We start from the raw sequence: 57671 nt of genomic DNA, 5'->3' as shown, positions 1-57671 counted from the left end.
GCAAGCCGCGCCGCACCGGCATCCCGAAGACCCGCTCGGCGAGCTCCTGCGTCCCCTCGAGCAGCGCCGTCCCGCCCACCAGCACTACGCCTGAGCCCAGGCTGTCGCAGGCGCCCGAGCGGATCAGCTCACGCTGCGCCATCGCCAGGATCTCCTCCATGCGCGGCTCGATAATCTCTCCTAGCAGGCGCCGCGCGATCATCTGCGGATCACGCCCGCCGACGCCCGGGACCTGCACCAGCTCATCGCGGCCGACCACCTGGTTGGTCGCTGCGCCATGATTGATTTTGAGCCGCTCGGCCTCCAGCATCGGCGTGCGCAGGCCCGCGGCGATATCGCTGGTCAGATGATTTCCGCCAATCGGCAGCACCGCCGTATGCATCACCGCGCTGTTGTGAAAAACCACGACCCCGGTCGTGCCGCCGCCGATATCGATCAGCGCCACACCCAGTTCGCGCTCCTCGGGAAACAGCGCCGCGTCGGCCGACGCCAGCGGCTCGAACATCAGCTCCAGCGGCGTGATCGAGGCCCGCTCGCAACACTTGATCAGATTCTGGCCGTAGCTCTGCGCCGCGGTGACCAGATGAATCCGCGCCTCGAGCCGCACCCCGGCCATGCCCAGCGGATCGCGCACGCCCTCCTGGTCATCCACCGCGTATTGCTGCGGCAGCAGATGCAGCACTTCGCGATCGAGCGGTATCGCCACCGCGCGCGCCGCATCGATCACCCGTTCGCGGTCGCGCACGCTGACCTCGCCGCCGCGCACGGCGACGATCCCGTGGCTGTTGAAGCCGCGAATATGCGCGCCCGCCACGCCGACCACCGCGCCGCCGATCTTCACCCCGGCGGCGCGCGCCGCCTCCTCGGTGGCCGCACGGATCGCATCGACGGTCGCCTCGATATTGACCACGACCCCTTTGCGCAAGCCGGTGCAGGGCGCGACGCCGTAACCCAGCACCGCGAGCGCGCCGTCGGCCGCGGCCTCGCCGATCAGCGCGCAGACCTTGCTCGTGCCGACGTCAACTCCGCTGAGTGTATTTCTCATCGGTTCGCCGCGGCCTCCGCCAAGGGTTTGGTCGAGCCGCGCCGCAGCCTAGTAAAGGTTAATCGCCCGCGCGCGGAGTTTGCAGGCGGGACCGGCGCTATCACGCCGGCGCGCACGCGCACCACCGCCTGATCCGCAACCGTCAGATCGAGCGCGGCAATCAGATCGCGACGGCTGCGCCACAGCGCGAGAATTTGCGCCGCCCGTTCGAGCTCGACTCCGCTATTCCCCAGATCGATCGCGACCGGAATCGCCGGCCGCTCGAGATAGAGCGTAGCTTCCGTGCCGACCCCAACGCGCAGCTCGGAAACCGTCAGCCCCAGCGCCGCCTCCGCCTCCACCATCACGCGGGCGTACTCGAGCAATTGCGGCGCAGCCGCGTTGGCCCCCGGCCCGCTGATAATCGCCAGGTCGTTCTCCGTCGTCGGCGAGACCGGTCCGCGTAAGCCGCCGGCCGCGTCCAACGCGTAAAAGCCGTCGCCGCGCTCGATTAGCGCGATTGCGTCCTGCTCACCGCGCAGCGCCGCCGCCGCGCCGGTTACTTCCGGCCGGTTTGCCGACAATCGCGGCATCGCTCGCAGCAGCGCCTCGACCCGCTGCGCCAGCGAACGGCCGCTCCGGCTCAGACCAGCGAAAACGCCGAGCGCAAAAAATGCGCAGAGCGCGATTCCTGCCAACCGCCAGCTCCAGTCCGCCACTGGTTTAGTTCTTTTCCGCTTCCCCGCCGCCACCGCCGCCGTCTCCCCGCACCCCTACCTCACCATTCGCCCACCAGCCTGACTTCCGGCTCCAGCGTCACCCCGGCGCTCGCTTGCACCCGCTCACGCGCGAGTTCGATCAGCGCCCGCACTTCGCCTGCACTCGCCCCACCCAGATTTACGATAAAGTTCGCGTGTTGATCGGAGAAAGCCGCGCGGCCCATGCGCTCGCCCTTAAGACCTGCAGCTTCGAGCAGGCGCCCGGCGAACCTGCCCGGCGGATTTTTGAAGATCGATCCCGCGTTGGGCGCGTTGCGCGGCTGACGGCTGACACGCTTTGCATGGATCTCGCTGACCCGCGCGCGCAAGCTCGACGGCTCACCGGCGGCCAGCCGAAAATCCACTGCCGCGATCACAAATCGCGCCGGTAGAGCGGTGCGCCGATAGGCGAAGCCCACTTCGTCCGGGCTTAAACTCCGCGACTCCCCACTCGCCTCGACCCCATGCACTGCGACGACCACGCGCGCCATCTCGCCACCGAACGCCCCGGCGTTCATCACCAGGCCGCCTCCGACTGAACCGGGGATGCCCTCGCCGAATTCGAGGCCGGCCAGTCCGTGCTGGACGGTTAGCTCCGCCAGGTCGGCGAATTGCGCCGCCGCGCCGGCGCGAACCTCAAGGCCGTTGAATTCAATCCGCGAAAAGCCGCGGCCGAGTTTCAGCACCAGACCGCGAATTCCGCGATCGCTGACCAGCAAGTTGGTGCCGGAACCCAAACAGAAACAGGGCACGGAATGCCGATCAGCGAGGGCCATCGCCGCCGCCAACTCGGCCGCGTCCTCGACCAGGAGAAAGCGGTCGGCCGGCCCGCCAATCTGAAAAGAGGTCAACTCGGCCAACCGATAGTTGGCGCGCAGCCGCGCCCCGAAGCGTTCGCTTAGCTCGCGCTCAAGCCCGCTCATCGGGTTTCTCCGTTTCGCCGAGCATTGACAGGACGCGCTCGCCCAGACGGTAAATGTCGCCCGCCCCGAGCGTCACAATCAGATCGCTCGGGGCCGACTCGGCGACGACCTTGAGCGCGCCATCGGCCTCGTCGCCGAGGTAGCGCACATCCAGATGGCCACGCGCGCGAATCGCCTCGCACAAGCGCCGCCCCGAAATCTCCGCCAGCGGCTCTTCGCCCGCGCCGTAAACCTCGTCCACGTAGAGCACGTCAGCGTCATCGAAGGCCTTCACGAAGTCGTCGAACAGATCGCGCAGCCGGCTATAGCGATGAGGTTGAAAAACCACGACCGCCCGCCGCTTGAAAGCGGCCCGCGCCGCCGCCAGCGTCGCCCGCACTTCAGCCGGATGATGCGCATAATCGTCGAGCACAATCCGCCCGGCCGCCTCACCCTTGATTTCGAAGCGCCGCGCGATCCCGCCAAATTTTCCCAGCGCCGCCGCCGCCACCGCGAACTCGACACCCAGCTCGTGCGCGACCGCGATCGCGGCCAGCGCATTCATCGCCACGTGATGGCCGGGGGACGGAATCGTCACCGCGCCCAGCGCCACACCCTTGCGCACCACCGTGAAACTGGTCGAAAGGCCGTCGATCCGGATTTGCTCGGCGCGCAGATCGGCGTCCGCCGCCACGCCATACGTCACCAGCGGTTTGCGCACCGCGTCGAGCAGCCCGCGCACGTTGACGCTGTCGAGCCCCAGCACCACCGCGCCGTGAAACGGCACCCGATTGATAAAGTTGAGATAGGCTTCGCGCACGCGCTCCATCGTGCCGTAATGGTCCATGTGCTCGGGATCGATATTCGTCACCACCGACACCGTCGGCGCGAGCAACAGAAACGAGGCGTCACTCTCATCGGCCTCGGCCACCATGAACTCGCCGCGGCCGAGGCGCACGTTGGCTTCCTGCGCGCGCAGTTTGCCGCCGACCGCAACGGTCGGATCCAGTCCGGCTTCTTCAAGGATCAACCCAATCAGTGAAGTCGTCGTGGTCTTGCCGTGAGTCCCCGCCACCGCGATTCCGACGCGCGCCATCCGCAGCAGCTCGCCGAGCATCTCGGCGCGCGGAATCACTGGAATCTTTTTTGCCCGCGCCGCCGCCACTTCCGGATTCGAAAACTTCACTGCCGACGAGATAACCACGGCGTCCAGCTCCTCGCCGAGATGGCTCGGATGATGTCCGTACGCGATCGCGATCCCCAGCGCGCTCAGCCGCGTCGTCACCGCGGTTTGCTTGACGTCGCAGCCGCTGACGCCGAAGCCCAGGCGCTGGCACAACTCGGCGATGCCGCTCATGCCCGCGCCGCCGATCCCGACGAAATGCAGCCGGCGCTTGCGCTCGAGCAATCTGCTGCTGCCGCTCATCACGCGGACCTTCCAGCCTGCGCCGCTTTGACGCAAATCTGTGCGATCGCCTGCGCCGCACGCGGCATCGCCGCGGCCGCCGCGCGCTGGCCCATCGCCGCCAGCGCGGCGCGGTCCGCCGTCAGTTCGAGTAACACTTTGGCCAGATTTTCGCCTAATTGTTCATCGTCGCGCACGATCCGCGCCGCGCCCAGGCGCTCGAGCACTCGCGCATTCAACTCCTGCTGGCGGTCGCGATGGAACGGATACGGCACAAACACCGCGGGCCGGCCCGCCAGCGCCATCTCAGAGACCGTCATTGCCCCAGAGCGCGCGATCACAAGATCCGCTGACGCCAGCGCCGCGGCCATATCGTCGATAAATGGCGTCACCTGAGCCGACCATCCGAGCCTGCCATAGCCCTCCGCTATCGCCTTCGCATCCATTTCGCCGGTTTGATGGATAAGATCAAACTTTATAACACCTTTTGCCGAAATTTGGAAGGCTTTCAGGACGCCAATGTTGAGCCGATGCGCCCCGCTCGATCCGCCTAAAACAAGGATTTGAAGTGGGCCCGAGTGTCCGAGGTGAGCCTCCGGGCGCGATTCAAAGCGTACCGGATTGCCGGTAACCGCGACTTTTCCGGGCGCGAAATCCGCCGTCGACTCGGCAAACCCGACACAAATCTTCTTGGCGAACCGCCACAGGAGCCGGTTCGCAAGCCCCGGCCGGGTGTTCTGCTCAAGCAGCACCAGCGGCGTGCGGGTTAAAATCGCCGCGACGGCGACCGGCGCCGAGGCGTAGCCCCCGGCCCCCACTACCAGGTCGGCCCCCGCGCGGCGGATCAATCGCCACGCGTGGCCGACCGCCGCCGCAAACTCGCCGAGCGCGCGCATTCGCGTCAGCTGGCCCTTGCCGGTCCACCCGCGCACCTGCAGCAGCTCGTGCGGCAGACCGTGGCGCGGCAGCCAGCGCGCCTCCAGCCCGTTGCTCGCGCCGACATAGAGAATCTCATTCGCCGGAGACTGGCGCTTGAGTTCCTCGCCGACCGCGACGGCGGGAAAGAGATGACCACCGGTGCCACCGCCTGCGATAATCACTTTCATCGCACCGCCGGCCGCCGCGACAGGGCCAGCAGCGCGCCCAGCGCCGCCAGCGTCATCACGGTCGAAGTTCCGCCATAGCTCAGAAACGGCAGCGGCAGCCCCTTGGTCGGCACCAAGCCGATCACCACCGCCATATTGATCAGCGCCTGCAGCGTCAGCAGCACCGTCAGCCCGATCGTCAGCAGGCTCGCGAAACCATCTGGCTCGTCATGCGCGATACGCATCCCGCGAATCAGGATCATCGTGAAAAGCGCCAGGACGGCCGCGGCGCCGATCAGACCGAGGTCTTCCGTCACCACGGCAAAGACGAAATCCGTATGCGCCGCGGGCAGGTAAAACATCTTTTGCCGTCCGCCGCCCAGACCCTGGCCCCAGATACCGCCTGCGCCCAGCGCCATAAACGACTGCATGAGCTGAAAGCCGGCGTCTTGCGCCGTCCGCCACGGATCCATGAATCCGGCCAATCGCCTTAATCTGTACGGTTTTACTACTACGAGTATAGCCAATACGGCCAGCGCGCCGCCGCCCGCCAGCGCCAGATGCTTGAGGCGCGCGCCCGCCGCAAACAGCATCGCAAACAGGATCAGCGCGATCATCACCGTTGCGCCGAAGTCCGGCTGCCGCAGCGTCATCAGCGCGAGCGGCGTCACGATCGCGAAGGCCGGCAGAGCGCCTTCAGCGAAGGTCGTCATCCGTTCTTGCCGCCGCTCGAGCAGCGCCGCCAGGAAAAACACCAGAGCGAATTTGACCAGCTCCGACGGTTCCGCGAGCACCGGTCCCAGCCGCACCCAGCGCCGTGCGCCGCCGCGAACTACGCCCAGCCCCGGGATCCAGATCATGATCAACAGCGCGATCGCGATCAGCCCAAGCGGCATCACCAGACGCCGCAGTCCAACGAGCGAAAGCTGCGAGAGCACCAGCCCGATCGCCAGCCCCGCCGCGATATGCACCAGATGCAGCCTGAAGTAATGGAAGCCGTCTCCGGTCTTCGCCTCACCGAGAAAATAAGTCGTGTCGAGCGCCATCAACAGGCCGAGCACCAGCAGCGCTCCCGCCGGGACCGCGAGCCACGGATCGGGGCAGCGCGGCGTCAGCCGCTCAAAGCGCCCGAACCAGCTCCTGATATATCCGTCCACGTTCCGCATAATCCTTGAATTGATCGAAACTCGAGCAGGCCGGCGACAACAACACCGTGTCCCCCGCGACGGCCTCCCGCACCGCGATCGCTACCGCCTCAGCCAATGTCTCGACGGCTGTGATCGCCGTCGCACCGCTGAGCGCTTCCCGCATTTTCTCTCGCGCCGCGCCAATCAGGATGACGAGTCTGACCTTGTCCTTGAGCGCCGCGCGGAGCGGCGCATAGCTGCCGCCTTTGTCGACGCCGCCCGCGATCAGCACGACCGGCCCGGCGACGGCATTGAGCGCCTCGATCACCGCGCCGACATTGGTGCCTTTGGAATCGTCAACGTAGCGGACGCCCGCGCGCTCGCGCACGAATTCGTGGCGATGCGGCAGTCCCTTGAAGTCCGCCAGCGCCGCTTCGATCACGGCCGACGGAATTTCCATCGCGAGCGCGGCTGCGCTCGCCGCCATCGCATTGAGACGATTGTGCGGCCCCGGCAGGCGAAAGTCTTTCAGACTGATCGCCCCGCGCCGCACCCGGCCATCTAATTCGATGTCGAATTTGATCTGGTCCGCGTCGCACCAGACCGCCGCTCCCGCCGCCGGCCGTTCGTGGCCAAAGCTCAGCACCCGCGCCTGCAAACCCTTTGCGAGCGCCCACACGTGCGGATCGTCGCGATTCAGGATCGCCCAATCGCCTGCGTTCTGATTCGCGAAAATTCGCGCCTTGGCGGCGCCGTATTCGCCAAGACTGCGATAGCGATCTAGATGATCGGCGGAGAGATTCAGATGCGCCGCAACGTGCGGCTTGAACTGCGCGATCGTCTCGAGCTGATAGCTCGAAACCTCGGCGACCACCACCGCAAAGTCGCCCTCCATCGCAGCCACGAGCGGCGTGCCGAGATTGCCGCCGACAAAAGTCTTGAGTCCGGCGCGCGTGAAAATTTCCCCGATCAGCGTCGTCACCGTGCTCTTGCCGTTGGTCCCGGTCACCGCGACAATCGGCGCCGTGACGAAGCGCGCGGCTAGCTCGAGCTCGCCGATCACCGCGATCCGCGCCGCCGCCGCCGCACGCATCAGCGTCGACCCCGGCGCCACGCCGGGGCTCGCCACGACGAGCTCGACGCCGTCGAGCCACGACGCCGTCTCCGCCCCCAGTCGCAGGTCGCCCGCAGGCAACTGCGCGGACGGGAAATCCTCGCGCTGATCGGTCATGATCAGCCGCGCGCCGCGCGCCGCGAGAAATTGCGCCGCCGCGCTCCCGCTGACACCCAGCCCGATCACCATCACCCGTTTATCCTTCAGCTCCACTGTGCTGCAAAATAACTATCGGAGTTTCAGCGTACTCAGCGCGACCAGCGCGCAGACGATCGAGATGATCCAGAAGCGCACGACCACCACCGTCTCGGGCCAGCCCGCCAGCTCGAAATGATGGTGAATCGGCGCCATCCGGAAAATCCGCTGATGGGTGAGCTTGTAGTAGTAGCGTTGCATAATCACTGAGACCGCTTCGAGCACGAAGATGCCGCCTGCGATCGGCAGCAGCATCTCCTGCTTCGCCAGCAGCGCCACCGTGCCCAGCGCCCCGCCGAGCGCGAGCGCACCGACATCGCCCATCATCATCGAGGCCGGATAGGCGTTGTACCAGAGGAAGCCCATCGACGCCGCGATCAGCGCCGCGCAGAAGATCGCGATCTCGCCGGCGCCCTCCACGTGCGGCACGTCGAGATAGCGCGCGAACTTCAGATTGCCCGCGACATAAGTGAAGACCCAGTAGCAGAAGCTGGTCGTCATCACCGGACCGATCGCGAGACCGTCGAGCCCGTCGGTCAGGTTGACCGCGTTCGAGCAACCGACGATCACGACCGCGGCCAGCGGCACGTAAACCCAGATCGGCAAAAACGGATGGAGCCGTTTGAGAAATGGAAAGTTGAGCGTGCGGTTGAAGGCCATCAGGCCGAAGAGCACGGCGGCGGCAACGAGCGCGCAGCCGAACTGCGCGACCAGTTTCTGCGGACCGCTTAGTCCGCGGCCGCGTCCGCGCTTGAGCTTGAGATAGTCATCGGCAAAGCCGATCGCGCCGAAGCTCACCGTCACAAACAACGCGATCCAGACGTAGGCGTCGCGCGGATCGGCCAGCAACAGCGTCGCCGCCAGGCATGAAGCAACGATCAGCAGGCCGCCCATCGTTGGCGTCCCGGCCTTTTTCCGATGGCCCTGCGGAACTTCCTCGCGAATCGTCTGGCCAATCCCGGCCGAACGAAAGCGCCGAATCAGCAGCGGTCCCAGCGCCAATGACAGGGCGAGCGCGGTCAACCCCGCAAGCACCGAGCGAAACGTCTCGTAACGCAAAACGTTGAACGCCGGAAAGCGCACGTGCAGCGGATACAACCACAGGTATAGCATCGTGCGGCTCTGCCTTTGGCCCGGCGCTCACGGCCTTGCGGCGATCAACTCGCGCACCACGGCGCGATCGTCGAAGTCTAAGCGCTTGTCGCCGACGAGCTGGTAATCTTCGTGGCCCTTGCCCGCGATCACCACGGTGTCCCTCGGCCTCGCGAGGCGGAGCGCGATCGCAATCGCTTCCCGCCGCTCGGGTTCGAAAATGTAACCGGCGCCGTTGCGCGCCGCGGCCTCATCGATCCGTTTCAGCGCCGTCGCCGCGAGGCCGGTCTCGATCTCTGCCATGATCCGGCCCGGCGCTTCGCTGCGCGGATTATCGGAGGTCAGAATCACGAGGTCGGCCAGGCGGCCGGCAATCGCGCCCATGAGCGGACGCTTGCCACGATCGCGATCGCCGCCGCAGCCGAAGACGCAAACCAGCCGCCGCGGCCCGAGCGCGCGCAGGGTTGCCAGCACCGCCGCCAACGCGTCCGGCTTGTGCGCATAATCGACCAGCACCTTGACCCCGGGCGGCCCGCCGACCGCCTCCAGCCTGCCGGGGGCCCCCGGGCATCGCCGCACCCCCTCCGCCACCGCCGCCACCTCGATACCCAGGGCCACCGACACGGCGGAGGCCCCGAGAATGTTGCGCAGATTGATCTCACCCAGCATCGGCGAAGCGATTACAAAGCGCCGTCCACAGGCCTCGATCGTCGCGTGAATCCCGTCGGCGCCGAACTTCGCGTCGAGCGCACGCACGTCGCGCTCCGCGCCGAGTCCGAAACTCAGTTTCGCCGTCGGCGTCGCGTCGATCACCGCCGCGCCGCAGGGGTCGTCGCCATTAACCACGGCGATCGGATCGGGATGACGGCTGCGCGGCAGAATTTCGCTGAACAGCCGCAGCTTCGCCGCGAAATAGTTCTCGGCGTTGTGATGATAATCCAGATGGTCGCGCCCGAGATTGGTGAACAGGGCGGCGCGAAAACTCAGTTCCTCGACCCGCCCCTCGGCCAGTCCAATCGAGGAGATCTCAGCCGCAGCCGCGCGCGTTCCCTGGTCTCTCATCGTCGCCAGCGCACTTTCGAAGTCGATCGATTCGGGAGTCGTCAGGCCGCTGTAAAGCTTTTGCGCGCCGATGAAAATGCCGATCGTGCCGAGTATCCCCGCGGAGAGTCCCGCCGCTTCAAAGATCGCTTTGAGCAAATAGGTCGTCGTGGTCTTGCCGCTGGTGCCGGTTACACCTATCAGATCGAGGCTTCGGCTGGGTGCGCCAAAAAAACGCGACGCCGCCACACCCATCAGCTGGCGCGGATGAGCGCATTCAATAATAGTCGCCGCGGAGCGCGCGCCGCCGCCAGCCCAATCCCGCACCACCACTGCGCGCGCTCCGCGGTTCAATGCCTCCTCAGCATAAGCTTGCGCGGCCGCCGGCTCGCGCGTCGTTGCAAAGAATAGCTCGCCGGCCGTAACCCGCCGCGAATCATAGGCCAATCCGCGGATCTCCGGGTCGCGATCGCCCGCCACCCACCGCGATTCCCCACCGGCGATCAACGCTGACAACTTCATCGGCGCCTCCGTGACGCGAGCTCGCTTGCGGCGCGGACGCTGCGCTGCGCACGCAATCGCATAGAAGATGTCTCGGCGGCGTCGGCCAACACCAGTTTCATCGCACTACCGACCGGTAGTCCTGGCGCCGGCGTTTGCGCCGTCACGTATCCTGCGCCCTCGATCTCCGGATTGAGGCTTTCGGCGCGCGCCAGCGCCAGCGCGCCGCGCAGACTTAGACCGAGGAAATTCGGCGTCAGCCCGCTCGCCGCGGCGCGGCCCGCGCGCGCGGTTTGAAATTGATCATCGGAACCGCTCGCAGACGATCGGTCCGGTGCATCTTTACGCGCATCCTCGAACGCACCATCGAGATTGCCCGGCAACGGCAGAATACTCGCCAGCGTCGTGGCGGGCCGCTCCGGCTCAACGTCAAGATGCCCTAGCGCAGCCGTGGCAATCTGGCTGAAGATAGGTGCGGCATAGAGTCCGCCGAAATGACGGTCAGGCACGTCGTAGAGCACCACCAGGATGACCAAGCGCGGATCCTTCGCCGGGACAAAGCCGACAAACGAAGCAACCAGGCGGTTCTGGTAGTATGCGCCGGTCGCAGGATTCACCATCTGCGCCGTGCCAGTCTTGCCGGCGACCGTGAAATTCGCCACCTGCGCGAGCCGGCCGGTGCCGTCGGGCGCGCTGACCACGTTGCGCAGGAGATCATTCATCGTATGCGCCGCGGCCGGCGACACCGCCCGACGCAAAACCTGCGGCGTATGGCGCAAAGTACCCGACGCGTCGGTGATCGACTTCACGACATACGGACGCATCACCACGCCGCCATTGGCGATCGCGGCGTAGGCCACGGCGAGCTGAATCGGGGTCACCCCGATCCCCTGGCCAAAGCCGTGATCGGCGAGATCAACCGGACGCCAATGCGCGGGCGAGCGAATTAAACCTGCGCTCTCACCGGGCAGATCGATTCCGCTCCGGCGGCCGATTCCGAAAGCCTGCAGCCCCGCGTAATAGCGCTCGGCGCCGAGTGTCCGCGCGATCTTCGCGGCGCCGATATTCGACGATACTTCGACAATGCCGGCGAGATCCAGCCAGCCATGGGGACTGTCGTCATGAATCGTCTTGCCGCCGAACTGCCATGCCCCGTTCTCGCAGTAGAACTGCTGCCGCGTGTCGATGGCATGATCGTCAAGCGCAATCGCGCCGAGCAGTCCCTTCACAGTCGAGCCCGGCTCGAAGGCGTCCTCGACCGCGGCGTCGTGGAGCCGCTCACCATCACGCGCGGGATCGGCGCTCGCGCCGGCCAGCGCGAGCACTTCGCCGGTAAAAGGGTCGAGCACGATCGCGGTGCCGTGACGCGCGCCACTGCTGCGCACCTCTGCTCGCAGCGAGTTCTCCGCATCGGCTTGGATAGCAGCGTCGATCGTCAACTCCAGGCGCGCGCCGGGCCGCGCGCTGCTGAGCTCAACCGGCGAATCAAAGATCGGATGGTTATGCGCATCGTGGTAGAAGCGCAGCTTAACGGCCTCGCCGCGCACCACCCGATCGTATTGGAGTTCGAGGCCGGAGAGCCCCTGACCGTCCAGCCCCGCCTGACCAACCACCGCCGCGGCCAGGGAACCCTCCGGATAAGCCCTTACGTTCTCGGGCGCTAAACTGACGCCCGCAAGATGGAGTCCTTCGATTTCATCGGCCTGCGCGCTCTCTAAACGGCGCGACAGCCATACAAACGGCGCCGGACTCTTGAGCCGCGCTTCCAGGGCGTCGGCATCCACTCCAAGCGCCGCGGCCAGGCGCGCGCGCTCTGCGCTCGTGCTCTTTTCCAGCAGCTGGCGCGGCCGTACGTACGCCGAGCGGCAGGGCTGCATCGAGGCCAGCAGTCTGCCGTTGCGATCGACGATATCGCCGCGCACGGCGGCCAGCTCGAGTTCTCCGCTCTGCTCGTTCGTCGCCATCGAGGCCAACCGCGGCCCGTCGATCAAAACCAGCATCATGAGGCGGACGGCGACCACCGCGAGCATCGCCCCGAGTGCCGCCGTCAGGACGCCAATCCGCGCGCGCCGCTGTTTGAACACCGCATTCATGGCATCGTCGTGACGTGACCGGCCGCCGGCGGCCCCAGTCCGTCCTGCGCGGCGATCGCGCGCAGCCGCTCGTGTGACCCGAGTTCCGCTACCTCCAGCCGCAGGCGCCGGTTGCGTTCTTCCAGGTCCCGCTGTTCGTCACGCAGGGCCGAAAGCCGCAGCCCTTCCTGCGTCACTTCGAGCCGCGCCATCAGCGCGGCGAAGCCCGCGACCACCGCCGCGAGTCCCAGAATCGCCGGCCACCAGCGCGACGCCTTGACCGTCAGCGGCGGCCGTCGTTTCAGCCGAGCGTTTTCTCGAGGCATCGTAAGCGTGCGCTCCGCGCGCGCCGATTGCGCGCGATCTCTGCCGCGGCCGGACGCACCGCCCGCCGTGTGATCAGTGCGAAGCCGGCCGCGCCGGCGAGTTCGCGAAAACGCTGCTTGACCGGCCGATCCTCCAGCGAGTGATAGGCCATTACGATCATGCGGCCGCCCGCGGTCAGGCGCGCCGGCCCCGCTGCGAGCAGCGCCGTCAGGTTCGCGCTCTCGTCGTTGACGGCGATGCGCAAGGCCTGAAAAGTTCGCGTCGCCGGATTGATCCCGCCGTGCCGTCGCCCGCCCATCACCCCTTCGATCGCGGCGCGCAGCTCCCCGGTGGTTTCGAGCGGCCGCCGCCGTCGCGCCGCGACGAGCGCCCGCGCAATCCGCCGCGCATGACGCTCCTCGCCGTAAGTCTGGATCAAGCGGGCGATTTCATCCTCGCTCTCTTCGTTCACCAGGTCATAGGCGCGCAGCGGCTGGCGATCGTCCATCCGCATGTCAAGCGGTCCCTCCGCAGCAAAGCTGAAACCACGCGCGGGATCGTTCAGAGCAAAACTGCTCATCCCGAGGTCGGCGACGATCGCGCCGACCGCCGGCGTCCCGACATGATCGAGGATCGCCGACAACTCAGCGAAATTGCCCCGATGGAGACTCGCGCGCGCACCGAAACGCTCGAGGCGGCGCGCCGCAACCTGCAGCGCGCCGCAATCCCGATCGAGGCCTATCAGATGAGCTCCGGTCGCTTCCAAAAGCGCCTCGGCATGGCCGCCCGTCCCCACCGTCGCGTCGACCACGACCAGCGGATTACAAGCGCGCACGAGTCCCACCACCTCCGCCACCATCACCGCCACATGCTCGGGACCCGCCGCGCTCAAAACCTTTGCCTCTTGCAACTGCACCGACTACAAACCCAACTTGCTGAACATCCCCGGGTTACTGATCAACTCTTCTTCCGTCTGTTGCAGCACGCGTCGCAGCGCCGCCCGATCCCACAGCGCGAAATGATCGAGCTGGCCCGTGAACGTCACCTCGCGATCCAACCGCGCAAACTCGCGCAAATCCGGCGGAATTAAAATCCGCCCCTGCTTGTCCAACTCGACCTCATGCGCACCGCCGATATAGAAAATCCGAAAGCGTTGGACGTCGGGATCGAAACGCTCCTTATTCTCGACGCGGTCAATCAGCCGCATCCATTCGCTGTGCGAGTACAAGGCCAGACAGCGCTCGTGCGCGTAAAGATGATTTGTGATATAAGGAAAGTTGTGGTCATCGGACCTAAATACGTCGCGAAACCTGACCGGAAGAGTGATCCGCCCTTTTTCGTCCAAAGCAAGGTCATGTCTTCCACTGAGCACCACTTTTCTCCGCCAGACCCCACTACTTTCCACTTTGTCCAGTAACAGGTCAAGAGAAAGCTCATCCCAAAGGCGGTCACGGAATGTCTATTGCCAGCTTCGTGACGAAATAAAAGCGAAATTACAACATAATACTCTAATCCGACCAATTCTGACCGAGCGTTACGGCTACTGAAGTTTCTCAGAAAGATTATTTCGATAGGTACTGAACAGATTCCGGGAACTTGCCGAGGCGTTGAAGCTGGCCTATTTTAGGCCGACCGATCCGCTTCCTTATCGAGTCGTGCGGCGGGTCCGCATCCGTAAGTAGTCGAGAAGTAGTAGTTCCGATATGTGGATCGTCCGTTTTGGGCTCCGCCGCCCCCTGTCAGTCGCAGTGATGGTGCTGCTGATGACCGTGCTGGGCGGTCTGTCCTTCACGCGAATGAATGTGGACATCTTTCCCGCGATCGATATGCCGGTTGTGATTATGGTCTGGGGCTACCCGGGCCTCTCGGCGATTGACATGGAGCGGCGCGTCGTGATCATCAGCGAGCGCGCCACCGCGAGCGTGGTCAACGATATTGAGCACATGGAGTCGGAGTCGATCGCGGGGGTGGGCCTGATCAAGGTCTATTTCCATCCGGGCAACACGACCGCCTCCGGCATCGCCCAGATGGCGGCGCTGTCGCAATCGCTGCTGCAGATTTTCCCGCCGGGGATGCAGGCGCCGAATATCGTCGATTACAACGCCGCCAATGTGCCGGTGGCTCAGCTTAATGTCTCGAGCGAGACGCTGTCGGAGCAAAAGCTCTTCGATTACGGCCTCAATTTTATTCGCGTGCGGCTCTACAGTATCGCGGGCATCTCGGTGCCGTCGCCCTTTGGCGGGCGCAATCGCGCAATCATGGTGAACCTGCATCCGGCGCAGCTTTACGCCAACGGGCTGTCGGCGCAGGACGTCGGCAATGCGCTGAACGCGACGAACGTGATTATTCCGGCGGGTTCAGTCAAGATCGGTAATCGCGAGTACCGGGTCGAGTTAAATGGCAGCCCGGATAAGGTGGCGAGCTTTGACCAGTTGCCGCTCAAGGTCGTCAACGGCACGCCGGTGCTGCTCGGCGATGTCGCGCCGGTAACCGATTCGCACCTGGTGCAGACCAACGTCGTCCGCATCGACGGCAAGCGCGCCACCTACCTGCCGATCTTCAAGCACGCGGCGGCCTCGACGCTCAGCGTGATCGATAGCGTGCGCAATATGATTCCGCTGATCCTCGAGACCGCGCCCAAGGGGATGAAGCTCAAGCTCGCGTTCGACCAATCGGTGTTTGTGCGCGCGGCGCTGTGGGGAGTCGTCCGCGAGGCGACCCTGGCGGCCGCGCTGGTCGCCCTGATGATCTTGATATTTTTGGGCTCGCCGCGCAGCATGTTTATCGTCGTACTGTCGATCCCGTTGTCGATTTTGACCGCGATCGTCGGGCTCAAGCTCTCGGGACAATCGATCAACATCATGACGCTGGGCGGGCTGGCGCTGGCGGTCGGGATGCTGGTGGACGACGCGACAGTCGAGATCGAGAACATCCATCGCCATCACGCGATGCACAAACCGCTACTGGTGGCGATCCTCGACAGTTCACGCGAAATCGCCTCGCCGGCCTTCATCGGCACGCTGGCGATCTGCATCGTATTTTTTCCGGTGGTGCTGCTCTACGGAGTCGCGCGCTTTCTCTTCACGCCGCTCGCGCTGGCGGTGGTCTACGCGATGCTGACGTCGTATCTGCTGTCGCGCACGCTGGTGCCTTCGATGACGCGCTACCTGATCCCCGAGAATCATGCGGAGCGGGCGGTGAGCGGGCGGTGGTCGCGCTTTGCCGCGAGTTTCGAGCGCGGCTTCGAGCGTTTCGCCGACGGCTATCGCGATCTGCTCGGCATGTTCATCGCGCGGCGGACCTTCTCGCTGGTGTGCGCAGCGATCGTGGTGGGCTTGTCACTGATCCTGTTTTCCACGGTCGGCGAGGATTTCTTCCCGCGCGTCGACGCCGGCATGATGAAGATGCATCTGCGGGCGCCCTCGGGAACCCGCGTCGAGCAGACGGAAGTGGTCGTCGATCAGCTCGAGCGGGCCGTGCGCCGGATCGTGCCGCCGGGCGAACTCGATCAGATCAGCGACAATATCGGGCTGCCCACCTTCGCTTACGTGCTGGCCTTCTATCAGACCGACAGTACCGGGCCGCAGGATGCGGATATTCTGATTTCGCTCAAGCCCAAGCATCATTCGATCTTCGGTTATCAGAATCAGATTCGGCGGATGGTGGAGCGAGATTTCCCAGGCGTCGAGGTTTATTTTCAGGCGCCCGATATCGTGAGCCAGGTTTTGAATTTCGGCCTCTCGGCGCCGATCGACGCGCAGATTTCCGGACAAAACCTCGATCAAAATTATGATTACGGCCGCATGCTGCAGGACGCGATGCAGCTTATTCCGGGCCTGACCGACGTGCGGATCGCGCAGGTGCTCGATTATCCGACGTTGACGGTTAAAGTAGATCGCGCCAAGGCCCTCGAGCTGGGCATTGATCAACGATCGCTGGCGTCGAGCCTGCTGACCTCACTCGCCACCAACGCGATTATCGCGCCCAACTATTTTCTCGATACAAAAAATGGGGTCAATTACAGTGTGCTCGAACAGGTGCCACAACATCTGATCGACTCGGTGCAGGCGCTGGGCGCGACGCCGCTGACGCCCGCCAACCTCGACGGCGCGGCGGTGACGCCGCAGTTGCTGGCGAATGTCGCGACCGTGCGACAGGGCGTCGAACCGGCAATCGTGAATCACTATGACGTGCAGCGGGTGATCGACGTTGATGCCGGCGTCGAGGGGCGCGACCTTGGCGGCGCCTCGACCGCGGTGCAGTCGGCGATTAATCGCCTGGGCCAACTGCCGCCCGGCATGCGGATCATAATTCGCGGGCAGAGCCAGGCGATGCACGAATCCTTCGGCTCACTCGGACTCGGGATCATCGTCGCGATTATCCTGGTTTACGTCTTGATGGTGGCGAATTTCCAATCGTGGCTCGAGCCGTTTGTGATCATGCTGGCCGTGCCCGGCACGATCGCCGGCGTGCTCTGGATGCTGACCCTCACCGGCACAACGATCAATGTTGAATCACTGATGGGCATGATCATGGCGGTGGGCGTGGGCGTCGCCAACGGCAATCTGATCATAATTTTCGCCAATGAATTGCGCGAGCAGGGTTACTCGCCGGTCGCGGCGGCGGTGATGGCGGGACGGACGCGGTTGCGCCCGGTAATCATGACGGCGCTGGCGATGATTCTCGGGATGCTGCCGATGGCGCTGGCGCTGGGCGAGGGCGGCGAACAGAATGCGCCGCTGGGCCGCGCGGTGATCGGCGGGCTGATTGTCGCGACCCTGATGACGTTGTTCGTGGTGCCGGCGGTGTACTCGATCTTCGGCCGCAACGTGAAAGGCAAGCATCAGCGCGACGCCGAAATCGAAGCGATCACGATGCCGGGAGCATAAGCGGAGCAGTTTCCAAGCGATGTCCGAACCAATTAGTGGCGATCTGAAGAACTACCAGCCACACCAACCGGGCCGTTTCTATCTGGCCGGCTGGATCATCCTGATCATCGTCGTGCTCTGCGCCACGATCGGGTTGATCCTCGTGCACGGCTCGCGCCTGCGGGGAGAAACTGCTGACCGCGCGAACGAACTCGCGCTCGGGCCGCGCGTGCTGGTCGCGCAGGTGGGGCAGGCGCCGCAGACGCGCACCCTCGAACTGCCGGGGACGATTCACGGCTTTATCGAGACGCCGGTCTATGCGAAGGTCGCCGGCTACCTCAAATCGATCAAGGTGGACAAGGGCGATCGCGTTCATACGGGCGAGTTGCTGGCGACTCTCGAATCACCTGAACTCGATCATCAGGTCGCCAATGCAATCGCGACTTACCGGCTCGCGCAAGTCACCGATCGGCGCAACCAGGAACTGCTGCGCAGCGGCGTAATCGCACGACAGACCGCCGACGAGACACACGCGAATCTGCTCGAGACCAAGGCCACGCTGGATCAATTGGCCGCGACGCGAGATTACGAGCAGATTCGCGCGCCGATGGACGGCGTGGTGACGGCGCGCTACGTCGATCCGGGCGCGCTGATTCCGCAATCGACCGCGCCGACCAGCGCGAATACCGCGCTAATCGCGTTGGCGACGTTGTCGCCGCTGCGAATTTACGCCGACGTGCCGCAGAGCGTCGCACCCTTCGTCAAAGACGGCGACGCGGCCACAATCACGGTGACGGAATATCCCGGGCGGGTCTTTGAGGGCAACGTCACGCGCCATCCGCAGGCGCTCACCAGCGCGACGCGCACGATGCTGATCGAGGTCGATCTGCCCAACGACGACCACGCGCTGCTGCCCGGGATGTACGCCAAGCTGAATTTTCGCGCGACGGTGCCGGAAGGGCCGCCGCTGGTGCCCGACGACGCGCTGGTGTTTCGCGACGGCAAACCTTTCGTCCCGTTGGTCCAGGACAACCGTTTGCGGCTCGCCGCGGTAGCGCTCGGCTATGACGACGGGATCAACGTCGAAGTGACCAAGGGCGTGGCCGCGCAGGACCTGGTCGCGTTGAACGTCGGACAGGCGGCGCGCGACGGCGAACCGGTCCGTCCGATGACCGCGGAGCAGGCGCAGTAGCGCGGCCGACGGCGAATCCGTCCAAAGCAGGCACTGCGGACGCTAGCGTGATGGAAGTTAAACTCGCGAAAATCGACCGCAGCAACTGGCTGGCCGCGATTGAGTTAAAAGTTTTACCCGAACAGAGAGCCTTCGTCGCAACGCCGATCTTTTCGCTCGCCGCGGCTTTAGTGCGGCGCTGGGGTGACGAATATGTGTACGCGTCGCATCTGATTTGCGACGGCCCGGCGGCAGTCGGTTTTGTCTGCACAGTCTGCGACCCCACCACCACTGAGGAATACTGGATCGACGACATTCTGATCGATGAGCACTATCAAGGGCGCGGCTATGGTCGCGCGGCGATGGTGGAAGTAATCCGGCTGACGCGGCGCGAGTATCCGCGTTGCGCGGTGGTCAAGCTGAGCTGCCACGCCGACAACCAACAGGCCGCACGGCTCTATCTGAGCATCGGTTTCAAGGCGACGGGTGAACTCAATTCCGCGAGCGGACATCCGAACTACGAGTTGGCGGGCGAAGCGCTGCGCGCCTATCGCGAGGCTTGAGGCGCGGCCAGCGCGCTTCCTACGCAGCGCGGATTGACTTGGGGGGCGGAACCCCTGCCGATTCTCCAAAACATGAGCGGCGGGCGCGATGAGCGCCCGCCGCCGTTTTGCTCGTCGATCTCGATTCTAGAGCACGTTGAAGTTGTACTGGAACTGGGCGGTCAGCAGATTCTGACCCTTGAACAGGCCCAGGCCGTGCAACGGATCGCTGCCGAACACATCGATCGCCTGCAACTTGACGAAGTACTTCTTGGTCCAAGGCGGATTCAGCACCAGCGTCGGGAACAGCGCGAAGGTCGTCCCCTTGGGCTGATAGATCATCGTCCAGGTCGGCTCGATGTCTTCGTTGTAGTAGCCGGTTCCGATGCTCGCCAAGGCGTAGACTTCATTCTTGTCGTTGCGCTTCGAGTCCAATGCCGTCACCGGCGTCAGCTTCGAATTGTCCATCGTGATGTCGTCAAAGACCTCGAAGAAGGCCGTCAGATTGCCGGTCTTGGTCAGCCACGGCGCGTAGGCCTGGTCGATGTCCAGCGCCACCATCTCCTTCACCACGTCCGAGTAGCGCACGCCGCTGAAGGCCGTCGGCCGGCTGTCGTAGAACTGCTCGTGATTGGTGTAGGTCACTTCCGCGCGGCCGACAATCGGCAGAAACTCGCTGACCGAGGCCGGCACCGGCAGCGGCCGATCCGCGGTCACACCCACGATCTGGATGTCTGGGAAGTAAATCTGATCCAGATTCGTATAGTAGGGCAGCCCATTGCCGCCGAACCGGAAGGCCGGAAAGCCGCCGTTGAGGTTGTCGTTGTAGTACAACGCCGTCAGTTCAGTTGAACCGATGAGCGTGTGAAAACGCGCGCCGTCATTCCAGTTCGACGGCTGCATACCGGGAATGTGGTACGGACCGGTGTCCCACAAGGCGTAGTCGCCCGCCGCGCCGAAGGACAGATTGTTGTGCGACAGGGTCAGGTTGCAGCCCCCAGGGCCAAATGGGGCTTTGCGCAGACCCGCCGGCAGCGGATTTGTCTTCGCGTAGGTCCCCGGGGCACCGCTGAGGCACTCCCAGAAGATATGCTGCAGCGGCGGTCCGACAATTGAGCCGCTGACTAGACAGTTACCGCCGTGCGGGCTGAAGGGCGTCGGGTGGTTGCCGCAATTAACGTAGCCGATCGGCTTCCACGGCATGGTGTTGTTGCCCGCAGAATAGAAAGGCGTGGCGATCCCGTTCCAAGGCCCGGGGCCGGTCGTAACGTTCATGCTCGGGTCGAACGCATGGTCGTAGCCGATGTCGAAGCGCAGGCTGGGATTGCCGTGTGGCGCGTAGGTCGCGTAGCGACCGGCCTTCGTGTCGGCCCCGGGGCCGTTGTTACGGCCGTCGCCGAAGCTATTTTCCCACCATTGCGGCTGGAAGCCCGGCTCGATTACCAGCTCCAGAAAATTCGACTGAAGCGGTCCCCACTCCGGCAGGTTCAGGATCGGATGGACCATCCACTGCGCGTTGCGCGACTGCTCCAAGTTGGCGAAACCGAAGTTCCACAGCAGATCCTGCGGATTGATGACGTCGCCGATGCGGAACGCCAGCGACTGACCCCAGACGACAATCTGGTTGCCGACAAAGGTCGTCAGCGGGCCGGTCTTGTTCTCCCACCAGGCGTCGCGCACCTGGTAGTTGTTGTAGATGTCATTGTAGAAATGGCCCGGGCTCGTCGCCGTCTCGCGACCGATCTTGCAGCGGTCGGAAGACGGCGTGCCCGTCTTCCCGCAGAACGGCGACAAGAAGGCGTTGTCGATTGCCGAGATGTTGGTGTTGTTCGACGAGTTGTAGGCATACACCGGCTCGTAGACGAACCACTCGCGGGCGAAGAAGGTGTTGTTCTCGTTCAGCCGGTAGTTCTCGTCCACCTGCAGCAGCGTGCGCGAGACCGCCAACTGGTTCGAGCTGCGGGTCCAAGCGTGCGTGCTCGAGGGATCCTGCCACATGCCGAAGGTCTGGGTTGCATAACCCGACATGTGAAAGCCGCTCAGCCAGCTCGACTCCGAGGCCTGACCGTCGGGCAACAACTTGGTCGATGAATTGGTGATGTCGAGACCGTCCGCAGGTGACGCCGTGACGTCGCCCGCGGAGCTATTTGCAGCGCCCAATGCTACCGCGAGCATCGCCGCCGCGGCCACTCCGAGAAACTTTTTCGCTCCCCCGAAACTTGCTCCCATAACTCCTCCTTCTCGCTGCATGTGACGCCTGGCGGTAGTCCCGACCGCTATGCGTCACGTTGCTGATCCCAGTCCAACTCCTCCGGGATCGTGACGAATCCCGCTCGCGCAACGAACCTTACTTGCGCACAAAAATTAATTTGTCAAGCCCGCGACAATTTGTCGCTACTGCTGCTGCGGGGCTTGCTTTCCGGTCCTCCTCCTCAGTCGCGCCTCGCCTGACGGACTGATTCTGGCAGGATTTAGCTAACCGGTGAGGTGAACGCAATACCCCCCCGCAACAAAAATCGGGACTGATACCACCGCGTTTTATTGTTGGTCGGGCGTGGGGCCGCCATCATGCGCCCATGAGCGCAGCGAGGCAGTTCCAGAAGGTGTGCAGCAAGGGCGCACCGATGATGCTGCCACCTTGCCAGCAGGCGAACGGGGCGCTGCCCGCCGAGACAGCATTTTTGGTATTGCAGCGCAAATAGAAACTTGGCTTCCAAATCAGCGTATTATTACCGGGCGAACTGAACTGCGTGGCGAAGCCGAAGAACGGCCCGGGCCGCTGTTGGCGGTCAAATTCTCCTGGGGTCGCGACTGATTGTCGTAGGCGACGTCAAACCGCATGCTCAGGGTGTGCGAGCCAAAGGTCCCGGCACGGCCATCCTTGACGGCGCCGCCGGGCGCTTCGAAGCGGCCGTCGCCGAAGCTGTTTTCCCACCATTGCGGCTGGAAGCCCGACTGGACCACCACTTCGAGGAAATTCGACTGCAGCGGACCCCACTCCGGCAGGTTCAGAATCGGATGGATCATCCACTGCGCGTTGCGCGATTGCTCGAGGTTGGCGAAACCAAAGTTCCAGACAAAATCCTGCGGATTGATGACGTCGCCGATGCGGAACGCCAGCGACTGGCCCCACACCACGATCTGGTTGCCGACGAAAGTCGTCAGCGGGCCGGTCTTGTTCTCCCACCAGACGCCGCGCACTGAATAGTTGTTGTAAAATCGTTTTGGAAGTGGCCGATGCTCGGCGCCACTTCGCGATCAGTCTTACAGGCATTGCTCGAGGACGTCCGGTCTTGCCGCAGAACGGGGTCAAGTAGGCGTTCTGCACGGCAGAATCGAACCGTGTTGATCGAACTGTTGAAGGCGTAGGCGGCTCGTAGACGAACCACTCACGGGCGAAAAACGTGTTGTTCTCGTTCAGCCGGTAGTTCTCGTCGACCTGCAGCAGGGTCCGCGACACCGCGAGCGCGTTGGAGCTGTGCGTCCACTCATGCGTGGCGTGCAGATTCTGCCACATGCCGAACGTCTGACTCAGATTAACCTGATCGTCGGGCAGCAATCTGGTCGATGAATTGGTGATGTCGAGCCCGTCCGCAGATGACGTCGTGACGTCGCCCGCAGAGCTCTTCGCTGCCGCCAATGCTATCCCCAGCATCGCCGCAGCTATAATCGTGATGACCCGTGCAGGCGTCCCCAACACCTCAGAACCCAGACAGACGGATAACTACGCAGCCGCTTTTTCTATTGCTCCTCCTTCCGTATTAGCCACGGTTGTAAAGATTATCAGTTCCGAATCCTCGCTGACCGAGTTCAAAAAAAATGCAACAGCCCGATGGGGCGGTGCTCAAAAGAAATTCGAGATGGGCAGCTAAGGGTCGCTCAGGTCAGAAGATCAGCGGCAGCAGACGATATGGAGTGACGGCGCAGTAGGCGCGATACGCGGCGTCCTGCTGCAGGAGCTGCTCTTCAAGCTGGATGCGCCAGATCATGAACGGCACAGTCACCGCGAGCGCGAGGAGGTTGCGCGCGTTGGGATAGGCCATCACATAACCGACCGAAAGAATCAGCCAGCCGGCGTAAATCGGATGGCGAATAAAGGCGAAAGGTCCGCGGCTAACGATTCCGCGATTGGCCGGCAGCAGCGCAAACTTGCGTCCGAGATAGAGCCGCGCGCTCTGGGTAATGATCACGCCGACGAGTTCGACGATCAGCGCCGCGACTGCGAGCACGCCGCTGGAGGGCGCGGCGTTGTTCAAGAGCAAAGGCGGCGCGAGCATCATGATCGCAGTCGCCGTCACGGAGCGCAGATTAATCGCGGTCGCGATGGGCGGGAGGCGGACGAGTGACAGCACGCCCATCAGGGCGGCGCCGACGATCCAGATCCAGTTGGCGGGAGCGCCGCCGAAATTCGCGGCATGCGGAATCAACGTGGCGAAAAAGAGCAGCGCGACGCCGAGGTTGGAGGCGGTGTGGCTGAGGCTGGCGCGATTCAACTTTCCCGTCGCGAAACGTGAGAAGCGCGAAGGCTGCGTTGACGTGGTGGCGATCGTGTTCAATTCAGGATGACGCTCATGACGATGATTAGTCAAAGCCTAGCGAGCGGGAAATCGTGAGACAATATCGGATGTATATTCGCGCTATAAGATGCATTCTCGGCACTTAATTCTTAACCTAACTATAGCCACATAAGGTTACTTTACCGGAAGCAAAACGGGCGCGAGCGTTTCACTTGATCGCAAAGGGATCAGGATGCAGAAGCCGATCAGGCCAGCCCCGCCACCCATCGCGGCGGCCCAGAGATAGCTGCCGCCGTGATCGATTGCGTAGCCGACCAGCGGCGGTCCGGCGAGTGCGCTAATCGCGGAACTGCTGTAGAGCGCCCCGAGCGTAGTGCCCAAATCTTCGACCCCGAAGAGCTCGGCGGCGAGCGTCGGCGAGAGCGAGACCATACCGCCGTATGCAGCGCCCATCACGACGGCGAAGAGCACAAGCGTCGCGTAGGAATGCGCGAGCGGCCAGATCGCAAAGCTGCCGGCCAGCATCAACAGGCTCGCTTTGAAGATCGGGAAGATACCAACGCGATCGGCGATGGGGCCGAGACCGAGGCGGCCGACGATGCTGGCGCCGCCAACGAAACCAACCAAGGCCGCGGCGGCGACCGTCGAGACCCCGCGCGACTCGGCAAAGTCAGGTAGATATACGAACGGGACGTAAATCGAAATCGAGGCCAGGACGAACGCGAGGTAGAGCCGCGCGAAATCGGCGGAACGGATCAAGTGATGGTTACGCTGCGCCATCGTCGAGACTGGGGATGGCGGCGCGGCCTCGGCCAGCATCGCGCAGCTGCCCAGCGCGAGCATCGCGACGATACCCATCAGAACGTAGGACTGCCGCCATCCGCACCAGCCGATCATCGCAGCAACCAGCGGCACGAGAAGCAGCGTGCCCACGCCGGTGCCCGAGACCGCGAGGCCCATCGCGGTGTTGCGGCGGCGCGCGAACCATCCGCCAACGAGGGCGAGGGCCGGGATGTAAGTGAAGGCGACCCCGACGCCGACGCCGAGACCGTAAGTGAGGTAGGCGACCCCGAGCGTGGGGGCGACTGCGGTGGCGCAAAGTCCGGCGCCCATCGCGAGCGCGCCGACCAGCATCACGCGGCGCGGGCCGCAGCGATCGCTGAGCCATCCGCTGGCGAAGCCGAGCGCGTTGTAGACTGCCGCGGTGATCGCGAAGATGGTCGAGGTGCCAGCGCGGTTGGCGCCGAACTCCTCGGCGAGCGGCTTGAAGAAGGCCCCGAAACTGTAGACTATGCCGAAGACAAAAAAGCAGGTGACGAAGCCAATCACCGTCATGCGCCAAGCGTAGGGCGAGTCGATCGCGTGGACGCGCGGCTGCGCAGGCACTAGAGTTGGCGTGTCCGCTCGGTCTGGGCGAAGGCACGCGCCGCTTGTAGCGGCGCGTGCCTTTCAGTTGCTAGCGCATAATTTCTGATAGGCCACCTGGTGTTCCGAACCTGTTATAGTCCTGAAACTCCTTCGGTGCATCAGAATTAACAAAGTAGCCCTCACCTGATTCGTTGAGGCCCGTTATTATTGTCAGGTGGTCGTTCTGCACGTCCCACAGCGTGAAGAAACCGTCGAGTCCGGGGGCATGTCCACCTGGCACTCCTGGGACTTTGGCCGCGTCAGGCACCGCTAACAAAGCCGTCTTCCATAGGTTCATGTTGTTATCATACAGGTCCTGCCAGTGGCCCGTATGGTAATATGTATCGATATACATGATTCGTTTACCATAGCAGTATCCAAGGGCCTCAGAAGGCACGCGTCGAATATCCAGTACATCGACATCACGCACCTGCCACTGTCCTATTGATGGCGGTGGAAACATGAGCGGTTGGTAGAAACCCATGGGAAAGTTATGACCAACCGCGTAATAGTTGTACAGACCCGTCAGTGCGATTATTTTCTTGCGTTCCAAGTACTTCGCGTCGAATACTCCGATTCCGCCATTGAATCCCGACACTTGAGCATCATCCTGGGCTAAATCACTACCAAGCAACGGCGAGCAACGGGCGCTCGATGACAGGCGCAGGGTGCGTCGTAGGTTTGGAACGAAGACATATTCGTCTTGAAAGGTTTGATTATCCTTATAGAACAGCGTCAGTTGCGCGGTATATTTGGCTTGTTCAGGCGCCTCAACCATTAGATATTCGGTGTACCAGACGTTGTTTGATTCACTGACGGGCACTCCCGGATCAGTATTATAACCTTCTTGGCGATAGACGATATCGATTGATTCGCAATTCATATTCGAAAAGCGATCGACGATACAATCTCTAACTGGATATTTGATATTGGCGACGTTCAAGTGCGGTCGGTATGAATACCATAGATTAACCAGAACCTTGTAGCCCTTGTCAGGCTCCTGTGGGTCTGGAAACGGCACGCCGGCAACATAATTACGCACGTCCAAATGTCCGTTTGGTAGGTGAACCACTTGCACCTGGTTACCGTATTTTTCGGATGCTGCAAGGTAGGTCGGGGGCTCCGGAACGTTCACCGTGGGACCTATGTCGATTTCGGCATTTGCAGGCAACTTCCATTGAAATTTCCCAGCAAACAGGGCGGCCAAACCATCAGGCATGAAGTCTTTGTATTGCTGCCAATTTTGCATTGTGATTTTCGTGCCGGGCGGCGGCGGGGTGCCCTGTTCGGCCCGCGCTGAGCCGCCATTGACCGCCAGTAGTAGTGCGCAGACCACAGGCACGATTGCCAGCGCCCGTAAAATCTCGCGACACTGAAAGGTTTGCAGCATTGGAGACCTTGGTGAGTTCATATTCTCTCCTTTAGCTCTAGGCGCTCCGCCCCAAGCGGATCCGATGTACTAGCGCCTCCCTGAGCGATTCGACAAACCGAGAGTCTTGGCACCAACGGACGGCGCACTTGCCGTTCTCGAAGGGTGATGACCTCAGCTTCGCAATGACCGTACAGGAGTATTCAGCGCACTGCCGCCGCGACTTCGCACTCTGGAAGCTGTTCCCAGCGTCAACATTTACATAGGACTTTGATCAGTCTTTGTCAAACGAACTTGACAGGTTGTTGCAGGGCGAGGCGATGGCGTGGACGGCGGTGGCGCCGGGGCGAAGGTGATTCACTTCCCTCGCCCCGGGTTCATTACCTACTGAAGCTGCTGCAGGCAGGCTTTGATCTCGTCGAAATTGGGCACCTTGGTCGCGTCTTCGGCGACCGAGGCGTAGCGGATTTTGCCCTCGCGATCGATGACGAAGGCCGAGCGTTTGCACACGCCCTTGAAGCCCATGAGATCGGCGTAGAGCGTATCGTAGGCCGCAGCGACGGTCTTGTTGTAATCAGACAGGAGCGGGAACTGATAATTCTGCTCCTTGGCCCAGGCGTCGAGTGCAAAGGGGCTGTCGGTCGAGATGCCGAAGACCTTGCAGTCCATGCCCTCATAATCCTTGAGCGAATCGCGCATGCTGCAGAGTTCGCCGGTGCAGACGCGGGTGAAGGCGAGCGGGACGAACAGCAGCAGCACCTTGCTGCCGCGCAGCTCGGAGAGCTTTACATCCGCCATCTTGTTCGATTTAAGCGCAAAGTCCGGTGCCGGCGATCCAACTTGCAGTGCCATTACGAGTTCTCCTTTATCTACCGATGTTGGTGGGAAGTTTTCCCGGTTTAACTTATCCTGCCGCTAACCTGTCCTGACGCGGCAGGAACAGGAAGCATAGCCGAGCGGACGCGATCAATTGAAGCGCGCGAGCGGAATCGGCAGACCCGGAATTTCGACGCGCGTGCGGAAGACCGTGCCCTTCTTTGCTTTGTCCTCGGTATTGTCCGCCGTAACGATATAGAGGTCGCGGAAATCCTTGCCGCCAAAGGTCAGGCTCGTGACCATCTGCGCGGGCACGTCGAGGCGCCAATCGAGGGTGGCGTTGGGCTTGAAGCGGACGACCTCGCCGTGGTTCACGATTGCGACGACAACGCCGCCGTCGGCGTCGATCGCAAGCCCGTCGGGCCATCCGGCGGGCATCCGCGCGAAGACCCGGCGATCCTTGACGGTGCGATCGGGCTGCACGTCGTAGACCCATACTGACTTGGTGGTCGAGTCGGCGTGGTAGAGATATTTGCGATCGGGACTGAAGCCCATCCCGTTGGTAGTCTCAATGCCTTCGTAGAGCTTGAGCACGGTGCCGTCGGGATCGACGCGGTAGAGACTGCCCGGAATCCGCTTGGCGCCTTCTTCGAGCGCGTTATGCTCGAGCGAGCCGACGAAGATCGAGCCGTGGTCGTCGGGCTGGAGGTCGTTGAGGCCGTTGAGCGGCCGCCCCTCCCAATGAGTGAAGAGATCGCGGCTGGTGCGCGTCGCTTCGTTCCAGTGGATCAGGCCGCGGCCCGTGCAGACGATGCCGCCGCCGGCGTTCAGCGCGATGCCGCCGACGCCGCGCCGTTTCGGAATCAGCGTTTCGATCGCACCGTCGGGACTGCGCCGGTAAACGCCGCCGTTAGGGACGTCACTGAAATAGAGCCGGTCGCGAGCGTCGCAACGCGGACCTTCCAGTAGTCCAAATCCTGTGGCTAAGGTTTCGAGCTCCGCCATGATGGGATGCCCTCCACGATGGCGTTTAGCACGTTTCCCGCCCGCCGGGCAGAGTTGCACGGGGCGAATTAACTATACGCTCATGCCGGGAGCCGCGGCCGTCGGATCCGGTCCGCCATTGGCCATCGTGCGACGCTCCTCGGAGAGCCCGATGTAGCGGCGGAAGAGGAACATCAGGGTGGGTTGAAAAACCCGCGTCAGCAAGGCGATCGAGAGCGCGCCGCCGATCACGACGATCGCGAGCGGGCGCTGAGTCTGCGCACCGATGCGCGTCGAGAGCGCCGCCGGCAACAGCCCGAGGCCATCGACCAGCGCCGTCATCATGACCGCGCGGAAGCGCCGATCCGCGCCCATTACGATCGCATCCATCGCCGAATAGCCCTGTTCCCAAAGCTGGTGAATGTAAAAGTTGAGCAGGATGCCGTCCATGATCGCGATCGCGAAAATTGAGATGAAGCCGACCCCGGCAGAGACGCTGAAGGGCGTATGCGTCACGACCAGGGCCAACACGCCACCCAGACAGGCGAGCGGAATTTGCGCCATCAGGATGAGCGTGTTGACGACCGATTGCGTAGCCGCAAAGAGGACGCCCATGATCAGAATCAGCGCGATGGGCACCACGATGGCGAGCCGATGATTGGCGGCCTGGAGTTCGCCGTACTCGCCCGCCCATTCCAGATGGGTGCCTTCAGGGAGATGGACTTCGTCGGCAACGCGCCGTTTGGCCTCGGCGACGGCGCCCTGCAAATCGCGGCCGGTAACCGAGAAACGCACCGGCACGTAGCGCTGCAAATTGCCGCGATAGATGAACGACGCGCCCTCCGAGGCCGCGATTTGCGCGATCTGGCCGAGCGGGACGACCCCGCCACCCGGCACATTGACGCGAATCCCGCGCATCGCTGCGACGGTCTGGCGATACTGGGGCATCCAGCGCACCACCAGATTGAAAGTGCGATCACCTTCGTAGACCTGGGTGACCGCCTGGCCGCCGATCGCGGCCTGCACGATCGCCGCGACGTCGCCGGAATTGAGGCCGTAACGGGCCGCGGCCGCGCGGTCGGGCCGGATGACAATGTTGGGCTGGCCGAGCGAGCGGAACATGAAGACGTCGGTGACGCCGCGCACCCGGCCAAGCACCCGGGTGATCTGGCCGGCAAGGGTCTCGTCGCTTTTCAGATCGTAACCGAAAATTTTGACGGCGTTCGAGCCCGCCTTCACGCCGGACAGGGCTTCGTCGATATTGTCCTCGATATTCTGTGAATAGGAGAAATCAACGCCCGGAAAGCGGTGGCGCAGTTTTTCGTCCATCTGATTGACCAGTTTCTCCTTGGTAACATCTGCGGGCCAAGCCGCGGCGGGTTTGAGATCAACCGCAAATTCGATGTTGAAAAAGCTGGTCGTCTCGGTGCCGTCGTCAGGACGGCCGAGCTGCGAGACAACACTCGCCACTTCGGGGAAGGAGAGAAAAACGGTGCGCATCCGGCTCACCAGTTTGGCGCCCTGAGGCAGGTTGATCGTGGTCGGCATGATTGCGTGCGCCCAGATATTGCCCTCCTCCAATTTCGGCAGAAACTCACCGCCCAGGCGCGGGAAGAGCGCGAGCCCACCGGCCACCAGCAGCATGATTATCGTCACCGTCGCGCGCGGCCAGCGCAGCACCCGAACGAAGAGCGCGTGATAGGAATGCGAGAAGGCTTCCCATATGAAGTTGTGCGTCTCGCGCATCCCCCGGCGCAGGAGGAAAGAACACAGCGCCGGCGAGAGCGTGACCGCGAGCAGAATCGCGGTCGTCAGCGCATAGGCGTAGGTATGCGACATCGGCGAGAAGATCGCGCCCTCGACCCCGCGCATCGTGAAGAGCGGCAGGAAGGCGATGAGGAAGATCAGGGTCGAGTAGAACATCGGCCCGCCGACTTCGCGGGCCGCCCGGCCAATCCGCTGCCGTTTGCCCTCGCTGGGCAGCTCGCTGGAGGTGAGATGGCGAAAGATGTTCTCCACTACGATGATGGTCGAATCGATGATGATGCCGAAATCGACCGCGCCCAGTGACAACAGATTGGCGGGGGTGTTGCTCAGGTGGAGCAGGATAAAAGCCCCGCACATCGCGAGCGGGATATTGACTGCGGCGATCAGCGCGGCGCGCAGATTACCGAGAAAAAACAGCAGGACCAGAAAGACCAGCATCATCCCGATCAGCAGATTCTCGAAGACCGTGTGGAGGGTGGTGTAAACCAGGCCAGTGCGGTCGTAGTAGGGGACGATCTTGTAGCCCGCAGGCAGCATGCCCCGCGTATTGAGTTGATTTACCTTCTGCTCGACGCCCTTCAGAGTCTCCAGCGTATTGCCGTACTTGCGCATCAGGACGATGCCGCTGACCACCTCGTCCTGGTAGTTCATCCCCACAATTCCGAGGCGCGGCGCCCAGCCGACGGAAACGTCGCCGACATTTGCGAGCTTGATCGGCGTAGATTTGCTGGTCGCGAGGACGATGTTGCGAATGTCATCGAGGTTTTGGATCAGGCCGATTCCTCGGACATCGAAGGCCTGCTCGCCGAGGTTGAGGTAGCTGCCGCCGGAGTTGGTGTTTGAATTCTGAATCGCCGTAATGACTTGCGTGAGCGGGATGCCGTAGTGGTTGAGCTTCGGCGGGTCAAGATCGACGTGATATTCCTTGGTCAAGCCGCCGAAGCCTTCGACATCGAGGACACCGGGGACGGTCTTGAGCTGCTTTTCGCAAACCCAGTCTTCGATTTCCTTCTCGCTGATGAGATCGTGATTGGGACTCTGGACGGTGTAGCGATAAATCTCGCCGACCGCATTTTGCGGCGAGAGCCCGGCCTGGATGCCTGGCGGCAGCGTGACGAAGGTCAACTGGTTGATGGTCTGCGTGCGGTCGAATTCGTAATTGCTATCCCAATCGAAATAGAGGCGAATGTCGGAGAGGCCGTAGAGCGAAATCGATTCCATCGCGGTCAGATGCAGCATCCCGCTCATCCCGTACTCGGTCGGCACCGTGACCAGGCGTTCGACCTCCTCGGCGCTGAGACCGTTGGGCAGGGTCAGCACCTCGGTCATCGGCTGCACCGGATCGGGATAGGCTTCGATGTCGAGTTGGGTGAAGGAAAAGAGTCCGGCGAGCGCCAACAACACGGCCGCGCTCACCACCACCACTCGCGCGCTCAGCGCGAGGTCCATCAGCCACTGGATCATTGCCGTTGCTGCGCCGTTTTCTTGACCGGCGGTTGAAAAAAGCGGCTCAGGATTTGGCCCCGTGAGCGCGGTTCCACAACTGATCGACCTGCAACGACTCGCCGGTGATGACGCGATCGCCGGCCGTGAGTCCCGATACCACGCGGGCAAAGCCGGGCTGGTTCCAGGAGGCGATCGCCACCTTGCGCTGCTCGATACGGCCGTTGCCGGTATCGACATAGGCCATATAGGCGTCGGTTTCAAAGACGAGCGCATCGACCGGTACAACTAGCGCGTGCCCGGGCTGGACGAGGATCTTCACGACGGCGAGCATCTGCGGCTTGAGCTTAAGGCCGGGGTTCTTGACCTCGCAGCGGATCTGAATTGTGTGCGTGTTGGGATCGACGCCCGGGCTGATGCGGGCGATCGTGCCGTAAAAGGTCTCGCTGGGATAAGCGGTCGCGACGGCTTCGAGCTGCTGGCCGACCCGCACGCGGGCCAGTTCGTCCTCGTAGATGTCGGCGACGACCCAGACGTCGTCGAGCGTGCCGACGGAGTAGAGGACGTCGCCGGGATTGACCGCGGAGCCGCGCAGCGCCTGGTTTTGCACGATCGTGCCGCTGATCGGCGCGCGCATCACGAAGCTTGGCGCGGCGGTCCAGATGCTCTCGATCTGCGCGGGGCTGATGCCCAGCAGATCGAGTTTGCGGCGCGCCGCCTCGAGCATCGAGCGCGCGAACTGATCGCTGTCGGCGCCCCCGGGGGCCAGCGCCGGCCCGGCCGCCTTGGCCTGGAGATATTCGGCCTCCGCGGTCATGAAGTCGGGGCTGTAAAGCGTCAGGATCGGCTGCCCGCGCTGGACATTGTCCCACTGGGAGACGCGGACCTCTTCGATCCGCCCGGTGACGCGCGAGATGATATTGGCGACGCGGCGATCATCGAAGGTGATCTGCCCGGTGGTCTCGAGCACGCCCGGCAGATCGACCGCCGCTAGCGTCGTCTCGGTCATGCCCGGCACGCCGCCGCGTGGTAACTGGAGCAAATCCGCGCCCTGATCCTGATGGATCAGACTCACCATCGGCGGCGGACTGTCGCTGCTGTCGGCCGGCGGCGCACTGTCGCATCCGGCCGCGCTGAGCGCGAGCAAGGCGGCAATTGCGGCGAGGCCCGCGAGCGGCCGAAGCAACCTGGTCAAACCGCTCACTGCAGGCTGCCTCCGGCCGCCTGCTCGAGCGCGACTTTTTGCGCGAGCAACTGGTTGACCGCCTGCAGATAGGTCACGCGCGCGTCGCTTTGCTGACGGAAGGTGCTGATGAGCGTGGTGAAGTCGCTCTTGCCGCCCTGATATGAGATCAGCATCACCTCGAAGGCCTGATGGGCCAGCGGGATGAGGGTGTGTTGATAGAGCGTCGCGGTTTCGCGCGCACGGAGGATTTGCCGATAGAGCACGGTCACCTGTCCGGCGGTTTGCGTGCGAATCGAATCGAGGTCTTCGCGCGCGGCGTCGAGATCGCGATGCGCGCGGCGGATGTCCTCATTTTTGGCCCAGAAGAAAATCGGCAGATTGAAACTGACCTCGAGATTCCAGTCTTTGTTATGGTTAAGCGCAGGCGCAAAGTTCGCGCTAAGAAAATGATCGTACCCGAGACCCAAAGTGTAATCCGGGGCATATTCAAGCTCGGCGAGTGTCACCGCAGTATTCTGATTGTCCTGCGCGAGGGCGGCTTCGAGGATTTCCTGGCGCGCGCTGACGGCGCGATCGATCACCTGATCGAGACTGGTTTCGAAGGTCGCGAGATCGAAATTCAGATCAACCTGCAACGGCTCATCGGGTTTGCGATCGAGCAGGATATTGAGCGCGGTCTTGTCGTTGGCGATCGCGACCGCCTGCTGGCGCACCAGTTCGCGGTCGGCCTCGAGCGCGAACTTCGCATTAATATAGTCGCCCTGGGTCGCGAGATTCGCGGTGTAGGCGATCTGCGTCACCTTCAGCACCCGCGCGAGATTCGCGACGTTCTCCGTCATCAGATCGTTGAGCGCAAGGTCGAGCTGAATCTGGTAGTAGGCGGTTTTGGCCTGCGCCGTGATGTCGCGCACTGCGGCGAGATAGGTCAGATGGGCGATTCCGGCGGTGCGCCGCGCGTTGCGACCCTGCAGCAGGCCTTTGCCGGGAAACTGCAACGCCTGCGTAAACAGCATACTCTGTTCGCCGGCGTCGTTGACCCCGCGCCAGCTATCGAGGTTCGAGAAGGCGAACTGCGGATCGACGGGGGTGTAATTCTGAATAATCTGATGCTGCGCCGATTCCCAGCGAAAGCGCGCGCCACGGACCTGCGGATTGACGCGCTGGACCTCGGCGACCACCTGGGCGAGCGCCATCGCCTGCGCCAACGCCGTGCACGGGAGCACCGCGGCGACGGCGACTATCGCGAGCAGGCTGGCGCGCCAGAGGCTCGCGCGCTTCATGCGAGCTGCTTCATGAGGCATTGCTTTCCTCGTGATAACGGACGATGTGCCGTGGAAAACGCTTCAGCTCGAAAGTGATCCGCTTAGCATCGCCAATAATCTTTACGACACGACGTCTGGAACGTTGCGGTAGAATTAAACGCTCTTTCCCACGCTGCCGGAAGCTCCCTCCACCACTACCAATGCACAGATCAACGGCGCGTCATCCATCTGAATAACGCGCCGTCACAGGATTTTGCCTGATGCGCAGACTGTGTTGCTATCGAAGAGGGTTACGGGCTATCCGAGCCGGTTTCCGTGTAAGCGGCGTCGGAGTCGGTCACGTGGCGATCCTCGGGCGGCGGCGCCGCGGCGATGCTGGTCTCGCCGCCGTACTTGCGCTCGAGCTCGCGGACGTAGAGCACCGTCTGCCAGCGCTCCTTCGAGGACATCGCGTCGTCGTATGCCGGCATCCAGATACCGCCGTTGCGGATGTAGCCGTAGATGTAACCGTCGGGCAGATTCTTGCTGACGCCAGTCAAAAGATTTTTCGGCGGATGATGCAGCAGATGAGCTACGGTGCCATTACCCGCTCCGGTCATGCCGTGACACGGCGAGCAGTTGGTCTCAAAACGCTCCTTGCCCGCCGCCAGATTCGCGGCGTCCGGCTGGAGCGGATTCTGCATCTTCACGGTCATCATTTCGAGCTTCATCGGCGGGATGGCCTGCGTGTCGGCGATGCCGCTCGGCTGACCATAGTGAACGTTGTAATGGATACCATCGACGGGCATCACGCCGTCGGGCATCTGGCGCGGCGCTTCGGCAAAGGTCGCAACCTGCGGGCCGCGATACATATCGGTAGCCCAGGGAAAGGCGCGCGCCTGCGATGTAACCATCGTGGCCGCGCCGAGAAACGCGCCGGCCAGCACTATCTTCATCAAGTTACGCGGCTTCATCAGTCTTGACCCATCGCGATCGGCTTGCGCGCCACAATAGCGGTCCGGTGGTTATCGATCAAATCGCACAGCGCGTTATTTTGTAACGTCGATCTCGCCCTTCATGCCGTCTTTCTCGTGGGGCACGCAGGTGTAGTGATAGGCGCCGGGAACCGTAAAGGTGTAATCAAATGTGCCGCCCGGCGGCATGAAGCCCGAATCGAAGGGTTTGGCGCCGGCCGGTAGCACGACATCTTTGGGATTCTGCACCATCGAGGCGTCGGCGTCGACGGAATGGAGCGTCGCGGCATTGTTGACCCACTCGACGCTCTGGCCGGCTTTGATCGTCACTTTCTCGGGCAAAAACTTAGGTGGCGTATCACTCATCTTGATTGTGGTGGCGGGTGTCGCCGCGAGCGCTGTTCCCGCACCGACGAGCCCGATCGAAACGACCGCAACCAATAGGATCGGCGCACAGGCGCGCATAAATGATGAACTCATCCAAAACCTCCGTCGTATGAGCACAGGTAATGTACGAACCGTCGGAATGTTAGCGCAACTGCTGAACAAACGCTACCATCGAGCCCTGCCCGCGAGGTGAAATCCGGCGGATGCGCACGCAGATTACAGTCCGGGCCAGCGCTTGGGCCGCGCGTGGAGATGGCAATGGTCGGGAATCTGCCGCATCACGCCGTCGATGATAAAGCCGTCCGCGCCGTATTTATGACGCGCTACCAGCGATAGGGCCTCGACCATAAAGGCGCGTTCCTCGTCGGTAGGTGCGACGCGATGGTCGCCGAGCACCGCCATCGGCGTGTCGCAGGAGTCGCACTCGAGCAGCGTGAACTTGAACGGCTGGGTGAAACTCGCGTACCACGGGGTGTATTCTTTCAACTCGCAAAGGTCGCATTTGTTCATGGCTTCAGGCTTAGCCCCTGCCTTGTACTTCAACAAGAGATTTTCCACCATACGAAGGCTCGAATTGAACAAGTAGATCGGTAAGGAGGTAGATGATGGAGATCAAGGACGCCGCCCGCGAACGTTTACTTTCACGCCGGGACCGGCTCGTCGCACTGAGCCATCGCATCCATGCTCATCCGGAACTCGGATGGGAGGAGGAGAAATCCTCGACGTGGGTGGCGGAAGCGCTGGCGGACGAAGGCTTCGAGGTTCGCCGCGGCATCTTCGATTTGCCGACAGCGGTGATTGCGCGCGCAGGTTCGGGGCCGCTCCATATCGCGATCTGCGCTGAATATGACGCGCTACCTGGGATCGGTCACGCCTGCGGGCATAACATCATAGCCGCGATGAGTGTCGGCGCTGCGATCGCGGCTGCACGCATCGCCGATGACGCCGGCTTGACCGTCAGCCTGATCGGCACGCCGGCCGAGGAGGTGTGCAACGCCGGCGGCAAGATCGAGCTGCTCGAGCGCGGCGGCTTCGACGGCGCCCATGCCGCCATGATGATTCATCCGGCGCCGGTGGATTTGGCCGAGCCGCCGATCATTGCCGCCGCGCAGTTCGAGATCAGCTATACCGGCAAGGAGGCGCACGCCGCGGCTTTCCCCGAACGCGGGGTCAACGCCGCCGACGCCCTGACAATCGCGCAAACCGCGATTGGGCTGCTGCGCCAGCATATTCGGCACTCCGAGCGCATCCACGGCATCATCACCAAAGGCGGGGACGCGGCCAACGTAATTCCGGCGCATACCGCGGCGCGCTATATCGCGCGGGCCGAGACCATCGAAAAACTGCAACGCCTGCTCCCGCGGGTGCATCGATGTTTCGAGGCGGGCGCTCTCGCCACCGGCGCGACGATGAAAATCACGGGTGGTGACAAGCCCTACGCCGAGATGCGTCATGACGCGGATCTGCTCGCGCTCTATCGCACGAACGCGACCGCGGCCGGACGCAAGCTGCTGGACACGGTGCGATTGCCGCCGAACTCGGATTTCGCGCGCGCCGCCGGCTCGACCGATATGGGCAACGTCTCGCTAAAAATCCCGTCGATTCATCCGATGATCGGTCTGGGCTCGATGCCGGCGGTAAACCATCAGCCGGAATTCACCGCGCACTGCATCAAGGCAGAGGCTGATCGCGCGGTCTTTGATGGCGCGCTCGCAATGGCCTGGACCATGATCGACGCCGCAACCAACATCGCGTTGCGGGACCGCCTGATCAAGGGCTCCAAGGACTTGCATTCATAGCGCCACGAGAGCGCGGATAATCGGCTGGCAAGACCGGATGGCAGGCTGGTTTTCGGCGCGCGCGTCTGCCGACGCAAAACTGCTGCTGGCGACGCGTGCGCTGCGCGGCTTCGCCGACGGTGCCGTCAGCGTCATCCTGCCGAGTTATCTGACAGCGATCGGATTGGGCTCGTTTCAAGTTGGCGCGATCGTCTTCGGGACGCTGCTGGGTTCGGCGGTGCTGACGCTGTGGGTTGGCCTTGCCGGCAGCCGGATCGCGCCGCGGCGTATCCTGATCAGTGCCAGCGTTCTGATGTTTGCGACCGGGATCGGGTTTTTTAGCGCCGCCGGTTTCTGGACGCTGTTCGCCGTCGCGGTTATCGGGACGATGAACCCTTCCGCCGGCGATGTCAGTCTTTTTCTGCCGGCGGAGCAGACCGCGCTGGCCGAATCGGTCGCAGACCGCGATCTGACCTCGATGTTCGGATTCTACAACGTCGCCGGCGCGATTGCCGGAGCGCTCGGTGCGTTGGCGAGCGGAATCCCCGCGATAGTGGCCGCCCGCGCCGGTTCCCGTCCAGTCGCGGCGGAACGCATGGTCTTCCTCGGCTATTCGATAATCGCGATTATAGCCGGCGTGGTTTACGCGAAGCTGCGCCAGCCGACGCATCAGGCGCCGCCAACGGGCGCCGGCGCGTCACTCGGAAAATCGCGTCGCATGGTGCTCAAGCTCTCGGCGCTCTTCAGCCTCGACGCCTTCGGCGGCGGTTTCGTCGTGCAGTCGCTGCTGGCGCTTTGGCTGTTTCGCCGTTTCAATCTCGATCTCGAAGTTGCCGGGACTTTCTTCTTTGCCGCGGGATTGCTCGGCGCGCTTTCACAACTGCTCTCGACAGTTGTCGCCGCCCGCATCGGACGAGTCCGTACGATGGCCTATACGCATATCCCGGCGAACGCGTTGCTGATCGCGGCGGCCCTGATGCCCAACGCCAGGCGGGCGATCGCGCTTCTGCTGGCGCGATCGGCGCTGTCGTCGATGGATGTGCCGGCGCGGCAATCGTATGTGATGGCGATCGTCGAGCCCGAAGAGCGCGCCGCCGCGGCGAGCGTCACCAACGTCCCGCGCAGTCTCGCCAGCGCCTTCGCGCCATTGCCGGCCGGCGCACTGCTCGACGCCTCAAACTTCGGCTGGCCGCTAATCTGCGCGGGGGGCCTGAAAATACTTTACGACCTGATTCTGCTCGCGCAATTCCGGTCGGCGCATCCCGCCGACGAAGAGGTAAATTGATGATGGCGCGGGGAACAGAGGGAGCTTCCGCCAAAATGGCGAATCGCGCGCGGCGGCGCTTCCTGCGCGCCGCGGCATTGATGACAGCCGGAGTTGCCGGCTCGGCGCTGAGCAACGGAATTGTGCGGCGCGCCTTTGCGGCGCCGCCGACGGAGACGGGCCTGTCATTCGAAGGGCTCTTGAAAGGGCTGTCCGGGTTTCAGCCGCGCACCCTGATGCAGTTGCCGCGCGCCGAGATTCCGGGCTTTCTTTCACGGCGTCAACTCGGGCAGAACTATGCGGTTTACCGCGAACAGTTTGCCAGGCTTCAGGCTGCAGAGAGCGCACTTGCCACCGCGCCGCGCAGCAGCGCTCAGGCCAAGGAATACGCCGAGCTGCGCAATGCGCAAATGACGGCAGCGAATTCCGTCCTCTTGCACGAATTCTATTTTCGCATTCTGGCTGACGCCCCGACTACTCCCTCGCAATACCTGATCGCGAATATGAACGAGCATATGGGCGCGATGGCCGACTGGCGCGAGGATTTCAGCGCGTGCGCGCGCGGCGCCGAGGAATGGGCGATGCTCGTCTATGATCCCTACGACGACCGCTGGCACAACGTCGCGACCGGGGCGCAGAACGCGGGCGGCTGGACGGGCGCGAACCCGCTGGTAGTGTGCGATGTGGCCGACCACGCCTGGTCGATCGATTACCGGAGTCGCGAGATTTATGTGACGCGATTTCTCGACCACCTCGACTGGGCTGTCGTCGGCACCCGCTATCGAGCGGTCGATCGGCAATAGTGTTCCTGGGCTTTGCACGGCTGATGCGCGCTAAATCGTTAACTCCCTTACTCCGCCAGTGGGATTGCGTTACTGTTTTGATCAGTTGGTCCGGCGCCGGCGCGGCGCAAGGGAGTATTTGGATGGCCCTCGAACGGGACAAACATATTGCTGAACGGGCGTTGCTCACGATGGACGAGGTTCAGTTGCTCGACCTTTACCGGCGGATGGTGCTGATTCGCCGCTTCGAAGAAAAGACTGCCGAGATGTACTCGCGCGGCAAGATCACCGGCTTTTGCCATCTGTACGCTGGAGAGGAGGCGGTGGCGGTCGGCGCGATCGCGGCGCTCAACAGCAAGGACTACGTGGTTTCGACCTATCGCGAGCATGGCCATTGTCTCGCCAAGGGGGCGTCGCCGCGCGCCGTGATGGCCGAACTCTTCGGCAAAGCGACCGGGCTCTCGCGCGGCCACGGCGGCTCGATGCATCTGTTTGATCCGAATCTGCGCTTCATGGGCGGCTACGCGATCGTGGGCGGCGGCCTGCCGATCGCGACCGGCCTCGGCCTCTCGGCCAAGTACCGCGAGGAACCCGACGTCGTGTGTTGCTTCTTCGGCGACGGCGCGCTGCCGCAGGGCGCCTTTCACGAAAGCCTCAACCTCGCCTCGCTCTGGAAGCTGCCGGTGGTTTTCGTCTGCGAGAACAACTTCTACGGGATGGGCACGATGGTGCAGAACGCCATCTGTCAGGAAGAGCTCTACCGTTTCGCCGAGCCCTACAAGATGCCGGGCGTGCGCGTGGACGGGATGAACGTACTCGACGTTTATGGCGCGGCGACCGAAGCTGCGGCGCGTGCGCGCGAGGGCGACGGCCCCTCGCTGATCGAGGCGGTGACCTATCGCTTTCGCGGCCACTCGATGTCGGACCCGGCCGAGTACCGCTCGCGCCGCGAGGAGCGCATCTGGCAGGAGCGCGATCCGATCAAGAATCTCCGCCGCCGCATGTTGCTCGATCAACGAGTCAGCGAGGCCCAGCTCGACGAGGCCGAGCGCGAGGTTGTCGCGGTTATTGACGACGCGGTGAAGTTCGCCGAGGAAAGTCCCGAGCCCGGCCTCGAGACCCTCGGAAAATATGTTTACGTCGAAGAAAACCGGGACGCCTAGATGGTGACAGACTAAGATGGCGCTAATTACTTATCGTGAGGCCTTGAACCAGGCGCTGCGCGAAGAGATGGATCGCGACAGCCGGGTCTTTATCATGGGCGAGGAGGTCGGCTACTTCGGCGGCGCCTTCAAGGTCACCGACGGGCTGCTCGCGGTGTACGGCGAGCGCCGCGTGCGCGATACGCCGATCTCCGAATTGACGATCGTCGGCGCCGGGGTCGGCGCGGCGATGGGCGGGCTGAAGCCGGTGGTCGAGCTGATGACGATCAATTTCGGCCTGCTCGCGATCGATCAGATCGTCAACAGCGCCGCGAAAATTCACTATATGTTCGGCGGCCACGCCAAGGTCCCGATGGTCATCCGCGCGCCCCAGGGCGCGGGCCATCAGCTTGGCGCGCAGCACAGCCAGAGTCTCGAAGCCTATTTTCTGCATTGTCCCGGACTGCGCGTCGTCATCCCGGCGACGCCGGCCGACGCCAAGGGCCTGCTGAAATCCTGTATCCGGCAGGAGGATCCCGTCGTCTTCCTCGAGCACGAATCGCTCTACGGCGTGAAGGGCGAAGTGCCCGACGGCGATCATCTGGTGCCGCTGGGGCAGGCGCGGCGCGCGCGCGAGGGCAAGGACGTCACGCTGATCTCCTACTCGAAGTGCGTGTACGACACGTTGTCGGCAGCGGAAGCGCTCGAAAATGAGGGGATCGACGCCGAAGTAATCGATCTGCGCACGCTCAATCCGCTCGACCTCAAAACGGTCGTCGAGTCGGTCAAGAAGACCGGGAAAGCGATTATCGTATATGAGGGCTGGCGTACCGGCGGCGCCGGGGCGGAGATCGCGGCGCAAATTTACGAGACCGCCTTCGACAGCCTCGACGCGCCGATCGAACGCGTGGCGACGCTCGACACGCCGATTCCCTACAACGCGCGGCTCGAGCACGCGGCGCTGCCGAGCGCTGCAGATATCGTCAAGGCCGCGGAGCGGCTGGTCTAAGCAATCCGGCGGGTTGATTATCTGATTCATGCCTCATCGTCAGCGCAGGCGACCACCTGAAGGATTCACTCATGAGCAATGAAATCACGATGCCGAAGCTTTCCGACACGATGGAGGAAGGCAAAATCATTCGCTGGCTCAAGCATCCGGGCGATCAGGTTCGTCACGGCGACGCCTTGGCCGAAGTCGAGACCGACAAGGCCGACATGGTGATGGAATCGTTCGATGACGGCGTGCTCGAAGAGATTCGGCTCAAGGAGGGCGAATCGGCGCCGGTCGGCGCGACGATCGCGATGCTGCGTGCAGCGGATGGCGCGTCGGCAGGTGGCACGGCGGGAGAATCGCGCAACACTGCGGCGTCGGCGCCTCGAGCGGCAACTCCCGAGGCTCTCGCGCCGGTGGAAAATTCAACCGCAAAGCGGTCGTCAACCGCCGAGCGCGTTACGCCAATCCGTCCCGCCAAACGCCGCGCCGCGGAGAAAGCGGCCCCTCAGGCTCCGCCCGAAGCCTCGACGAACGCTATGGAGAATCCCGCTTCCGTCTTTACGAAAGACGATCCCGAAGCGCCGGCGGACGCCGACGACGGCGGCGCGTTTCCCTTATCCCACGAGAGCCATCCTGCGCTCAGCGCTCATCCGTCGGCGACGCCGACCGCGATCGCCGCGCCGCCGCCCCGCGCGCTCGCGACCACGGAGCCTCATCCACCGGCGCCTCACGACGGCAAGCTGCGCGCCTCGCCGCTGGCGCGGCGCGCCGCCGACGAAGCCGGCATCGACCTGGCGCAGGTCCATGGCAGCGGGCCGGAGGGGCGCGTCACCAAGCGCGATATCGATAATTTCGTTCGTGAGCAGCAGCTCTTCCGCTTCCGCCGCCTGGTCGCGCCGCGCGAGGGGCTGCCGGGCACGCGCGAAGAGCTCTCGAAGATGCGCCGCACGATCGCGCAGCGGATGGCCCAGTCCAAGCGCGAAATCCCGCACTTCTACGTCACCGTGGAGGTCGATATGGAAGAGGCGGTCAAGCTCAAGAAGTCGCTCGAAGTGACCGAGCTGTTCGAAGAGGACATCACCTACAACGACATCATCGTCAAAGCGACTGCGCTGGCGCTGGCGCGCTATACGCGCATGAATGCGAGTTTTCAGGACGACGGCGTGGTCATCTATCCGCATATCAATATCGGGATGGCGGTGGCGGTCGAGGACGGGTTGATCGTTCCGGTGATTCACGAATGCGAGCGGCTGACGCTGCCGGAAATCTCTGCGGCCGCCCATCGGCTGGTCGGCAAGGCGGCGCGCGGCGGCTTCAGCGGCGACGATCTGTCGGGTGGGACTTTCACCATCTCGAACATGGGGATGCTCGGGGTCGAGCATTTCGCCGCGGTCATCGTCCCGCCGCAGGCCGGCATCCTGGCGGTCAGCGCGGTCAAGGAAAAGCCGGTGGTGAGAAACGGCCAGTTGGCCGTCGGCAAAACCATGATGCTGACGGTGGCCTGCGACCATCGCATCATCGACGGCGTGGTTGGCGCGCGCTTCGTCAACGAGATCAAACGCTTTCTCGAAAACCCGGCAAGCCTGCTAGTTTCGTAAGGCGGCGTGTATGATGCTCGCCACGAGGTGAAGCTTGGCCAACTCCCGTTATGATCTTGTCGTGATTGGCTCAGGTCCCGGCGGTTATGTCGCCGCGATACGGGCGAGCCAGCTCAAGATGAAAGTCGCAGTTATCGAGCGCGATCTGCCGGGCGGCGTCTGCCTGAATTGGGGTTGTATCCCGAGCAAGGCCCTGCTCAACTCCGCTGAAGCGATGGAGACGATTCGCGGCGCGGCGCAGGAGCACGGGATCGCGGTCGGCGAGGTCAGCGTCGATTTCAAGCGCGTCATCGCGCGCAGCCGCGAGGCCGCCGACAAGCTCTCGAAGGGCGTGCGCTTTCTACTGCGCAAGAACAAGGTCGATTACATCGAAGCTCACGGCGCGATCAGCGGGCCGAACCGCGTCGCCCTGACGCCCGCGCCGGGCAAACCGGCGCCCCCCGCCGAGGCCGTCGAAGCCGAGCGCATCCTCATCGCGACCGGCTCGGGCGAGCGTCTTTTCCCCGGGATGGCCGTCGGCGACGGCGTTATGACTAGCCGCGAGGCCCTGCTTCACGATCACGTCCCCGCTAGCATCATTGTCATCGGCGCCGGCGCCATCGGACTAGAATTTGGATACTTCTACCAAGCCTTCGGCGCCAAGCTGACGATTGTCGAGCTAGAAAAGCAGATGCTGCCGGGCTTCGACGCCGAGGTTGCCGAAGAACTGCGCAAGGCCTTCGTCAAGCGCGGCGCCAATATCCTGCTCGGCCACGGCTACAAATCGATGACGCGCCACGACGGCAAATGGACCGTCACCCTCGACGTCGCCGGCGCCGCCAAGACCGTCGAGGCGGAGGCAGTGCTGGTCGCGGTCGGACGCGGCCCGCTCAGCCGCGACCTCGGTCTCGACCGCGTCGGCATCGAAGTCGAGCGCGGCTTTATCAAGATTGATGATTCGTTCCGCACCTCGTGCGCGACTATCTATGCGATCGGCGACGTCGCGCGGATGCCGTTGCTGGCGCATAAGGCCTCCGCCGAGGGTATCGCCGCGGTTGAGATCATGGCCGGGGTGCGCGAGCCCGGCTTCGACTTGCTCGCCATCCCAGGCTGCATCTATTGCGAACCGGAAGTTGCGACCGTCGGCTTGAGCGAAGCGGACGCGGTTGCGCGGGGAATCGAAGTCAAGGTCGGCAAGATTCCGTTCCGCTCCAACGGCAAATCAGTTGCGGTCAATCAGACCGAGGGCTTCGTCAAAATCGTCGCCAGCAAACAATACGGCGAAGTGCTCGGATGTCAGATCATCGGCCATCATGCCACCGACCTGATCTCCGAAGTGGTGCTCGGAAAGACACTCGAAACGACCACCGCCGAGATTGGCCGCAGCGTGCACCCTCATCCGACGCTCTCCGAGACCATCATGGAGGCTGCGCTCGCGGCGGAGGGCGAGGCGATTAACTTCTGATGTCGATTCTGCGCATCGCCCGCCTCGGCCGCGTCGATTACGCTGCGGCGCTCGAGTTGCAGCAGGCGCTGGTCGCGCAACGATCGCATGACACGAGCGCTGATACGCTGCTCGTGCTCGAGCATCCCCCGACTTACACGCTCGGCCGCGGCGCTGATGAACGCTTCCTCCTCGACCCGCCCGCGGGCGTGCCGATTCATCGCGTATCGCGCGGCGGGCAGGTGACCTGGCACGGGCCCGGCCAACTGGTCGGCTATCCAATCCTGAAGCTCGAAGGCGCGGAGCGCGACGTCATGCGCTACCTGCGCCGGCTCGAGCAGGTGATCATCGCGGCGCTCGCGCGTTGCGGTATCGCCGCCGAGCGCCGCGCCGGGTTGACCGGCGTATGGGTTGGGACTGAGAAGATTGCCTCAATCGGAGTCGGTATCCGCCGCTGGGTGACGCTGCATGGCTTCGCGGTTAACGTCGCGATCGACCCCGACGGCTTCGCGCGGATCGTGCCGTGCGGAATTGCCGGCTGCCATATGACCTCGATCGCCAAGCTTGGAGTCGAAGGGGTCTCGATGGCCGCATTCTCGGGGCTGATCGCAGAGGCGTTCGCTGCGGTTTTTGGCTATCAGCAAGTTGAAGCTCTCAACGGCCGCGCGCTCGTCGCAACTCCCGCCGCGCCCGACGACCTCGCTGCTCACGGATAAATCATGGGCGAGCGCAAACATCCGGAGTGGATCAAGGTTCGCGCGCCCACCTCGCCCGAATACTTCCGCACGCGCGCGACGCTCGCCGAGCTCAAGCTGCACACAGTCTGTCAGGAGGCCTGCTGTCCGAATATCGGTGAGTGCTTCGGGCATCGCACGGCCACCTTCATGCTGATGGGCGATGTCTGCACGCGCAATTGTCCCTACTGCGCAGTCGCGCACGGCCGCGTGCGCCCGCTCGATCCCGACGAGCCCCGACGTATAGGCGAGGCGGTGGCGCGGCTGGGGTTGCAACATGTCGTTGTGACGTCGGTGGATCGCGACGATCTCGCCGACGGCGGCGCTGCGCATTTCGCCGCGACCGCGCACGCGATCAAGGCCGCGACGCCCGGCGCGCGGGTCGAAGTGCTGGTGCCCGATTTCAAGGGCGCGCACGCGAGCGTCGAGACCGTGGTCGCCGCGCCGGTCGACATCTACAATCACAATATCGAGACTGTGCCGAGCCTCTACCGGAAATGCCGCCCCGGCGGCCGCTATGAGCTCTCGCTCGAGGTCCTCGCTTACGCCAAGGCGGCGGCGCACGGCCGCGCGTTGCTCACCAAAGCCGGCGTGATGCTGGGCCTCGGTGAGGAGCGCGACGAGCTCATCCAGGTGCTCCGCGACCTGCGCGCCGCCGGGTGCGACATCCTGACGCTCGGGCAGTATCTGCGCCCCTCGCCGGATCATCTTCCGGTCGTGCGCTACGTCCCGCCCGCCGAGTTCGCCGAGCTCAAAGCGATCGGAATCGCTCTGGGCTTTCGCCACGTCGAATCCGGTCCGCTCGTGCGCAGCTCCTATCATGCCTGGGAACACGTGAACTGATTGCCGTGATCCTTGTGCCTGACGGGCCCGCCCAACCGAGTCAGGCGGTTACGGTACTTGGTCTAGTCCCGCAGCCGCCCGGCTCCGAAAGGATAACGTGGTGAATCGGAAAAGCTCGACCCGTCAGCGGAGCTACGGCGCGTGGCTGCTCGACTTTCGCCAGCCGGTCGGTCTGCTCCTGCTCGCCGTGACCGCCTTCATGAGTTACCAGGCAATGCACGTTCCGATCGCGACCAAATTTGAAGACCTGTTTCCGGCGGCGCACCCCAACACCGTCCTCTACCGGCAGTTTCGCGAAGCCTATGGCGGGGCGCAGACGCTAGTCCTGATGCTGCGGGTGAAAGACGGCGACATTTTCACGCCGCGCACGCTGCACGCGATCCAGGATATGAGCGATAAGGTTAACGCCCTCCCCGGGGTCAACCATAACGAACTCTTTTCGCTCGCTTCCTATCGCGTGCTTTACGCTCGCGCCTTGCCCGGTGTCCTCAAGTCGGAACCCTTCATGTGGCCCAAGGTCCCGGCGACGGCTGCCGGTATCGCCGAGCTCAAGGCTAATGTCCTGGTGCATCGCGAGCAGCTCGCGGGCCTCGTCACCGAAGATCTCAAGGGCGCACTCGTGGTCGCGAGTTTCAATGAAGGCACGCTCGATTATGTGGGGGTCTTCGATGGCGTTCAGCAAATCATTCGCGATCATCAGGACGCCAACACGACGATTTATGCCAGTGGCCCTCTGATGTTCGCGGCCTGGGGCTACCATTATCTGCCGCGCATCGAGAAGATCTTCGGCGCGTCATTCGCCCTGATGCTGTTGTTGACCTGGCTCTGCCTCGGACGGCGGCGCGGCTGGTGGGCGCCGGTCGTGACCGGGGTCTGTTCCGCCATATGGGGCGTCGGCTTTATGAGCCTCAAGGGTTACAACTTCGACCCGGCGATGCTGGTCCTACCCTTGATCATGACCGCGCGGGATCTCGGTCACGGCATCCAATGGCAGGGACATTTTTATCACGAGCTCGATCGCCAGGACGATAAGATTGGAGCCTGCGTGACCACCGCCGATGCGCTGTGGCGGCCGGGCCTGATCGCCGTGCTGATCAGTATCGCGGGCATTGCCTTCGTCGCGGTGGGCAGTATCCCGGTCTTGCGGCAACTCGGAATCGGCGGCGCGGTATGGATGGGCGCGAGTCTCGTCGTGGTTTTCGCCGGTCAGCCGATTCTCGTGAGCTATCTGCCGTCACCGGAGCTGCATCGCGCTCCGGTTGGCGTGCGCCGCGGATGGCGCGATCGCCTCACCAATCTCACGATTAGCGCCGGCTGGCCGCGCCTCGTCCTGATCGGCGCCGCCGTCGTTGCCCTGATTGTGGGCCTCGTCGCCGAGCAACGCGTGCTTATCGGCTATCAGACCCCAGGCACTCCGATCTATCGGGAAGATGCGAAAATCAATCGGGACACCGCTGAAATCGCCCGCTTTGTTCCAACCAATACCGCCTGGGTGGTGCTCGAAACACCGGAGTTCCCCAGCCCTCAATCTACGATGGGCACCGCGACGATGCGGATGGGCGACGACCTCGCAGATTATCTGCTCGAACGCGGCGACGCCTCGGCCGTGCTCGGCTTCGGCAATGTCGCCGAAAAGCCGATGAACATGTTGCTGCACAACGGTTTTCCCAAGTTCATGGCGATTCCCGACAGCGAGATGCTCAGTGCGAATCTGTGGGGCTTCTTTTTCGGCGCCGCCGCGCCCGACGAGCCCAAGGCCTACTTCGCCTACCAGCCCTCCGCACGCAACGGCCGTATCCTGATGCTCCTGCCGGACCACACTGCGGCGCGGCTCAACCGCCTGCGCGCAGACCTCGACACTTTTGTGCGCGAGCGCGTGACGCCGGACCATGGTCTCAATCAGGTCAAGCTGCTCTACCTTGGAGGCGAAGCCGGACTCTACCTGGCAATCAATGACGTCACGCAGCGGCTCAATCTACTGAATCTCGCGCTCGTCCTCTCAGCTATCTTCATCCTCGGCGCAATTATGGCGCGTTCGTTCCTCGCCGGCGCACTGCTGGTGCTGATCGCGATGGCGGCAAACTTTCTCGGCTTCGCCTACTTGAATCAGAATGCCATCGGTCTCACCACCGATACCATCTCGGTCATCTCGCTCGGGATGGGGCTCGGTCTCTGCTTTGCCGTTTACCTCCTGGCCGGGATTCAGGACGCGATGGCGGCGGGACTCGAGCTCGATGACGCGGTGCGCTACGCGATTCACGGTGCGGGCCGATGGGTCATCGCCACCTTCCTCGTGATCGTCGCCGGCCTTGCGCCGTGGGCCTTGTCGCCGTTGCTCTTTCAGAACGAGATGAGCCTGATCCTAATTCTCCTGATGGTCACCAATCTGCTTGCCGCGATGCTCATCCTGCCGGCGTTGATTGCGTGGATGCGGCCGCACTTCCTGACGCACATCGAGCCCGAACGCCGCTACGGCGCGCAAGCCCAAAGCTAGGGAATCTCTGCGCAAGTGGGTCGCGAATACCCATTCGTGCAACTCCATCGCCGGCTTCTCAGAATGACGGCGCTACTTTCAGTAGCATTGAACCACTTGTCATTCTGAGCGAAGGCTGCCGGAGCGAAGAATCCCGGATTATCCATGCATCGCGGCTGCTGCCGATCTCGCTGACAATATGTAACTGAACGGTTACATATCTTCCATGAGACTCGACGCGACGATCGCGGTGCTGGCGGATCCGACCCGCCGCGAGCTGCTGCGCCGGCTGGCTGGCGGCCCGCGCCGCGCGAGCGCTCTCGCCGCAGGCTTTGCGATGAGCCGGCCGGCCATCTGCAAACACACGCGCCTGCTTGCCGGGGCCGGACTTATCCGTGCGCGCCGCCACGGTCGCGAACGCATTTACGAGTTGGCACAGGCGGGAGGCCGCTCAATCAGGCGGTTGATTATGGAATTCGAAGATGTCGAACGATTTTGGGAAACCGCACTCGAAGCTTTCAAACGCTACGCTGAGGAGAAATCATGACGATTCGCAAGTCGATCAAGGTGGAGCGCTCGCCGGAAGTCTCATTCAGGATATTCTGCGAAGAGATGAGTCAGTGGTGGCCCGGCGGCTTCGGCAAGGAGACCAAAGCGTTTATCGAAAAACGCGTTGGCAGCCGCTATTTCGAGCGCAGCCCCGACGGCGCCGAGTCCGAGATTGGCCGCGTCACCGCCTATCAGCCGCCGGCCCTCGTGGCCTTCACTTTCCGCGCGCCGAGTTGGGACTTTCCGACGCAAGTGGAAGTCCGCTTCATCGCGGAGGGCGCAGGCACGCGCGTCGAGCTCGAACACTCCGGCTGGGAGCAGGACGCGAAGCTCACCGCAGGGCGCAAGAACTATGACAGCGGCTGGGACATGGTGCTGGGCCACTACCAGGCGCACGCCGGTTCAGTGACACTATAGAGTCTAACGCCGATTGTCGATCCGAGGCCGCTTCGTGCGACTATGGATTGAGCAGTTAACCATCGCACAAGGAGTAGCTTATGAAACTGCACGCATTTCCACCGTCACCGCGCGCGACCAAGACCATGGCGCTCGCGTATCATCTAGGCCTCGATTGCGAGATGAAAATGGTCGATCTATTCACGGGTGAACAGCACAAACCAGAATTCGCAGCGCTTAATCCCAACGAGCGGATGCCGGTGCTCGAGGACGACGGCTTCGTGCTGTGGGAGTCGAACGCGATCCTCCAGTACATGGCGGCGAAGAAACCGGCGAGCGGGCTCTGGCCGTCGGACGCCAAGGCGCAGGCCGATGTTTTGCGCTGGCATTCGTGGGACGCCGCCGATTGGTTCCCGGCCTGCGCGATTCTCACCTTCGAGCGGTTCGTGAAAAAACTCGTCGGCGCGGGCGCGCCGGACCCGGCGGAAGTCGCCAAGGGCGAGACGCAGTTTCACAAATGCGCGAAGGTTTTGAACGCCGCGCTCAAGGGGCGTGAATGGCTGGTCGGCAACAAGCTGACGATCGCCGACTTCGCAATTGGCGCGCCGATGGCGACGGCCGAGCCGGCGCAGTATCCGGTCGCCGACTATCCCGAAATCACGCGCTATTATGCCGCGCTCGCGGCGCTGCCCGCATGGCAGAAGGCGCTCGCCGCAGCCCGCGGCTGAGCCGACGGACAGACTCCTGAATCGTGGCGGCGCGGCCTCAATGAGCTGCGCCGCCGCCGCTGCTCGTCGCGCCGCGCAGGAACAGGAAGGACGGAATCATGATCACAGCGATCAGCGCGAGGATGCGATAGATGTCGTTGAACGACAGCATCGCCGATTGGGCCTGGATCGCCTCGTAAACCATCCCGAGCCCTTGCCTCTGGCCGGTGATTAGCTGCGGTATGAAGCTGAACGACGGCGACCCGGGCATCGCTTGCCTGGCGGCGCCCAGCCGCCACGCATCGAAGGCCGAGAAGTGCTCGACCAGTCGCGATTGATGAAGCTGCTGATGGCTCACCAGCATGTTCGTCATCCAGGCGATGCCGACGGCCGCGCCCGTATTGCGCATCATGTTGTAGAGACTGGCGGCGTTGCCCATGCGCTCGCGCGAGACGCATGATATGGCCGCGGCGGAACTCGGCGGAAAGATCATGCCGAAGCCGAGACCCATCACGAGCATCGGCCAGACGATCGGCCAGGTCGCCGACTGCAGGCTGTAATCCGCGGAGAACCAGCATCCGATCGCGATCAGGGTGAAGCCCAGACCGATGAACTTCGTCGTGTCAACGCCGAAGCGCGCGAGGTTGCCGACAATCATCATCGAGGTCATCGAGCCGATGCCGCGCGGCGCCTGAACGAGACCCGCGTTCCAGGCGTCATAGCCCATCAATTCCTGCAGAAAGACCGGACTGAGCAGTAGTGTGCCAAAGAGAATTGAGCTGAAGGCGACGGTTACCATCATGGCTGCGTCGAAGATGCGGTATTTGAGCACCCGCAAATCGAGAATCGGTTCGCTGAAGCGCAGCTCGCGAAAAGCCAGCGCCACAAACGCGACGGCCGAGAGAATCGTCGCGGCGATCACCCACGAGGAGTTGAACCAGTCGGCGCGCTGTCCGCGATCCAGCACGATCTGGAGCACACCGAGGCTCAGGACCAACAGCACGATGCCTGGATAGTCCACCTTGCCGCCGCGGGCGCGGCGCTGGCGCATGAAAGGCGGGTCGTGCACGAAGGCCGAGACCATGGCGAAGGCGATCATTCCGATTGGCAGGTTGATGTAAAAGTTCCAGCGCCAATTCCAATTGTCCGTGATCCAGCCGCCGAGCGTCGGGCCGAGAATCGGCGCGACCATCAGGCCCACGCCCCACAACGCCATCGCCATCTGCTGCTCGTCAGGTGGAAAGGTCTCCATCAGGATGGCTTGCGAAGACGGAATCATCGCGGCGCCGGAGGCCCCCTGCAGCAGCCGAAAAAACACCATCTGCCGGAGCGATCCCGCCGCGCCGCACAGCGCCGACGCCGCGACGAAGGCGAACACGGAAACGAGAAAATAGCGCTTGCGGCCGAACCGCGACGAGATCCACGCGGTCATCGGCAGCATGATCCCGTTCGCGACCAGATAGCTTGTCAGCACCCAGGCGATCTCGTCCACGCTCGCCGAGAAGCTGCCCTGCATGTGCGGCAACGCCACGTTGATGATCGAGGTGTCGAGCACTTCGAGCGCCGTCCCGAGCATCACCGCCAACGCGATCAGCCACTTGTGGGTTGGTAGAGCCGCCTCCGAGGCGAGTGCCGGCGCCGTACTGGCCGCTTCCATGAATAGCCCTCGACCGTCTTTGAAAAAGCAGCGCTAAGGCTCCGCGCGCATCCACTCGGCGGCCCGCTCGCCGATCATGATGCAGGTCAGGTTGGTGTTCGCGCGCACGATATTCGGCATGACCGAGGCGTCAACCACGCGTAGGTTGGCGACCCCACGCACCCGGCAGAACTGATCGACCACCGCCAGCGGATCGCTGGATGGGCCCATTTTAGCCGTCCCTACCGGATGGTAGATCGTGCTACAATTGGTTCGTACGAAATCCGCGAGGGCCGCATCCGAGTCGACCACCTCCTGAGTGAGATTGACGATCTCCTTGAGATAGGCGGCGAACGGCGCGCGATGCATTAGACGCCATGCCAGCCGCACCCCATCGATCATGCGGCGGAGGTCTTCAGGATCATCGAGGTAATTGAGTTCGATCCGCGGCGGCACATTCGGGTCGGCGCTGCGCAAAGTCAGGCGCCCGCGCGAGCGCGGACGCTGCAGACCGGGCACCACCGAGACGCTCGGCAACGGCAGATCGAGATTCAGGCCTGGCGCAACTTTGGGATCGAAGAAGTTGAAGATGTACATCTGCATGTCGTTGAATTCGCGCGAGCCGTCCGCGGTGTAACGAATCCCGATCGGATTGGTCACGGCCGGATCGTGCGGAATACCGGGCATCGGCGTCCCGGCGACGAAGACCAGCAGATGATCGATTAGATTGCGGCCGACGCCCGGCGCGTCCACGACAGACTCGATTCCCAGCGCCGCGAGTTCGGCGCGCGGTCCGACACCCGAGCGCAGCAGGATCGCCGGCGAATTGATCGCGCCGGCCGAGAGCGTAATCCGCCGCGCGCGCAGGCGCTGAACCATCCCGCCACACTCCACTTGCAGGCCGGTCGCCCGCCCGTTCTCAACGATTACGCGATTGACATTACAGTTGGCGCGGATCGTCAGGTTGAGCCGCGGACGCGCTGCGGCGAGATACCCGATCGCGGTCGAGATGCGCACGCCCTCGCGCCGATTGCGCGGCCATGGCCCGATGCCGGTCGAGCGCGGATCATTGTGATCCCAGACTTCGGGATAGCCCTGCGCGCAGCAAGCCTCGTAAAAGGCTCGATTGATCGGCTGCCAGGCGGCCGGTTGCGGACGCTCAATCCAGATGGGCCCGTTGGCGCCGTGAAAGTCGCCATGCGCGTCGCGATCGTTCTCGAGCTTGCGATGGGCCGGCAGGACCTTCTCGAAACTCCACTCCGGATTGCCGAGCGCCGCCCATTCGTCGAAATCCTCGGGCGTGCCGCGCAGCGCGATATGGCCGTTGACCGCAGAAGAGCCGCCCGTCACTTTGCCGCGCGGAAAGGCGATCTCGCGCCCAGGCACGACCTCGGCGGCGTAGCCCCAATCGTGCGGACCCATCGAGACCCACGAGTGCAGGAGGTCGTCCGGGCTCTCGGCAATAACCGGATAATCCGGACCGGCCTCGAGCAGCAGCACTGCGCGATCGGGATCTTCGCTCAGCCGCGCCGCCAGCGCCGCGCCGGACGAACCCGCGCCAACCACGATGTCGTCGTAGTCCATCAACATTCTTTAGCTCCGTGCTGGTCTTTACTGCAAAAGCTCCGCACCGGACGACTCAGTCCTCGCTCTGCTAGATCACGATCGACAGCGCGCCCGCAGCGATTAGCGCGCCGGCCCAGATCGCATCGAGATTGATCCACGCGCTGCGCAGGATGCGCAATCCGATCCATTCGTACACCACGATCGCGATCGTGCCCATTGTCAGGAACATCGCGCCCGTGTGCAAAAGCACCACCGCGAGGCTCTCGACCAGCCCGATCGCCCCGCCGCCGATCGCCGGCAGCGCGTGATGGTGATGCATCATCGCCATCGGCATCGCCGGAGACGACGGTAGCTTGAGCAGGATCGGGAAAAGCATCAGGCCGGCGCCGTGCGCCGTCGCCATCAGGAATGACCAGATAACCAGATCAAAAGCACTGACCTTCATCGCAACCCAGCGCGGATGGGCGCGCGGCCGGATAAGCCGGAACAACCCGAACAGGATCAAGGCAGCGGCCCCGGCCGGACGGATAATCCACCAAGCGCTCGACATCGCGCCGGCGATTAGTCCCACCACCAGCGCGATCGAGATGAAATGCCCGGCCGCGATCGGGAACAGTGCCGCGATCACTTTTCTCCGGCGCCTCTCCTGCAAGCCCAACGCAACGGCGAACAGCCACCCCATCGACGGGTCGAAGCCGTGATACGCGCCGAGCAGCGTAATCGCGACCCAGGGCCACGCCCGGCTCACGGGTAGCAATAGGAATCCGAGGAGGAGTCGCCCCCTTCGAGCCGCACCTGATGAGCCCGTTCGCCACTGAAGGGCACAAAGAATTTCGGGTCAATTTCGAGGCCACCGGCCGGGTTTGCGTTGACCACTGTAACCCAGCCGCGCACCCCCTCCGGGTAGAACTGCTCATCCCACGAGCCGTAAAGCGAATTGCTCAGATAGATGCGCTTGCCGTCGCGGCTCAGTTCGAGCATCTGCGAGCCGCCATTCAACGCACCCGCCTTGGGATGCGGCGCGTGGGCAACGATTCCGCCCAGCCGCACCTTGCCGGTTAACTTCGGCGTGAACGGATCGCTCACGTCCCACTGTTGCAGGTCGCCGGTGCCAAAGCAGGCGAGATAAAGATAGCGGTCGTCGAGGCTCAGATTGATGTCGGTGATCAGCGGCGGCACGGCCTTGAAGGGCTTGAGCGCCGGCGGCAGCAGATCCGGATCAGCCAATTCGGCCGGCACATCGATAATTTTCCGCAAGCCCCAGTTGCCCTTATCGCGATGCCACAACCAGATCGACGCCGACAGATCCTTCGTCGAGATCACCACGCCGACGAAGCCATGGGTTTTGGTCGGATCGTGCGCCGGCCGCAGTTCGAGCGCCATCTGGTACTCGGCGCTCATTTCGAGCGTTTGCAGATGGCGCCGGCGGCGCAAATCCCACAGATGCAACGCGTGGCCATACTTTCCGCCCATCAGCAGATCCGGCTGCAACCCCTTCTCGATCATGTTGGGCGTGCCCCACTCGCTGGTAATCGCGACGTCGTGTCCGAGATGCCACCAGAAGTCGTAGGCCAGATACTGCGGTCCGCGATCGACCTCCCAACGCCCCAGCACGTCAAAGCTTTCGTGGTCGAGCAGGAACAGGCCGCCGGGCCCCTCGCCGTTAGGTGCTCCCAGTGCGCTGACGTAAATCGCGTCGGGTCCGCAGTGAATCGTATGCGGACGGCTGTACCCGGTGCGCGACGCGATCTCTTCCGGCTCGATTATCTTGACGATTTTCGGCGCGCGCGGATCGGGCTTGGTGTCGATTATGTAAATTCGCGACGAACGCAGTCCCGGCACGATCAGGTAACGCCGCTCGACATGCGGATGCGGTGCATACGGGCAGAGCGCCGCGCTGCAGGCGTTCCAGCCAAAGTGATGCAATTCGTCGCTGGCGACCGGCATCTCGAGCCGCCCGACGACCTGGCTGTAGCTCGACGAGGCGGGATCGAGATCGAGCACGCACATTGCGTCGCGCCTGGGAGAACTGGCGGTTTGCGCCGCCGCCGGAGTGAAGGCCGCCACGTAGGCCAGCTTTTCGCGCGGCGCCTGCATCGCCATGCGCGGCGACGGATAGAAGGTCTGGTCAGCTTTCCACAGTGTCATAATCCACCTGGCGATTGAGCACGTTAGGCCTGGCTGAGGCGCACGCCACTATTCAATCCCGCATCGAGATGGGCGCCGTGTCGAACACGCGCCACGATAGCGACGCCGCCCGTGCCCTTTCAAGGGCTCCGTTGCTTAGCGAGCGTTCGCAGGGGAGGGCAGACGCGCGGCGGGCTACTTTGTGGTCGGCGCCGACGCCGACAGGACCGCGGTCTGCTGCGCCGCGTTCGCCGCGCTGACCGCGATCGAGGCGCTCTGACCGCCCGCGCCTGCATAGGCCGCCACATAGACTTTGCACTTATGGTTGGGCTTGAGAATCGTCAGCGTCGCGCATTTGTTCTTCGTAATTTCAAACAGACTGGGCTGATCGAGTGAGACCGTGATCGGTCCCAGCACAGACATACCGCCTTTGACGGCCTTCACTTTGATCGCTTTCCTGTGGCCGGTGGTCTTGAGCTCGACCGTTGTCGGCGTCAGTTCGATCATCGCTGTGGGCGTCGCGGTTGGCGTCAAAGTTGGAGTCGGCGTGGGCGTGACGGTTGCGGTAGCGGTAGGGGTAGGGGTTGACGTTGGTGTCGGAGTTAAGGTCGGCGTTGAAACTGTGGTCGGCGTCGCGGTTTGAGTAGTCGTTGGCGTGGGCGTTGACGTCGCCGTCGGGCTCGACGTTGCAGTGATAGTCGGCGTCGGCGTGCGTGTCACAGTGGGCGTGAGCGTCGGAGTCGGGATTGGCGTGATCGTGGGAGTTGACGTTACCGTCGGGGTCGGCGTGGAGGTCGGAGTAGGTGTGGGGGTGGCGAACGGATTGATCTCGAAGACTGTGCCGAAGCCCGACGCGCCACCGCTGGCAGTCGTGCCGTAGAACAGGCCGATGTCGTCCATCACCAAGCCGGCAAAGGGCAGCGCGCCATCGGGAGTGTCGCTAAAGGAGTGCAGCACGCTCTCGGTCGCGGCGCCTTCGAGGAATGGCGGCGTCAACGAGAAGACCGTGCCGTCCCCTGGCGAGAAGTTGTCGGCCGACGCGCCCCCCTGTTCAGTCGTGCCGTAGAGTACGCCGTTCGCATCGCTGATTAAGCCGCCGAGCGGGCTCGAACCATTGTTCGCGTCATCGAAGGAATAGAGAATGGTCTCGCCCCAGCTACCACCCTCAACGGTCGGCGGCGTCAATTCGAAGACCGTCCCGCCGGAACCGGCGATCAGACCGCCCGAAGAGGTTACCCCGTAAAGCGCGCCCCCGGCATCCTGCAGAAGACGCCCGTGCGGGTGGAACCCGTCGGGCAGGCGGGAACTTTCCAGGAATCCATGCAATACCGTCTCATTCCAAGGGGTGGGGCTCACGCCGCCGGTGGGTGCCGCGAGCGAAAACGCTGCGCCTAGAGTCGCGCCTCCACCTCCTATAAGCGGCGGCCCGCCGAAATTCGTCGTTCCGTACAGGAGGCCGCTCGCGCCGTCGAGCAACAGCCCGGCCTCCGGATCGGAGCCCTCGACGCCGAGGCTGAAGGGGAAGAGCACGGTTTCGGTCCAAGCCCCGCCCGAAACCGCGGGAGGGCTCAGGGAGAAGATTACGCCGAGGCCCGGGTTGCTCACTGTAGTGGCGCCATAGAGCACACCATTATTGTCAGAAACAAGAGTGCCCTGCGGAACTCCGCCATCGATTCCGCCGGTGAAGTTGTAGAGCACCGTCTCAGTCCACGCCCCGCCCGCGATCGATGGCGGCATCAGCTCGAACACGGTCCCAAAAGTCGTGACGCCGTCGCCCGCGGTTGTGCCGTAGAAGACCCCGTTCGGTCCCGCGAGGAGCGCCGCCTCTGGAGACTGTCCGTCGCTGCCGCCGTTGAAGGCGTAAAGCACCGTCTCGGTCCAGGCTCCGCCGGACCCCGACGGCGGCGTCAGCTCGAATACGGTTCCGCATCCTGAAAATGGTGGACAGTTCGGGACACCACCCTCGGTCGTAGTGCCGTAGAGTGCGCCGTTAACCCCTAGCACGAGATCGCCGAAGGGGCTGCCCCCATCCGCGCCGCCGCTGAAGGAATAGAGTACGCTCTCACCTGCTGCGCGCGCTGCGCGCGCAAATCCAAGCGCCGCGATTAACAGTACGAGGATCGCGTACGCTAACGCTGAACGTCGCTGTGAGCTACGTCTGGTCACCTGGCTGGCCCATTTGCCGAAAACTTACCTAACGATCACGTACTCCGTGAACGCACCTACTGGGTGAATTCACGTACTCCGTTAACGATCCAATCAGCCGCCTTGGGTGTATCTATGACACCACATCGCCTTATATAGCTTATCGCGCATCACCTGACTATAACTTACGCAACTCTTTAAATCGCCGGCAAGCTCTATG

Annotated in this window: 48 protein-coding genes (1 of these 48 running past the window's edge); 17 read left to right on the top strand and 31 right to left on the bottom strand. The window is 63.2% G+C overall.

Annotation, left to right across the window (positions count from 1 at the left end; all coding sequences use genetic code 11):
• The 13 genes in view from ftsA to mraZ are tightly spaced (at most 59 nt apart) and all read right to left on the bottom strand, a layout consistent with a single transcriptional unit that may run on beyond the window.
• Nucleotides 1-1045, bottom strand: partial view of a cell division protein FtsA gene (gene ftsA, locus VKS22_14195; protein ID HLW71761.1) — the 5' portion only. It extends 185 nt beyond the left edge of the window; only the first 1045 of its 1230 coding nucleotides appear in the window; the start codon lies at nt 1043-1045; its stop codon lies beyond the left edge, outside the window.
• The gene (locus VKS22_14190; protein HLW71760.1) at nt 1042-1743 is read right to left on the bottom strand and encodes a hypothetical protein; all 702 of its coding nucleotides are present in this window, start codon (nt 1741-1743) and stop codon (nt 1042-1044) included. Before VKS22_14190 ends, ftsA begins: the two co-directional genes overlap by 4 nt.
• A gap of 59 nt (nt 1744-1802) precedes the next feature.
• Nucleotides 1803-2705, bottom strand: coding sequence for a UDP-N-acetylmuramate dehydrogenase (gene murB, locus VKS22_14185; GenBank protein ID HLW71759.1), 903 nt, complete (start codon nt 2703-2705; stop codon nt 1803-1805).
• Nucleotides 2692-4110: a UDP-N-acetylmuramate--L-alanine ligase gene (gene murC, locus VKS22_14180; GenBank protein ID HLW71758.1), complete on the bottom strand. Its 1419-nt coding sequence runs from the start codon at nt 4108-4110 to the stop codon at nt 2692-2694. The genes murB and murC overlap by 14 nt, the downstream gene beginning before the upstream one ends.
• Nucleotides 4110-5195: an undecaprenyldiphospho-muramoylpentapeptide beta-N-acetylglucosaminyltransferase gene (murG, locus tag VKS22_14175; GenBank protein ID HLW71757.1), complete on the bottom strand. Its 1086-nt coding sequence runs from the start codon at nt 5193-5195 to the stop codon at nt 4110-4112. The genes murC and murG overlap by 1 nt, the downstream gene beginning before the upstream one ends.
• Nucleotides 5192-6331 carry a putative lipid II flippase FtsW gene (gene ftsW / locus VKS22_14170; GenBank protein HLW71756.1) on the bottom strand — a complete coding sequence of 380 codons (1140 nt, stop codon included), beginning with the start codon at nt 6329-6331 and terminating at the stop codon, nt 5192-5194. The genes murG and ftsW overlap by 4 nt, the downstream gene beginning before the upstream one ends.
• Nucleotides 6294-7628, bottom strand: coding sequence for a UDP-N-acetylmuramoyl-L-alanine--D-glutamate ligase (murD, locus tag VKS22_14165; GenBank protein HLW71755.1), 1335 nt, complete (start codon nt 7626-7628; stop codon nt 6294-6296). The genes ftsW and murD overlap by 38 nt, the downstream gene beginning before the upstream one ends.
• 15 nt (nt 7629-7643) lie before the next feature.
• Complete coding sequence (gene mraY / locus VKS22_14160; GenBank protein ID HLW71754.1) at nt 7644-8723, bottom strand: phospho-N-acetylmuramoyl-pentapeptide-transferase; 1080 nt, start codon at nt 8721-8723, stop codon at nt 7644-7646.
• A gap of 27 nt (nt 8724-8750) precedes the next feature.
• The gene (locus tag VKS22_14155) at nt 8751-10265 is read right to left on the bottom strand and encodes a UDP-N-acetylmuramoyl-L-alanyl-D-glutamate--2,6-diaminopimelate ligase (GenBank protein ID HLW71753.1); all 1515 of its coding nucleotides are present in this window, start codon (nt 10263-10265) and stop codon (nt 8751-8753) included.
• A complete protein-coding gene (locus VKS22_14150) occupies nt 10262-12328 on the bottom strand; it encodes a penicillin-binding protein (GenBank protein HLW71752.1) in 2067 nt (688 codons plus the stop codon). The genes VKS22_14155 and VKS22_14150 overlap by 4 nt, the downstream gene beginning before the upstream one ends.
• 5 nt (nt 12329-12333) lie before the next feature.
• Nucleotides 12334-12642 carry a hypothetical protein gene (locus VKS22_14145; GenBank protein HLW71751.1) on the bottom strand — a complete coding sequence of 103 codons (309 nt, stop codon included), beginning with the start codon at nt 12640-12642 and terminating at the stop codon, nt 12334-12336.
• Complete coding sequence (gene rsmH / locus VKS22_14140; protein ID HLW71750.1) at nt 12618-13514, bottom strand: 16S rRNA (cytosine(1402)-N(4))-methyltransferase RsmH; 897 nt, start codon at nt 13512-13514, stop codon at nt 12618-12620. The genes VKS22_14145 and rsmH overlap by 25 nt, the downstream gene beginning before the upstream one ends.
• Before the next feature lie 27 nt (nt 13515-13541).
• Entirely contained in the window at nt 13542-13994 is a 453-nt protein-coding gene (gene mraZ, locus VKS22_14135; GenBank protein HLW71749.1) for a division/cell wall cluster transcriptional repressor MraZ, read from the bottom strand.
• Between the two features lie 331 nt (nt 13995-14325).
• Here mraZ and VKS22_14130 point away from each other — a divergent pair, with 331 nt between their 5' ends.
• Genes VKS22_14130 through VKS22_14120 form a run of 3 tightly spaced genes read left to right on the top strand, consistent with a single transcriptional unit; the run spans nt 14326 to nt 19224 of the window.
• A complete protein-coding gene (locus VKS22_14130) occupies nt 14326-17511 on the top strand; it encodes an efflux RND transporter permease subunit (GenBank protein HLW71748.1) in 3186 nt (1061 codons plus the stop codon).
• A gap of 19 nt (nt 17512-17530) precedes the next feature.
• Complete coding sequence (locus VKS22_14125; GenBank protein HLW71747.1) at nt 17531-18682, top strand: efflux RND transporter periplasmic adaptor subunit; 1152 nt, start codon at nt 17531-17533, stop codon at nt 18680-18682.
• Between the two features lie 50 nt (nt 18683-18732).
• Nucleotides 18733-19224 carry a GNAT family N-acetyltransferase gene (locus tag VKS22_14120; GenBank protein ID HLW71746.1) on the top strand — a complete coding sequence of 164 codons (492 nt, stop codon included), beginning with the start codon at nt 18733-18735 and terminating at the stop codon, nt 19222-19224.
• A gap of 126 nt (nt 19225-19350) precedes the next feature.
• On the opposite strand, the gene VKS22_14115 is transcribed toward VKS22_14120, so the two are convergent.
• Both VKS22_14115 and VKS22_14110 read right to left on the bottom strand, forming a co-directional pair.
• Nucleotides 19351-21432 (bottom strand): hypothetical protein, encoded by a 2082-nt coding sequence (locus VKS22_14115; GenBank protein ID HLW71745.1) that lies wholly within the window; start codon nt 21430-21432, stop codon nt 19351-19353.
• Nucleotides 21433-21921: 489 nt separating this feature from the next.
• Nucleotides 21922-22404, bottom strand: a complete 483-nt coding sequence (locus VKS22_14110; protein HLW71744.1) for a hypothetical protein — start codon at nt 22402-22404, stop codon at nt 21922-21924.
• A gap of 377 nt (nt 22405-22781) precedes the next feature.
• Between VKS22_14110 and VKS22_14105 the strand changes: the two genes are divergently transcribed.
• Nucleotides 22782-23075, top strand: a complete 294-nt coding sequence (locus VKS22_14105) for a hypothetical protein (GenBank protein HLW71743.1) — start codon at nt 22782-22784, stop codon at nt 23073-23075.
• 12 nt (nt 23076-23087) lie between these two features.
• On the opposite strand, the gene VKS22_14100 is transcribed toward VKS22_14105, so the two are convergent.
• The 11 genes from VKS22_14100 to VKS22_14050 form a co-directional block, all read right to left on the bottom strand.
• The gene (locus VKS22_14100; protein HLW71742.1) at nt 23088-23759 is read right to left on the bottom strand and encodes an isoprenylcysteine carboxylmethyltransferase family protein; all 672 of its coding nucleotides are present in this window, start codon (nt 23757-23759) and stop codon (nt 23088-23090) included.
• 135 nt (nt 23760-23894) lie between these two features.
• Entirely contained in the window at nt 23895-25106 is a 1212-nt protein-coding gene (locus tag VKS22_14095) for an MCT family MFS transporter (protein ID HLW71741.1), read from the bottom strand.
• A gap of 70 nt (nt 25107-25176) precedes the next feature.
• On the bottom strand, nt 25177-26517 hold the full coding sequence (locus VKS22_14090) for a DUF1329 domain-containing protein (protein HLW71740.1): 1341 nt from the start codon (nt 26515-26517) through the stop codon (nt 25177-25179).
• 363 nt (nt 26518-26880) lie between these two features.
• On the bottom strand, nt 26881-27348 hold the full coding sequence (locus VKS22_14085; protein ID HLW71739.1) for a redoxin domain-containing protein: 468 nt from the start codon (nt 27346-27348) through the stop codon (nt 26881-26883).
• A 114-nt stretch (nt 27349-27462) separates the two neighbouring features.
• Nucleotides 27463-28317 carry an SMP-30/gluconolactonase/LRE family protein gene (locus VKS22_14080; GenBank protein ID HLW71738.1) on the bottom strand — a complete coding sequence of 285 codons (855 nt, stop codon included), beginning with the start codon at nt 28315-28317 and terminating at the stop codon, nt 27463-27465.
• A gap of 72 nt (nt 28318-28389) precedes the next feature.
• Nucleotides 28390-31527 (bottom strand): CusA/CzcA family heavy metal efflux RND transporter, encoded by a 3138-nt coding sequence (locus VKS22_14075; GenBank protein ID HLW71737.1) that lies wholly within the window; start codon nt 31525-31527, stop codon nt 28390-28392.
• A 46-nt stretch (nt 31528-31573) separates the two neighbouring features.
• The gene (locus VKS22_14070; GenBank protein ID HLW71736.1) at nt 31574-32710 is read right to left on the bottom strand and encodes an efflux RND transporter periplasmic adaptor subunit; all 1137 of its coding nucleotides are present in this window, start codon (nt 32708-32710) and stop codon (nt 31574-31576) included.
• Nucleotides 32707-33993, bottom strand: a complete 1287-nt coding sequence (locus VKS22_14065) for a TolC family protein (GenBank protein ID HLW71735.1) — start codon at nt 33991-33993, stop codon at nt 32707-32709. The genes VKS22_14070 and VKS22_14065 overlap by 4 nt, the downstream gene beginning before the upstream one ends.
• Nucleotides 33994-34244: 251 nt before the next feature.
• On the bottom strand, nt 34245-34907 hold the full coding sequence (locus tag VKS22_14060; protein HLW71734.1) for a c-type cytochrome: 663 nt from the start codon (nt 34905-34907) through the stop codon (nt 34245-34247).
• Between the two features lie 75 nt (nt 34908-34982).
• Nucleotides 34983-35387, bottom strand: a complete 405-nt coding sequence (locus VKS22_14055) for a plastocyanin/azurin family copper-binding protein (GenBank protein ID HLW71733.1) — start codon at nt 35385-35387, stop codon at nt 34983-34985.
• Between the two features lie 123 nt (nt 35388-35510).
• Nucleotides 35511-35837: a hypothetical protein gene (locus tag VKS22_14050; protein ID HLW71732.1), complete on the bottom strand. Its 327-nt coding sequence runs from the start codon at nt 35835-35837 to the stop codon at nt 35511-35513.
• Nucleotides 35838-35899: 62 nt separating this feature from the next.
• Between VKS22_14050 and VKS22_14045 the strand changes: the two genes are divergently transcribed.
• The 13 genes from VKS22_14045 to VKS22_13985 all read left to right on the top strand — a co-directional run bounded on the left by VKS22_14045 (nt 35900) and on the right by VKS22_13985 (nt 49998).
• Nucleotides 35900-37093, top strand: a complete 1194-nt coding sequence (locus VKS22_14045; GenBank protein HLW71731.1) for a M20 family metallopeptidase — start codon at nt 35900-35902, stop codon at nt 37091-37093.
• Nucleotides 37094-37130: 37 nt separating this feature from the next.
• Nucleotides 37131-38357 (top strand): MFS transporter, encoded by a 1227-nt coding sequence (locus VKS22_14040; GenBank protein ID HLW71730.1) that lies wholly within the window; start codon nt 37131-37133, stop codon nt 38355-38357.
• A 2-nt stretch (nt 38358-38359) separates the two neighbouring features.
• Nucleotides 38360-39139 (top strand): Fe-Mn family superoxide dismutase, encoded by a 780-nt coding sequence (locus VKS22_14035; GenBank protein ID HLW71729.1) that lies wholly within the window; start codon nt 38360-38362, stop codon nt 39137-39139.
• 122 nt (nt 39140-39261) lie between these two features.
• Nucleotides 39262-40281, top strand: a complete 1020-nt coding sequence (gene pdhA / locus VKS22_14030; GenBank protein HLW71728.1) for a pyruvate dehydrogenase (acetyl-transferring) E1 component subunit alpha — start codon at nt 39262-39264, stop codon at nt 40279-40281.
• 16 nt (nt 40282-40297) lie between these two features.
• Complete coding sequence (locus tag VKS22_14025) at nt 40298-41269, top strand: alpha-ketoacid dehydrogenase subunit beta (GenBank protein HLW71727.1); 972 nt, start codon at nt 40298-40300, stop codon at nt 41267-41269.
• A gap of 71 nt (nt 41270-41340) precedes the next feature.
• A complete protein-coding gene (locus VKS22_14020; GenBank protein HLW71726.1) occupies nt 41341-42852 on the top strand; it encodes a 2-oxo acid dehydrogenase subunit E2 in 1512 nt (503 codons plus the stop codon).
• A 34-nt stretch (nt 42853-42886) separates the two neighbouring features.
• Complete coding sequence (gene lpdA / locus VKS22_14015) at nt 42887-44296, top strand: dihydrolipoyl dehydrogenase (GenBank protein HLW71725.1); 1410 nt, start codon at nt 42887-42889, stop codon at nt 44294-44296.
• Entirely contained in the window at nt 44296-44991 is a 696-nt protein-coding gene (lipB, locus tag VKS22_14010) for a lipoyl(octanoyl) transferase LipB (GenBank protein ID HLW71724.1), read from the top strand. Before lpdA ends, lipB begins: the two co-directional genes overlap by 1 nt.
• A 3-nt stretch (nt 44992-44994) precedes the next feature.
• Complete coding sequence (gene lipA, locus VKS22_14005; GenBank protein ID HLW71723.1) at nt 44995-45852, top strand: lipoyl synthase; 858 nt, start codon at nt 44995-44997, stop codon at nt 45850-45852.
• Between the two features lie 100 nt (nt 45853-45952).
• The gene (locus VKS22_14000) at nt 45953-48346 is read left to right on the top strand and encodes an MMPL family transporter (GenBank protein HLW71722.1); all 2394 of its coding nucleotides are present in this window, start codon (nt 45953-45955) and stop codon (nt 48344-48346) included.
• A gap of 205 nt (nt 48347-48551) precedes the next feature.
• On the top strand, nt 48552-48872 hold the full coding sequence (locus VKS22_13995) for a metalloregulator ArsR/SmtB family transcription factor (GenBank protein HLW71721.1): 321 nt from the start codon (nt 48552-48554) through the stop codon (nt 48870-48872).
• Nucleotides 48869-49291 carry an SRPBCC domain-containing protein gene (locus VKS22_13990; protein ID HLW71720.1) on the top strand — a complete coding sequence of 141 codons (423 nt, stop codon included), beginning with the start codon at nt 48869-48871 and terminating at the stop codon, nt 49289-49291. Before VKS22_13995 ends, VKS22_13990 begins: the two co-directional genes overlap by 4 nt.
• 80 nt (nt 49292-49371) lie before the next feature.
• Complete coding sequence (locus VKS22_13985) at nt 49372-49998, top strand: glutathione S-transferase family protein (protein HLW71719.1); 627 nt, start codon at nt 49372-49374, stop codon at nt 49996-49998.
• Nucleotides 49999-50035: 37 nt separating this feature from the next.
• Here the strand turns inward: VKS22_13985 and VKS22_13980 are convergent, their stop codons facing one another.
• The 5 genes from VKS22_13980 to VKS22_13960 form a co-directional block, all read right to left on the bottom strand.
• Entirely contained in the window at nt 50036-51634 is a 1599-nt protein-coding gene (locus VKS22_13980; protein ID HLW71718.1) for a DHA2 family efflux MFS transporter permease subunit, read from the bottom strand.
• A 33-nt stretch (nt 51635-51667) separates the two neighbouring features.
• On the bottom strand, nt 51668-53197 hold the full coding sequence (locus VKS22_13975; GenBank protein ID HLW71717.1) for a GMC oxidoreductase: 1530 nt from the start codon (nt 53195-53197) through the stop codon (nt 51668-51670).
• Between the two features lie 70 nt (nt 53198-53267).
• Nucleotides 53268-53927 carry a hypothetical protein gene (locus tag VKS22_13970; protein HLW71716.1) on the bottom strand — a complete coding sequence of 220 codons (660 nt, stop codon included), beginning with the start codon at nt 53925-53927 and terminating at the stop codon, nt 53268-53270.
• Nucleotides 53924-55327 carry a selenium-binding family protein gene (locus VKS22_13965; protein HLW71715.1) on the bottom strand — a complete coding sequence of 468 codons (1404 nt, stop codon included), beginning with the start codon at nt 55325-55327 and terminating at the stop codon, nt 53924-53926. Before VKS22_13965 ends, VKS22_13970 begins: the two co-directional genes overlap by 4 nt.
• A 174-nt stretch (nt 55328-55501) precedes the next feature.
• Nucleotides 55502-57472, bottom strand: coding sequence for a choice-of-anchor tandem repeat GloVer-containing protein (locus tag VKS22_13960; protein HLW71714.1), 1971 nt, complete (start codon nt 57470-57472; stop codon nt 55502-55504).
• Nucleotides 57473-57671 lie beyond the last annotated feature (199 nt).

Source organism: Candidatus Binataceae bacterium (assembly GCA_035308025.1).
In the GTDB taxonomy this organism is placed as follows: domain Bacteria; phylum Desulfobacterota; class Binatia; order Binatales; family Binataceae; genus JAJPHI01.
This window is presented reverse-complemented; position numbering and strand designations above follow the sequence as displayed.

What these genes read in the sequence shown, in the direction of transcription:
- VKS22_14115 (HLW71745.1), bottom strand. Translation starts at nt 21,432, where the DNA reads ATGGGAGCAAGTTTCGGGGGAGCGAAAAAGTTTCTCGGAGTGGCCGCG.
- VKS22_14090 (HLW71740.1), bottom strand. Translation starts at nt 26,517, where the DNA reads ATGCTGCAAACCTTTCAGTGTCGCGAGATTTTACGGGCGCTGGCAATC.
- VKS22_14040 (HLW71730.1), top strand. Translation starts at nt 37,131, where the DNA reads ATGGCAGGCTGGTTTTCGGCGCGCGCGTCTGCCGACGCAAAACTGCTG.
- VKS22_13990 (HLW71720.1), top strand. Translation starts at nt 48,869, where the DNA reads ATGACGATTCGCAAGTCGATCAAGGTGGAGCGCTCGCCGGAAGTCTCA.
- VKS22_14105 (HLW71743.1), top strand. Translation starts at nt 22,782, where the DNA reads ATGTCGAGCCCGTCCGCAGATGACGTCGTGACGTCGCCCGCAGAGCTC.
- VKS22_14035 (HLW71729.1), top strand. Translation starts at nt 38,360, where the DNA reads ATGGCGCGGGGAACAGAGGGAGCTTCCGCCAAAATGGCGAATCGCGCG.
- VKS22_14060 (HLW71734.1), bottom strand. Translation starts at nt 34,907, where the DNA reads ATGAAGCCGCGTAACTTGATGAAGATAGTGCTGGCCGGCGCGTTTCTC.
- VKS22_14020 (HLW71726.1), top strand. Translation starts at nt 41,341, where the DNA reads ATGAGCAATGAAATCACGATGCCGAAGCTTTCCGACACGATGGAGGAA.
- VKS22_14155 (HLW71753.1), bottom strand. Translation starts at nt 10,265, where the DNA reads ATGAAGTTGTCAGCGTTGATCGCCGGTGGGGAATCGCGGTGGGTGGCG.
- VKS22_14085 (HLW71739.1), bottom strand. Translation starts at nt 27,348, where the DNA reads ATGGCACTGCAAGTTGGATCGCCGGCACCGGACTTTGCGCTTAAATCG.
- mraY (HLW71754.1), bottom strand. Translation starts at nt 8,723, where the DNA reads ATGCTATACCTGTGGTTGTATCCGCTGCACGTGCGCTTTCCGGCGTTC.
- VKS22_13975 (HLW71717.1), bottom strand. Translation starts at nt 53,197, where the DNA reads ATGGACTACGACGACATCGTGGTTGGCGCGGGTTCGTCCGGCGCGGCG.
- murB (HLW71759.1), bottom strand. Translation starts at nt 2,705, where the DNA reads ATGAGCGGGCTTGAGCGCGAGCTAAGCGAACGCTTCGGGGCGCGGCTG.
- VKS22_14080 (HLW71738.1), bottom strand. Translation starts at nt 28,317, where the DNA reads ATGGCGGAGCTCGAAACCTTAGCCACAGGATTTGGACTACTGGAAGGT.
- VKS22_13980 (HLW71718.1), bottom strand. Translation starts at nt 51,634, where the DNA reads ATGGAAGCGGCCAGTACGGCGCCGGCACTCGCCTCGGAGGCGGCTCTA.
- murC (HLW71758.1), bottom strand. Translation starts at nt 4,110, where the DNA reads ATGAGCGGCAGCAGCAGATTGCTCGAGCGCAAGCGCCGGCTGCATTTC.
- VKS22_14130 (HLW71748.1), top strand. Translation starts at nt 14,326, where the DNA reads ATGTGGATCGTCCGTTTTGGGCTCCGCCGCCCCCTGTCAGTCGCAGTG.
- pdhA (HLW71728.1), top strand. Translation starts at nt 39,262, where the DNA reads ATGGCCCTCGAACGGGACAAACATATTGCTGAACGGGCGTTGCTCACG.
- VKS22_14075 (HLW71737.1), bottom strand. Translation starts at nt 31,527, where the DNA reads ATGATCCAGTGGCTGATGGACCTCGCGCTGAGCGCGCGAGTGGTGGTG.
- VKS22_14145 (HLW71751.1), bottom strand. Translation starts at nt 12,642, where the DNA reads ATGCCTCGAGAAAACGCTCGGCTGAAACGACGGCCGCCGCTGACGGTC.
- VKS22_14055 (HLW71733.1), bottom strand. Translation starts at nt 35,387, where the DNA reads ATGAGTTCATCATTTATGCGCGCCTGTGCGCCGATCCTATTGGTTGCG.
- lipB (HLW71724.1), top strand. Translation starts at nt 44,296, where the DNA reads ATGTCGATTCTGCGCATCGCCCGCCTCGGCCGCGTCGATTACGCTGCG.
- lipA (HLW71723.1), top strand. Translation starts at nt 44,995, where the DNA reads ATGGGCGAGCGCAAACATCCGGAGTGGATCAAGGTTCGCGCGCCCACC.
- VKS22_14120 (HLW71746.1), top strand. Translation starts at nt 18,733, where the DNA reads ATGGAAGTTAAACTCGCGAAAATCGACCGCAGCAACTGGCTGGCCGCG.
- VKS22_13995 (HLW71721.1), top strand. Translation starts at nt 48,552, where the DNA reads ATGAGACTCGACGCGACGATCGCGGTGCTGGCGGATCCGACCCGCCGC.
- VKS22_13965 (HLW71715.1), bottom strand. Translation starts at nt 55,327, where the DNA reads ATGACACTGTGGAAAGCTGACCAGACCTTCTATCCGTCGCCGCGCATG.
- VKS22_14125 (HLW71747.1), top strand. Translation starts at nt 17,531, where the DNA reads ATGTCCGAACCAATTAGTGGCGATCTGAAGAACTACCAGCCACACCAA.
- VKS22_14045 (HLW71731.1), top strand. Translation starts at nt 35,900, where the DNA reads ATGGAGATCAAGGACGCCGCCCGCGAACGTTTACTTTCACGCCGGGAC.
- VKS22_13985 (HLW71719.1), top strand. Translation starts at nt 49,372, where the DNA reads ATGAAACTGCACGCATTTCCACCGTCACCGCGCGCGACCAAGACCATG.
- VKS22_14025 (HLW71727.1), top strand. Translation starts at nt 40,298, where the DNA reads ATGGCGCTAATTACTTATCGTGAGGCCTTGAACCAGGCGCTGCGCGAA.
- murG (HLW71757.1), bottom strand. Translation starts at nt 5,195, where the DNA reads ATGAAAGTGATTATCGCAGGCGGTGGCACCGGTGGTCATCTCTTTCCC.
- VKS22_14065 (HLW71735.1), bottom strand. Translation starts at nt 33,993, where the DNA reads ATGCCTCATGAAGCAGCTCGCATGAAGCGCGCGAGCCTCTGGCGCGCC.